Source organism: Microbacterium tenebrionis, assembly GCF_903645325.1.
In the GTDB taxonomy this organism is placed as follows: Bacteria; Actinomycetota; Actinomycetes; order Actinomycetales; family Microbacteriaceae; genus Microbacterium; species Microbacterium tenebrionis.
In genome coordinates this window covers 1-55106 of sequence record NZ_CAHJXQ010000011.1, presented here as the reverse complement: position 1 = coordinate 55106, position 55106 = coordinate 1, and the positions used below count along the sequence as shown (strand labels likewise).

The window sequence follows — 55106 nt, the reverse complement described above, 5'->3', positions numbered from 1 at the left end:
GCCGCCGGCGCGACGATCTCGGACTTCAATCGCGGCAACATCAAGGCCCGCATCCGCATGGTCACCCAGTACGCGCTCGCGGGGCACGACGCGCACCTCGTCATCGGCACCGATCACGCCGCCGAGGCCGTGACCGGTTTCTACACGAAGTTCGGCGACGGCGCGGCCGACATCCTGCCGCTGTCGGGGCTGAACAAGCGCCAGGGCAAGCAGCTGCTGCAGACGCTCGAGGCGCCGGAGCGGCTGTGGAAGAAGGTTCCGACCGCCGACCTTCTCGACGACCAGCCCGGTCGCGCCGACGAGGACGAACTCGGCCTCACGTACGAGCAGATCGATGACTATCTCGAAGGCCGCCCGGTGGATGCCGAGGCTGCCGCCCGCATCGAGCAGAAGTACCGCGCCACGGAGCACAAGCGCCACCTGCCGGTCACCCCGGCCGACGACTGGTGGCGCTGAGCGCCGGGGGTGTCTGAGCCCCCGGGTACGCTCGAAGCATGCGGATCGACACCCAGGCGCAGCGCGTCATCTGGAGCGCGAGCGACCTGAAGGCCGCCGCCGAATGCGAGTTCGCCTGGGCGCGCGCGATCGACGCCAAGCTCGGCCGCGTTCCCGCTGTGGAGGAGCCCGAGGATGCCACGCTGAAGCGCGCGGCGAAACTCGGCGACGCGCATGAGGTGAAGGTCCTCGAGGCGTACCGAGAGCAGCTCGGAGCAGATGCGGTGCACGAGGTGGCGAAGGTCAACTCCTCCGATCCCGAGGCTCTGACTGCTGTGGTCGACGAAACGCGCGAGGCGCTGCGGTCGGATGCCCGCCTCGTGTTCCAGGCGGCGTTCGCGACCGACGAGTTCGTCGGATTCGCCGATTTCCTGCTGCGCGACGACGACGGCCGGTGGCGGGTGCAGGACTCCAAGCTCGCCCGGACGGCGCGGGTCACCGCACTCATGCAGCTGGCGGCATACGTCGACCAGCTCGACGGTCTCGGCATCCCGCGATCCGACCAGGTCGATCTCATCCTCGGCGACGGAACGGTCAGCACGCACGACGTCGACGACCTCCTGCCGCTCTTCCACGTGCGCCGATCGCGTCTGCGAACGCTGATCGCCGATCGTGATGTGGCAGCAGGCGCCGCGGGCACGCCGCTCGCCTGGGGCGATGAGCGCGGCGACATCGGTCTCGTCGCGTGCGGGCGCTGCGAGACGTGCACGCAGCAGGTGGATGCCGCACGCGATCTCCTCATGGTCGCGCGGATGCGACCGGTGCAGCGCACGCGCCTCCGCGACGCCGGCATCGAGACGATCGATCAGCTCGCCGCGGCGACCGAAGCCCCCGTCGGAATGAACATCGACACCTTCGAGTCGCTCCGTTCCCAGGCCCGGCTGCAGCTGCGCGCCGAGGCCGACGACGCCCCCTCCTACGACGTCTACCACCCCGCGGCGATCCACACGCTGCCCCGCCCGAGCCGCGGCGACATCTTCTTCGACTTCGAGGGCGACCCCCTCTACACCGAGCCCGCCGCGGACGGCCATGCGCAGTGGGGCATCGACTACCTCTTCGGCTGGGTCGACAACGACGACCAGTACACACCGCTGTGGGCGCACACCTTCGCCGACGAGAAAGCAGCGCTCGAGCAGTTCCTCGACTTCGTGCACGCCCGCAGAGCCGCCCATCCCGACATGCACATCTACCACTACGCGCCGTACGAGACCTCGCATCTCAGTGCGATGGCCGCGCGGCACGGGGTCCGGGAGGGCGATGTCGACAAGCTCCTGCGCGAGGGCGTCTTCGTCGATTTGTACCCGCTCGTGCTGCGCACCGTGCGGGTCGGCTCGCGGTCGTACTCGATCAAGAAGCTCGAGCCGCTCTACATGGGCGAAGACGTGCGCACCAGCGACGTGCAGAAAGGCGACGACTCGATCGTGCAGTACGTCGCAGCGCGCCAGCTCGCCGCCGCCGGCGAGACCGCCGATGCCGACGCCGTGCTCGCCGATCTCGCCGACTACAACCGCTACGACTGCGTCTCCACGCGCCGCCTGCGCAACTGGCTGATCGAGATCGCCCGCGACAAGGGCGTGAACCCGGCGCCGCCCGATGTCGCCGACGAGGTCGTCTACGAGCCGTCGCCGAGGTCGGTCGCGCTGCTGGCCGACGCCGCAGAAGACGTCGAGCGCGGGGGAGACGGCGAAGCCCATCGCGTGGCTGCGGCCGCGATCGACTACTACCCGCGCGAGTCGGCGATCTTCTGGCGGGCGCACTTCCAGCGGCTGCGCGAACCGGTGTCGATGTGGGATCAGACCCGCGACGTCGTCCGCGTGGACGCCGCGGCCTCGGCGGTGCGCCGCGACTGGAGCATCGAAGAGGGTCGGCGCGTCATGTCGCGCGAGATCGAGGTCCGCGGCGAGGTCTCACCGGGGACGACTCTCGGCGAGGGCGCCGAGCCATTCGCGCTGTACCCGTTCCCCGCACCTTTCGTGGTCGATGCGCCGTCACGGGCCGTCCACGTGCCGCATATCGTGCGCATCGCCGAGGTCACAGACGACGGCTACGTCGTGACCGAGAACGCGGTGGACGGGCAGACCTGGGACGAGCTGCCCCTCGCGCTCACCCCGGCAGCGCCTCCCCGGGTCGTCTCCCTGCAGGGCGCGATCGACGAGTGGGCGGATTCCGTGCACCAGGCGGCGCCCGAGTTCCCGGCGGATGCGGCAACCGATATCCTGCGCCGTGTGCCGCCGCGCACCGCGTCGGGCACAGGGCTCCCGGCGCGCGGAGCCGACGTGATCGATGCGATCGTCCGCGCCGTCCGAGATCTCGATCGCAGCTACGTCGCCGTGCAGGGGCCGCCCGGCACCGGCAAGACCTACACCGGGTCGCACGTCATCGCCCGGCTCGTGAACGAGTACGGGTTCCGCATCGGCGTCGTCGCGCAGTCGCACGCCATCATCGAGACGCTGCTCGAGCGCGTCGTCGCCGCCGGCGTGCCGGCGGGTCAGGTCGCGAAGAGCCCGAAGGAGAAGGGGAGCGATCCCGCGTACACGCCGATCCCCAAGACAGGCATGGCGGCCTTCCTCGCCGAGCGCGAGGGGCAGGGCGTCGTGGTCGGCGGCACCGCGTGGGACTTCAGCAACACGACCCGGGTCGAGCGCGGAGGCCTCGATCTCATCGTCATCGACGAGGCCGGTCAGTTCTCGCTCGCCTCGACCATCGCGGTCGCGGCCGGGGCGAAGCGATTGCTTCTGCTCGGTGACCCGCAGCAGCTGCCGCAGGTGAGCCAGGGCGCGCACCCCGAGCCGGTCGACACCTCGGCGCTCGGCTGGGTCATGGACGGCGACTCCGTCGTCCGGCCCGAGTACGGCTACTTCCTCGACCACAGCTGGCGGATGCATCCCGCCGTCGCCGAGCCCGTCTCACGGCTCTCGTACGCGGGGCAGCTGGAGTCGGCATCCGGAACCGAGCTGCGGGCGATCGACGGGATCCGTCCCGGGCTCCATCTGGCGCCGCTCCGTCACCGCGGGAACGCGACCCAGTCGCCGGAAGAGGCGGACGAGGTCGTGCGGATCGTCCGCGACCTGATCGGGCGGGCTTTCTCCGAGCCCGACGCCGGCACCAGGCCGCTGACGGAGGCGGACATCATCGTCGTCGCGCCGTACAACGCGCAGAAGCAGCTCGTGCACGACGCGTTGACCGCCGCCGGATTCGGCGACGTGCCCGTCGGGACGGTCGACAACTTCCAGGGCAAGGAGGCCGTCGTCTCGATCACGACGCTCGCGGCATCCAGCGGTCGCGATGCGCCGCGCGGGCCGGAGTTCCTGCTGCTGCAGAACCGGCTCAACGTCGCCATCTCGCGCGCGCAGGTCGCGGCGTTCCTCATCTACTCGCCTGCGCTGCTCGATGACCTCCCGCGGACGCCGGAGGGCGTGACCAGGCTCAGCGCCTTCGCGCGTCTCGTCGGCGCGGATCGAGGTTGAGCCGCCGCTCCCGGATCAGGACGAGTGATCGAGATCAGGAAAGTCTATCCGAATCGTCCTGCTCTCGGGCACTGTTCCTGACCTCGGCGCGGCTGAGCGGGAGAGGTCAGACCGTGCCGTACAGGCGGTCCCCGGCGTCGCCGAGGCCGGGGACGATGTACCGGTGCTCGTTCAGCCCCTCGTCCAGCGCGCCGAGCACGATCGTGACGTCGCGGTCGCCGACGAGCTTCTCGATCGCCTTGAGGCCCTCCGGTGTGCCGAGCAGGCAGATCGCGGTGACGTCCTTCGCGCCGCGGTCGAAGAAGAACTGGATCGCCGCGGCGAGCGAGCCGCCGGTGGCGAGCATCGGGTCGATCGCGAAGCACTGGCGGTCGCTGAGGTCGTCGGGCAGCCGCTCGGCGTAGGTGGTCGGCTCGAACGTGGTCTCATCGCGCACCATGCCGAGGAAGCCGACCTCGGCGGTCGGGAGCAGCTTGACCATGCCCTCGAGCATGCCGAGGCCCGCACGCAGGATCGGCACGACGATCGGACGCGGCTCGGAGATCTTCACGCCCATCGTCTTGGTGACCGGCGTCTGGATCTCGATCGGGGTCACCTTGACGTTGCGCGTCGCCTCGTACGCGAGCAGGGTGACGAGTTCCTCGGTCAGCTGCCGGAAGACCGGAGACGGGGTGCGCTCGTCGCGCAGCACGGTCAGCTTGTGGGTGATGAGCGGATGGTCGGCGACGTGAACACGCATAGACATAGGGTAATGCGCGCGGGGTGCGGATACGCTCGGAACATGCGCCAGGCAGACACCGACGGGATGCTGCGCGCGCTCGCGCTCGCCGAGCAAGCGGCGGCGGCGGGAGAGGTGCCGGTCGGGGCGGTACTGCTCGATGCCTCCGGTGCGATCATCGGCGAGGGGCGCAACACCCGCGAGCAGACGCACGACCCGACCGGTCACGCCGAGGTCGTGGCGATGCGGCAGGCCGCGGCGTCCATCTCGTCCTGGAATCTCGAGGGCTGCACGCTCGTCGTCACCCTCGAGCCGTGCGTGATGTGCGCGGGGGCGATCCTGCAGGCGCGCGTGGGGCGCGTCGTCTTCGGCGCGTGGGACGAGAAGGCCGGGGCGGCGGGGTCGATGTACGACGTGCTGCGCGACCGTCGTCTTCCGTACCGCGCGGAGGTCGTCGGCGGGGTCTGGGAAGATGCGTCGACCGCGCTGCTGCGCGACTTCTTCGAGCAGCGCCGCTGAGGCGGCTGGGCGATCGCGGAGCCTGTCGATGCGCCCGGTGGGCAGCGGCCGGTCAGTCCTCGGACTTCAGCACGAAGACATCCGTCGACGGCTCGGGGTCGAGCGACGGCCGGTAGATGTCCGGCTGGATGTACAGCGAGCCCACGGCAGACACCGTCGTCCGGATCTGCTGCTCGATCTCGCCGATCACGTCCGCGACGTCGCGGACGGTCTTCTCCGCGGGCAGGGCGATCTTGACCGCGACGAGGAGCTTGTCGCCCTCGACCGTGTACGTCTTCAGGCTGATGAGCTTCTCGACATCGGCGCATCCGAGGATCGCGTCCATGATGAGGTCGAGGTCGTGTTTGCTGGCAGATCCGCTCATGCCGCGAGTCTAGTTCGGGCCCCTGTGATCCGCTGGGGTCCGCATCGGCGCTGTCGCATCCCGAGCATAGGATGGCCGCATGCATGAAGCCCTTCCGTCCCTCGCGTTCCTCGGTGCCGGATCTATGGGAGGCGCCATCCTGCACGGCGTCGTCGCGTCGGGCATCTCGGTCGACGGGGGCATCATCGCGACCAACCGCACGGCCGAGAAGGCCGCGACGCTCCAGGGGCTCGAGAACGTGACGGCCGTCGCGCTGGAGAGCGAGCCGAACGGCAACACGGATGCCGCGGCGTCCGCCCGTGTCATCCTCGTCGGCGTCAAGCCGCACATGGCGCCCGAGCTGCTGCGCGAGATCGCGCCCGTCCTCCGGGACGACGCCATCGTCGTGAGCCTCGCCGCCGGTGTCACACTCGCCACCTTCGCAGAGAACCTCGGCGAGGGTGCCAGGGTCATCCGGTCGATGCCGAACACCCCCTCGACGGTGGGCAAGGGGGTGACCGGACTCGCAGCCGGAGGTGCCGCGACCGCCGATGACGTCGCGCTCGTTCGGCGGCTGTTCGAACTCGTCGGCGTCGTCGTCGAGGTTCCGGAGGAAAAGATCGACGCCCTCTCGACGATCTCAGGTTCTGGCCCGGCGTACGTCTTCCTGCTCATCGAGGAGCTGACGAAGGCCGCGATCGCCAAGGGCTTCGATGAGACCGACGCCCGGCTCATGGCCGAGCAGACCTTCATCGGTGCGACCGCGCTGCTCGCGGCATCCGGTGAGGAGCCCGCCGACCTCCGACGGCGTGTGACGAGCCCGAAGGGGACGACCGAGCGGGCGATCGCGGTCCTGCAGGATGCGAATCTCGACGACGTATTCACCCGTGCGACGGATGCCGCACTCGCCCGCGCCAAGGAGATGGCTGCGGGGAAGTAGCGGCTTCGACTCGTCGCTGCGCTCCGCGCTCGGCCCGTTTCGTCTGCGCGCTTCGCGCTCCGCTCAACGCCCCGCAACCGGAACCACGGGTCGCTGAGCAAGCGCAGCGAGTCGCAGCCGGGTCAGGCGGCGTACCCAATCCGCTCGAGCAGCGCCGTGCGAAACTCCTCAGGGCGCTCGAGGCGCGGCGAGTGTCCGACGCCCTCGAACTCGACCTCGGCCACGTCTCGACGCGGTCAGCGGTCCAGCGCCGCGAATCGTTCGATGTCGCTGTTCGTACCCGACACGATGATGAGGTCGTGGTTGGTGACGACGGTGTTCGCCTCGGCGTAGCGGAACGGCTTGCCGGGGCTCTTCACGCCCACGACCGTGACCTTGTACTTGCTCCGCACACCGGACTCGTTCAGGCTCACGCCCCGGATGAACTTCGGCGGGTACATCTTCGCGAGCACGAAGTCGTCGTCGAAGCGGATGAAGTCCAGCATCCGACCGCTCACGAGGTGCGCGACGCGCTCGCCGGCCTCCCGCTCGGGGTAGATGACGTGGTTCGCGCCGACCCGAGCGAGGATCTTGCCATGCGACTGCGAGACGGCCTTCGCCCAGATCTGCGGGACCTTGAGGTCGACGAGGTTCGCGGTGATGAGGACGGATGCCTCGATGAGCGAGCCGACCGCCACGACCGCGACCTGGAAGTCCTGCGCGCCGATCTGCTTGAGCGCGTCGATGTTGCGGGCGTCGCCCTGGACCGTGTGCGTGACGCGGTCGGACCACTTCTGCACGAGCTCGAGGTTCGCGTCCATGGCGAGCACCTCGCGGTCGAGCCTGTCCAGCTCACCGGCGCACGCGGCGCCGAAGCGTCCGAGTCCGATGACCAGCACCGGGGCATCGCTGCGGAGACCTTCAACCAACGATCGGCCTTTCGACGGGCAGCGAGTAGAGCTGCGTTCTCGTCGTCGCGGCGACCGCCGCGGCGAGTGTCACTGTACCAACGCGCCCCATGAAGATGGTCAGCGCCATGACGTAGGCCGCAGATTCGGGGAGGTCTTCGGTGAGCCCGGTCGAGAGGCCCACCGTGCCGAACGCCGAGATGACGTCGAAGAGCACGTCGGCGATTGGCGCCTTCGTGATCTGAGCGATGACGATCGTCGACAGCGCCACGATCGTCGCTCCCCAGGCGACGACGCTGAGTGCGACGCGCTGCACGTCGCTGGGGATGCGGCGGCCGAACGCCTCGACCGACTGCCGGCCACGGGCCTCCGACCATACAGCGATCGCGAGGACGGCGAGCGTGGTCACCTTGATGCCGCCGGCGGTCGATGCCGAACCGCCGCCGACGAACATGAGCATTGCGCCGGCGACGAGCGACGAGCCGTTCAGATCGCCGATCTCCACGACGCTGAATCCACCGGAGCGGGTCATCGCGGATAAGAAGAACGCCTGGAATGTGGTGTCCACGGCGTCCATCGACCCGAAGGTCTTGGGATTGTCGTATTCGAGCACGAGGAACACCAGCGCTCCGGCGACGAACAGGATGAAGGTCGTGATCAGCGTCAGTTTGGAGTGCAGCGACCAGCGCTTCACATGCCAGACGTTCTTCAGGAGGGTGTAGATCACCGGGAATCCGATGCTGCCGAGGAACACGCTGACCATGAGGACGGTGAGGATGAAGTAGTCGTCAGCGAACTCGGTAAGGCCGCCCGCATTCGGGGTGAAGCCCGTGTTCGTGAAGGACATCGCCGCGTAGTACGGCGCCTCCCACAGAGCTGCGAGCGGAGGGACGCCAGCCATGAGCAGACCGGGGTAGAGCAGGACCGCGACGACGAGCTCGATGACCACCAGCGACAGGGCCACGGTCGTCAGCAGCTGCCCGACCTCGCCGAGGCGGACGGTCTGGCCTTCGTTGACGACGCCGCCGTGAGCGCGCAGCGGGTTGCTGTCGCCCGCAGCGAGGAGCTTCGCGCGCAGGCCCAACTTCTTCGAGATCACGAGACCGAGCACCGAGGCGAGCGTCAGCACGCCCATGCCGCCGATGTTCACGCCGAGGAAGATGAGCACGTGGCCGAATGGTGACCAGTGGCCAGCCATGTCCACCGTCGCGAGGCCCGTGACGCAGATCGTGGAGACGGCAGTGAAGAGGGCATCGCTCAACGGCGTGACCGTGCCAGCAGCCGACGCGATCGGAAGCGAGAAAAGCGCCGTGAACACGAGGATCAGGCTGGCGAAGATCAGGATCGCGAAGCGCGAGGGTGAGGACATGACCACGCGGCGGAAGAAGTGCCATGCGTCGCGTGTGCGCGTGCGGGCCGATGTCGACCAGCCGATGCTCGACATCGCACGCCTCCCCGATTCATCCGGTCGCCCGGCGCGAAGGTCACGCCGAGCCTTCGTCATGGTACTCCCGGCACGGGGCGACTAACCTGAACTTCATGACGGACATCTTCGACGTGATCGCAGACGGAACGAGGCGCGACATCCTCCAGCTTCTGCTGCGGCGGTCGACGGAAGGGGATGCCGGTACCAGCGTCTCGCAGATCGTCAGCGACCTGGGCATCAGCCAGCCCACCGTCTCGAAGCACCTCAAGGTGCTGCGCGATGCCGAGCTCGTCAGCGTCCGCGAGGACGGACAGCGCCGCTTCTACAGCATCGAGGTCGAACCGCTCGAGACCGTCGACGACTGGCTGGTGCCGTTCCTCGTTGATGCTTTCGGCGAGTCCGCGCCCGACATCGACCTCTCCACGATGCCGCTGCCCGACGGTGCCGCGCACGCGGCCGAGGTCGTCGGCCGCGCCGCGGCATCCGCGAAGCACGTCGTCGCGTCGGCGCTCAAGCGGCTCGGCGCCTGACCGCGGCAGCGAAGAGGGCGCTGAAGGGAACTGCACAGCAGTCACATAAACAACATTCGTCCCGCAGGTTTACACGGGCCCCGTCTTCCCCATAGAGTTGGGCATCACCAGAAAGGGGTACGTGGGATGCCCGATGTTCCAGAGGTCCGGTTCCTCACCGTCGCTGAGGTGGCGGAGATCATGCGCGTGTCGAAGATGACCGTCTACCGGCTCGTGCACTCCGGCGATCTGCCGGCGATCCGCTTCGGCCGCAGCTACCGCGTTCCTGAGACCGCGGTGACCGAGGCTCTCCAGCGTCCGATCTCCGACGTCGGCTGACGCCGTCGGAGCCGGGCGTGCGCTCGGTGTGCATCGCGCAGCCGCGCGTTTGCTAAACTGATCCGAGGCATTTTTCCGTGCCCGTACCCGGGTGTCCGATTTCAGCGACGCCCAGCCCCTGACGTAGTGAGGTTTCCGTGGGTTCAGTCATCAAGAAGCGCCGCAAGCGCATGGCGAAGAAGAAGCACCGCAAGCTGCTCCGCAAGACTCGCCACCAGCGCCGCAACAAGAAGTAAGCGGCCAGAGCACCGAGCGCCTGTCTTCGGACGGGCGCTTCGTGTCTGTGGGCGCGAATCAGGGCGGCCAGCGCCGTCCCCGTCGATCGAGGAGCTATGAAGTCCATCACCATCGCTGATCTCGATGACCGCGAGAACACTCCGCTCATCGATGTGCGCGAGCGCGACGAATTCGCCGCCGGCCATGTCCCCGGCGCCGTCAACATCCCCATGTCCGAGATCGGCAACCGGCTCGATGAGCTCCCCGCCGAGGCGTTCGACGTGATCTGCCAGGCAGGCGGACGCTCGGCCCGTGTCGTTCAGGCACTGGAGGAACGCGGCTACGACGCGACCAACGTCGAGGGCGGCACAGGGGAGTGGATCGCCGCCGGCAAGCCGGTCGAGAAGCCCTCGGCGTGACCACGATCACGGTCATCGGCCGCCAGGGCTGCCACCTCTGCCCGACGGCGCTCGGTATCGTCGAACAGGTCGTCGCGGGCCTCCCCGATGACATCGGAGGCGACATCGAGATCGTCGAGCGCTCGATCGAGGACGACCCCGCCCTCTACGAGCGGTGGTGGGAGAAGATCCCCGTCGTGCTGATCGACGATCAGGTGCACGCGTACTGGCGGGTGTCCGCCGACAAATTGCGTCAGGAACTGGAGAAGGCATGATCCGCCACGTCGTCATATGGAAGCTCGCGAGCGAGGATGCCGTCGAGCGCGGTGCGCAGGCCGCAGAGGTCGCCCGCAGGCTCAACGCGCTGGACGGTGTCGTGCCGCAGCTGCGCGCGATCTCGGCCGGTGCGAACGCGATCTACCCCGAGTCGAACTGGGACGTCACCCTCGTCGCCGACTTCGATTCCGTCGACGACCTCGAGCAGTACCAGGTGCATCCGGCACATGAGGAGGTCGTGGCCTACGCCCGCTCCGTCGTGGCATCCCGAGTCGCCGTCGACTTCGAGATCTGAACGATCTGCCGGGTTGCGAAACGCAAACGTAACTCGCAGAGGTGGGGTTTCGCGCCCGCTCCGTGTCAGGATGATCTGCATACCCGTCCGCGGGCCTCACGGCCCCGTCAGTCAGGAGCGGTCATGACCCGTCGCCGTCACCTCGTCCTCGGCCTCGCCTTCGCGGCGACCGCCGCGCTCACCCTCGCCGGCTGCGCCAGCAGCGGCAACGATGCCGGCGGCGACGCCCCGGAGTCCACCGGAGACGACTACGGACTCGTCGAGGCGGGCACTCTCACGATCTGCTCCGACATCCCGTATGCACCCTTCGAGTTCGAGGGCGGCGACAACGGCACCGGCTACACCGGTTTCGACATCGACCTGCTCGACGCGATCGCGAAGAAGCTCGACCTGAAGCTCGCCGTGCAGGACGTGGGCTTCGACGCGCTGCAGTCGGGCACCACCCTCGCCTCCGGTACCTGCGACCTCGGCGCGTCCGCCATGACGATCACCGACGAGCGCAAGGCGAACATCGACTTCTCCGACCCGTACTACGACTCGCTGCAGTCGCTGCTGGTCCCCGCCGACTCGGACATCAAGTCCATCGACGACCTCGACGGCAAGATCGTCGGCGTGCAGCAGGGCACCACCGGTGAGGCGTACGCGACGGAGAACGCGCCCGGAGCGGAGCTGCTGCAGCTCCCGTCCGACGGCGAGCTGTGGCCGGCGATCCAGGCCGGCACCATCGACGCGATCCTGCAGGACCAGCCGGTCAACATCGAGCACGAGAAGGCCGACCCGAACTACACGATCGTCGAGGAGTACGACACGGGCGAGTCCTACGGTTTCGCCTTCGCCAAGGGTGAGAAGACCGCTCTGCTCGACGCCGTCAACGGCGCTCTGCAGGAGCTCCGCGACAGCGGCGACTACGACACGATCTACGACTCCTACTTCTCCGCCAACTGAGTTCGCGGAGGACGGTAGGCCGGGAGGACCTTGGCAATGGCGTTGAGGCGCACTCAGAAGCAGAAGCTGTACCGCTACGCGGTGTACGCGATACTCATCGCGCTCCTCGTGTGGGGTGTCGTGACGGCCGACTGGGCGCGCCTCGGCCCGCTGTTCTTCAACCCCGAGGTCGCGTTGAAGATGCTCCCGGGCATCATCACCACGGGCCTGGTGAACACCCTGTGGTTCACGGTCGTCGCGTTCGTCGGCGGTCTGCTGCTGGGCGTCCTGCTGGCGCTGATGAAGCTGTCGGTGATCGCACCGTTCCGGTGGATCGCGACGGTGTGGATCGAGCTGTTCCGCGGTCTGCCGGCGCTGCTGACGATCTTCGCGATCGCGTACATCCTGCCGATCGCCATCGGCGTCCGCAATCAAGATCTCGGCGGCCCGGTGGTGCTCGGGCTCGTCGGTCTCATCCTCGTCGCCTCGGCCTACATGGCGGAGACGATCCGGGCGGGCCTGCAGGCCGTGCCGAAGGGGCAGACCGAGGCGGCCCGGTCACTGGGCATGTCCCCGATGAAGACGACGTTCTGGATCGTGATCCCGCAGGGCTTCCGCATCATCATCCCGCCGCTGACGAACGAGTTCGTCCTGCTGCTGAAGGACACCTCGCTGCTGTTCATTGCCGGAAGCTTCATCTGGTCGAAGGAGCTCACGACCTTCGCCCGTGACGCGACGACGCAGAACGGCAACGGCACGCCGCTGATCATGGCGGCGCTGCTGTACCTGATCGTGACGATCCCCCTCACGCGCTTCAGCGCGTGGCTCGAGCGACGAATGGCGAGGCAGCGATGAGCACCGACCTGATCGACGTCCACGCCCCGGCCATCGAGGTCCGCGGGCTGGTGAAGAGCTTCGGCGACAACGAGGTGCTCAAGGGCATCGATCTCACAGTCACCGCCGGCGAGGTCGTCTGCGTGATCGGACCGTCGGGCTCGGGCAAGTCGACGCTGCTGCGTTCGGTGAACAGGCTCGAAGAGCCCACCGGCGGCAGCATCCTCATCGAGGGCATCGACATCACCGACGAGGACGTCGACATCGACCGGGTGCGCACTCGCATCGGCATGGTGTTCCAGAGCTTCAACCTGTTCCCGCACCTCAGCGTGATCGACAATCTCACGCTCGCGCAGCGGCGGGTGAAGAAGCGCTCGAAGGCGGAGTCGGAGAAGGTCGCGCACGAGATGCTCGGCCGCGTCGGGCTCAGCGAGAAGGCATCCGCTTTCCCAGGGCACCTGTCTGGCGGGCAGCAGCAGCGCGTCGCGATCGCGCGCGCACTGTGCATGAACCCCGACATGATGCTGTTCGACGAGCCCACGTCGGCGCTCGACCCCGAACTCGTCGGCGAGGTGCTGCAGGTCATGCGGTCGCTGGCGGACGAGGGCATGACCATGCTCGTCGTCACGCACGAGATGGGCTTCGCCCGCGAGGTCGGCAGTCGCCTGATCTTCATGGACGGCGGGCACATCGTCGAAGAGGGCGATCCGCGTCAGGTGCTCGCGAACCCGCAGCATCCGCGCACGCAGGACTTCCTCTCGCGCGTGCTCTAGCCCTCGGCATCCCCGCGCAGCTCCCCGCGGCACCCCACGCTCATCCCGCGAGACGGGGTTTGCGGCACGGGACGAGAGCTGGTGGCCCGGGTCTCATGCTGCAAACCCCGTCTCGAGGTGACGACGTCAGTCCTCGACTTCGACGACCTCGGCGTCCGCGGCATTGCGGCGCGCGGAGTCGATGCCGTTCAGCGCGCCGGACTTCGACGCGTAGCCCTGCCCGGTGGCGATTCTCGCGGTCAGCCCCGTGGGCGGACGGCGACGGGCACGGGGTCGACGGCGAGCCAGACGCGGTCGCCGAAGGCTGGATGCTCGTGCGCATCGTGCTGCACGCGGACGAGGTCGCCGGCATCCGTCTTGACGAGCGTGCGGCGGATGCTGCCGAGGAACGTGCTCTCCTCGACGACGCCGCCGGTCGCGGCATCCGCTTCACCGGTGAACCGCAGGTTCTCGGGGCGCAGGTGCACGTCGACCTCGCCGTCCGCGGCCGAGTTCGTCGGCAGCGTGCGGCCCCACACAGACACCGTCTCGCCGGATGCGACCCCGGAGACGACACTGGAGAGTCCGACGAAGGCCGCGACGTGCGCGGTCGCCGGGCGCAGGTACAGCTCTTCCGGCGTGTCGATCTGGTCGATGCGTCCCGCGTTCATCACCGCGATCCGGTCGGACACGGCCAGCGCCTCCTCCTGGTCGTGCGTGACGAAGACGGTCGTGATGCCCAGGCGCAGCTGGATGCGGCGGATCTCGTCGCGCAACTGCACGCGGACCTTCGCGTCCAGCGCTGAGAGCGGTTCGTCGAGCAGCAGCACCCGCGGCTCCGTGACCAGAGCACGGGCGAGCGCTACGCGCTGCTGCTGCCCACCGGAGAGCTGGTGCGGGAAGCGGTCGGCGAAGCCCTCGAGGCCCACGAGGGCGAGTGCGTCCAGCGCCTTCTTGCCCGCGGCCGTCTTGCCGACGCCCCGTCGGCGCAGCCCGAACGCCGTGTTGTCGGCGACGCTCAGGTGCGGGAAGAGCGAGTACGCCTGGAAGACCATGCCGATGTCGCGCTTGTTGGTGGGTACCCGCGAGACGTCCTTGCCGCCGAGCAGCACAGCGCCGCCGTCGGCGTTCTCGAGCCCGGCCAGCACGCGCAGCGCCGTCGTCTTGCCGCACCCGGACGGCCCCAGCAGCGAGACGAACTCGCCCGGCGCGATGTCGAGGTCGACACCGTGCAGCACGCGGTTCGAGCCGTAGCTCTTCTCGATGCCCTGGAACTGCACGCGGGTGCCCTCGCCGGCTTCGGAGAGAAGCTGGTTGTCCTTCGTGGCGGGGAGCGGCATGGTCATGACGAGGCCTTTCGGTTGCCGCGTGCGGCGCGGCCGATGAGGAGCAGGAGCAGGAAGCAGAACAGCAGCGCGAGCAGCGTGAAGATCGCAGGTGCGTACGGGTCCTGCTTGCCGACGACGACCATCGCCGTCTGGAACACCTGACGGTTCAGGAGCGATGCGATCGTGAACTCGCCGAGCACGACGGCGATCGAGATGAGGGATGCCGACAGCAGACCCTGACGCAGGTTGGGGGCGAGCACCTTCCACACGACCGTCGGCCAGTTCGATCCGAGGGACCGAGCCGCCTCCGAAAGCGTGCGCAGGTCGGCCGCATCGATCGACGCCTGGATCGACCGGTACGCGAACGGCAGCACGGTGACCCCGTAGGCGAAGGCGAGCGTCCAGGTTCCGGTGCCGAGCGCGCGGCTGATCTGCAGGTAGATGGGCGACAGCCCGACCACCAGCACGATCGCCGGGATGGAGATCGGCAGGAGGGCGGTGAACTCGAACACCGGCTTGAGCTTCGGGAACCGCAGGTTCACGAGGATCATGGTGGGCGCGAGCAGCAGCAGGACGATCGCGACAGTGACCAGGGCCAGCACGAGCGAGTTCCCGAGCCCCGTCCAGATCGGCTTGATCGCCGCGGATGCAGCGGGGTCGAGCAGGGCCGCCCAGCGCTCGAACGACATTCCGCCGTCCCGGGTGCGCAGCGTGTACAGGAACGTCGAGATCAGCGGGATCGCGAAGAACGCGCCGATGAGGATGCCGATGATCCAGCGCGTCGCGCGCGAAGGGGCGAGCCGGTTCATGACTGCCACCTCGCAGCCCGCCGCTGGATCAGCGAATACAGCGCCATGACGACTCCGACGACGATGATCATGCCGAGCGCGAGGGCGCCGGCGAGGTTCGCGTGCCCGAGGACCGTCTCGCTCGTGAGAGCGGCACGGATCTGCAGCGGCACGATCTGCGACCCCTGACTGATCAGCGCGGCCGCTGTCGCATAGGACGAGAAGGCGTTGGCGAACAGCAGCAGCAGGCTGGCGAGGAACGACGGGGCGAGGATTGGGATGCCGATGCGAGTCCAGAATCCGAGCCGGGTGCCGCCGAGGGTGAGGTTGGCCTCGGACCACTGGGGCTTGAGCGCCGCGAGTGCGGGCATGAAGGTGATCACCATGAGCGGCACCTGGAAGTAGATGTAGGGGAAGATCAGACCGGGCACTTCGTAGAGCCACACGCCGTTCTCGAAGATGTCGACGCCGAACGAGTCGCGCAGCAGCACGGTGATGACGCCCTGGGAGCCGATCGTCGCGATGAAGGCGAAGGCGAGCATGACGCCGCCGAACTGCGCGAGAACGCCGGCGACGGCATCCACGGTCTGGCGCACCGCACCCTGCGGGTTCATGCCGAGCATCGCGTAGCAGACGAGGGCGCCGGCGAGGGCGCCGACGACGGCCGTGAGCAGCGAGACCCAGGCGGAGTTCGCGAAGGTGTTCAGGACGACCGGATCGCCGAGGGCGGCGACGTTCGACCAGGTGAAGGCGCCGTCCGCGTCGAAGAAGCCGGAGCCGATCGCGAGGATCGTCGGCACGGCCAGGAACAGCAGCACGTAGGCGCTGAAGGGCACGAGTCCCAGCCATGCCCACGACATGCCGGACCGCCGGGCCGTCTGCGACGGCCCGGCGGTGGTGGGGGCGGATGCCGCGGCATCCACCCCCGTAGTCATCGTGGTCACTGGACGGCCGCAGCCCACTTCTCGCCGAGCAGGGTGCCGGCGGCGGTGGACTGCTCCTCGGTCGGGACGACCGTCTCGGCCGGAACCTCGGGAAGGGCCGCGGCGAGGTCGGCGTCGATGGTGCCGGCCTCGGTCATGGCCTCCATGCGTGCCGGGCGTGCGCCGCCCTTCAGCCACAGGTTCTGCACGTCGTCGCTGTAGAGGAACTCCTGCCACAGGCGGGCGGCGGCGGGGTGCGGAGCATCCTTGTTGATGGCCTGGTTGTAGTACGAGGCGTAGCCCGTGCCGTCGAGGACAGTGACCTTCCAGTCCGGGTTGTCGGCGCCCGCGGCGGCGTTCAGGTAGTCCCAGTCGAAGACGACGGGCGTCTCGCCGCTGGTGATCGTGGCCGTGGTCACGTCGACCTTGAGGAAGTTGCCGGCCTTCTGCAGCTCGCCGAAGTACTCGATGCCGGGCGTGAAGTCGTCGAGCGTCCCGCCGTTCTGCACCGTCGCCAGGCCCACCGCGGCGAACGCCGAGCCTGCCTGGGTCGGGTCGCCGTTGATCGCCACGGCGCCCTTGTAGTCCGAGCCCTTCAGGTCGTCGAGCGAGGTGGGCTCGTCGAACTTCGACGAGTCGTAGCCGATCGACATGTACCCGCCGTAGTCGCCGACGAACAGGCCGCTCGGCTCCTTGAGCGCGTCGGGGATCTCGTCGAAGTTCTCCACCTGGTACGGCGCGAACGTGTCGGTGTTCGCCAGCGCGACGGCGAGGCCGAGGTCGAACACGTCCGGGGCGGTGTCGAGGCCCTCGTTCGTCTTGGCGGCGTCGATCTCCTCCTGGCTGGATACGTCGGGCGAGGCCTCGTTGATCGTGATCTCGGGGTAGCGCTCGGCGAACAGGTCGAGGATCTCGCCGTAGTTGGCCCAGTCGCGGGGGAGGGCGATGACGTTGAGCTGTCCCTCGGCCTTGGCCGCGGCCTCGAGGTCTTCGAAGGAGCCGAAGTCGGCGAGCGAGGTGGCGGATGCCGCGTCGGCGGAGTCGCCGCCGTCCGTGCCGGCGCTCGTGTCGGCAGCGCAGGAGGTCAGAGCCAGCGCTGCCGTGGCGGCGAGGGCGATGCCGGCGACGAGACGCGCGCGGCGGGTGATGGTTGCCATGAGGTTCCTCTCGGAGGTCCGGCGCAGGCGCGCCGGAATTCGGGTTGCGTCAGGACGCTACGGCGCGAGAGTTACCGGATCGCTCGGCGTCGGTGAACGAGAGGTGACGCGGATGCGAACGCCGACGTCTCGCGCCCGCCCCGGTCGCTTCTGACCGTGAGACGGGGTCTGCAGCATGAAACGGGTGCTGGTGGCCCGGGTCTCGTGCTGCAAACCCCGTCTCACGTGGTGCGAGGAACGTTGTTGCGCGAGCGCCGCTCCGAGCGCGGATGCCGCGGCATCCGACACCCAGCGCATCACGGCCGATCCGATCCCGGACGAGCGCAGATCGCTGCGCACCGGCACCGCCTCGACGAGCAGCCGGCGCGCACAGCGTCAGGCCATGCCAGGGATGGATGTGAGCTGGCGAGTGCCGACGACCACGCCGTCGAGCTCGACGACGAGCAGGTCGTTCGAGGGCTCGGCGAGGATCTCGGCGAGGGCCGAGCTGTACGCGTCGCGGTCCTCGGCGGATGCCGTGTCGCCCCGCGCTGCGCTGATCGGATCGTCCGAGAGCAGCGCGATCAGGGCGTCGGCATCCTCCGGCGTCGCCCGACGCAGGAGCGCCGAACCCGCCCTGGACTCGAACGGATAGGGCAGGGGGAGGGCGTCGAGCACGGCTCCAGCCTGTCATCGGCCCGCCGTGCGAGGAGGATACTGGAGGGATGGACATCGGTGGGCTGCTGGGGCTCGAGCAGCTCACCTGGGCGATGCTGATCTTCGTCGTCATCGCGGCGTTCGCCGCCGGTTGGATCGACGCCGTCGTCGGCGGAGGGGGCTTGCTGCAGCTGCCGGCCCTGCTGCTGATCCCCGGCATCGCACCCGTGCAGGCGCTCGCGACGAACAAGCTCGCCTCGGTCTTCGGCACGGCGACGAGCAGCATCACGTATTACCGGCGGGCGAAACCGGACATCCGCACGGCGCTGCCGATGGCGGGGATCGCGCTGGTCGGATCGTTCGGCGGAGCCGCCGTGGCGACCGTGCTGCCGCCTGCGGCTTTCAAGCCGATCATCGTGGTGGCGCTGCTGGCCGTGGCGATCTTCACGGTGTTCAAGCCCGAGATGGGGGCGGCGACGAAGCTGCGGTTCGCCGGTCACAAGCACCACATCATGGCGGGTGCCGCAGGCCTCGTTATCGGCTTCTACGACGGGATGATCGGGCCGGGCACGGGGACGTTCCTCGTCATCGCGCTCGTCGCGCTCATGGGGTACGACTTCCTGCAGGCCAGCGCCAAGGCGAAGATCGTCAACCTCGCCACGAACGCCGGGGCGCTGCTGCTGTTCATCCCGCACGGGTCGGTGCTGTGGCTGCTCGGCGGCATCCTCGCGCTGGCGAACGTCGCGGGAAGCTACCTGGGCTCGCGGATGGCGATCGCGCGCGGGTCGACGTTCATCCGGGTCGTCTTCCTCGTCGTCGTCGTCGCGCTGATCGCCAAGCTCGGGGTGGACGTGTGGAACGAGAACATCGTCCCGGGGCTTGCGCTGCTCGCACGCTGAGCCTCGCCGGGACACCTCTCGTCTGCCTGGAACCGCTCGTCTGCGACGAGACCTCTCCGCATCCCCCGCATCCGCGGCACAGACCTCTCGTCAGCGACGAGACCTCCCCATAAACACGTGAATATGGAGAGGTCTCGTAGACAAGACGGGGTCTGTGCAAGCTGGCCGGGCGGGGCCGCCGCCGGGCGGGGTCGCACCGCCGGGCGATGCGGGCGCCGGGCGATGCGGGCGCCGGGCGATGCGGGCGCCGGGCGGGGCGGGCGTCGGGGCGGGGCGGGCAGGGCCGCGGGCTCAGGCCTCGGCATCCTCCGCGACGAAGTCGACGCCGGTCTCGGTGCGCTGCGCGTCCGTGATCGGCGCGGGTGCGCTGGTCAGCGGGTCGAAGCCGTTGCCGGTCTTCGGGAACGCGATGACCTCGCGGATCGACTCGGTCTTGGTGAGGTGCTGCAGCACGCGGTCCATGCCCAGCGCGATGCCGCCGTGCGGCGGGGCGCCGAACTTGAAGGCATCCAGCAGGAAGCCGAACTGCTCGTCGGCCACCTCGTCCGAGATGCCCATGACCTCGAACACGCGCTTCTGCACGTCCTCGCGGTGGATGCGGATCGAGCCGCCGCCGAGCTCGGTGCCATTGCAGACGATGTCGTACGCGTACGCCAGCGCAGAGCCGGGGTCGGTGTCGAACGTGTCCTCGAACTCCGGCTTGGGGCCGGTGAAGGCGTGGTGCACGGCGGTCCAGGCGCCGGCGCCCACGGCGACGTCGCCGGATGCCACGGCATCCGCGGCCGGCTCGAACATCGGAGCATCCACGACCCACGTGAACGCGAACGTGTCGGGGTCGAGGAGGCCCTGGCGGCGGCCGATCTCGACGCGCGCAGCTCCGAGCAGCGCGCGCGAGTCCTTGGCGGAGCCGGCGGCGAAGAACACGCAGTCGCCCGGCTCGGCGCCGGTGAGCTCTGCGAGCCCCGCCTGCTCCTTCTCGGACAGGTTCTTGGCCACAGGGCCGCCGAGCGTGCCGTCCTCGTTGAAGAGGACGTAGGCGAGCCCGCGGGCGCCGCGCTGCTTGGCCCAGTCCTGCCACGCGTCCAGCTGCTTGCGCGGCTGCGAGGCTCCGCCCGGCATCCGCACCGAGCCGACGTACTCGGCCTGGAACACGCGGAACGTCGTCTCGGAGAAGTAGTCCGTCGCCTCGACGAGCTCGAGGCCGAAGCGCAGGTCGGGCTTGTCGGAGCCGTACTTCGCCATCGCGTCGGCGTAAGTGATCCGCGGCAGCGGCGTCTGAACGTCGACGTCGATCGTCTTCCACATCGCGACGACGAGGGACTCCATCATCTCGATGACGTCCTCCTGGTCGACGAAGCTCATCTCGATGTCGAGCTGGGTGAACTCCGGCTGGCGGTCGGCACGGAAGTCCTCGTCGCGGTAGCAGCGGGCCATCTGGTAGTACTTCTCGACACCGCCCACCATGAGCAGCTGCTTGAACAGCTGCGGGCTCTGCGGCAGCGCGTACCAGCTGCCGGGGTGCAGACGCGCGGGCACGACGAAGTCGCGGGCGCCCTCCGGCGTGGACCGGGTGAGGGTCGGCGTCTCGACCTCGACGAACTCGCGCTTGTCGAGCTCGTCGCGGACGGCCTTGTAGACCTTCGAGCGCAGGCGCAGAGCGGATGCCGCGGATGGGCGCCGCAGGTCGAGATAGCGGTGCTTGAACCGCACGTCCTCGCCGACGGTCTCGCTGTCGCCCAGGCCCGTGGAGACCTGGAACGGCAGGGGAGCGGACTCGTTGAGCACCTCGACGTCGGTCGCGATGACCTCGATGTCGCCGGTGGGCAGGTTCGGGTTCGCGTTGCCCTCGGGGCGGCGCGAGACCTCGCCCGTCACGCGGAGCACGAACTCGCTACGCAGCGGGTGGGCGACCTCTTCATCACGGATGACGACCTGGGCGATTCCGGAGGCGTCGCGAAGATCGATGAAGGCGACTCCTCCGTGATCACGACGACGATCGACCCAACCCGTGAGGGTGACGGTCTGACCGATGTGGTCGGCTCGCAGCGAGCCGGTCGTGTGAGTGCGAAGCACGGAGATTCCTCCAGTTCAGAAAAGGGAACCCCGCCATTCTACGTGGGCGCGGGCGGGGATCCGCGGGGCGCCGGCGGCGCTGGATAGACTCGGCCGCAGCGGGCCGCGTCGGGCGGCTCCGCCAACAGGGAGCACGCCGTGGACTGGAATCTGATCAGCGCCCAGATCGCCTCGACGAACTCGATGTGGCTGAGCCTGACGCTGTACGTCCTGTACGCCCTCACCATGTGGCGGGTCTTCGTCAAGGCCGGGTACGCCGGCATCCTCGCGCTGATCCCGATCGTGAACTGGATCTTCCTCGTGAAGATCGCCGGACTCTCCGGATGGCTCGCGCTGCTGTATCTGATCCCCTTCGTCAACGCGATCTTCGCGATCGTCGTCGCGGTGAAGGAGGGTGCGAACTTCGGCAAGGGCGGGCTGTTCTCGTTCTTCCTGCTGTGGATGCTCCCGTTCATCGGCCACCTGATCATCGGCTTCGGGTCGGCCACCTACCGAAAGGTCTGAATGCCTGCCGAGCGACTGCATCTCGTCCGTCATGGCGAGGTCCACAACCCCCGACGCGTCCTCTACGGACGCCTGCCGCACTATCGGCTGAGCGAGGCGGGCAGGGCTATGGCCCGATCCGCGGCGGAGTACGTCCAGGGCCTCGATCGGCCGGTCACCACGCTGCGGTGCTCGCCGCTGCAGCGCACCCAGGAGTCCGCCGAGCCCTTCAGCGAGATCTTCGGGCTGGCGCCCGCCCTGGACGAGCGGGTCATCGAGCCCGCCAACGTGTTCGAGGGCACGAACATGCGCCGATCGCTGCGGGACCCCCGCAACTGGTGGCACCTGCGCAATCCCTCGGTGCCGAGTTGGGGAGAGCCGTACACGTCGATCGCCGAGCGCATGGAGCAGGCGATGAACAGCGCCTGGAACGAGACCGAGCGGGGGGATGCCGTGATCGTCTCGCACCAGGCGCCGATCTGGATCGCGCACCTGCACGTCGCCGGGCTCCGTCTTCGCCACGACCCCCGCACGCGTCGCTGCGCGCTCTCGAGCGTCACCTCCTTCGAACGCGTCGGCGACGTGTGGCGCGAGGTCGGCTATGCCGAGCCAGCCGCAGCCGGCGTCGACCTCGGCGCGGTGTGACGGAAGTCATCGATCTCGATCGCACCCGACGGCAGCATCCGCAGTCCGAGCTCTGTGGCGCAGGGCGCTCGCTGAGGCGCCGAACCCGCCGCGACGAACAGGCTCGAGCCTTCCAGATCCCCCATAGAAACCCCTGCGTAGACTGGGAATGTGCCCGCTCTCTCGCCGAATCACCGTGCCCGTCGCGTGCTCGGAGCTGCGCTCGCCGCGCTGGTCGCCGTCTCACTGACGGCCTGCGGCACCGACCCCGTCGCCGAGCAGTACCTGTCGGGCGACGGCAAGGGCTACATCTCGGCGGACGGCGCGGTCGAGGAGATCCCCGTCGCCGATCGCGGTGAGCCGGTCGTCTTCAGCGGCGTCACCGAGAACGGTGATGAGTTCGACAGCGCCGACATCGCCGGGGACGTGACGGTCGTGAACTTCTGGTACGCCGGCTGCGCCCCGTGCCGCGTCGAAGCGGGCGACCTCGAGGACGTCTGGCAGGAGTACGCGGGCGACGGCGTCTCATTCGTCGGCATCAACATCTACGACCAGGCCGACACGGCGCGCTCGTTCGCGAAGACGTACGGCGTCACCTACCCCAGCATCATGGACGTCGACAGCGGCGCCGCGAAGCTCGCGTTCGCGAGCGCGACGCCGATCCAGGCCACCCCCACCACTCTCGTGCTCGACAAGCAGGGTCGTGTCGCCGCTCGGATCATCGGACAGATCGACGGCACCAGCATCCTCTCGACGCTCGTCAAGGACGCGCTCGCGGAGAGCGCGTGAACACGGCTGAGCTGATCGGCTCCGGCGCCCTCTGGCTCGCGATCCCGGTCGCGATGCTCGCCGGCCTCGTCTCGTTCCTCTCCCCGTGCGTCTTGCCGCTCGTGCCGGGGTACCTCGGGTTCATCGGGGGAGCGGTGGCACCGAAGGGCGCTGACCCTTCGACGGGCTCAGGGATCGGCGGGAGCCGCGGCCGCCTCGTGCTCGGGGTGCTCCTGTTCATCCTCGGATTCAGCGTCGTGTTCATCGCGTTCACGGTCGTCGGCGGCGCGGCATCCGTCTTCTTCCTGCAATGGGGCGACCTCATCACCCGCATCCTCGGCGTCGTGATCATCGCGATGGGTCTCGTCTTCCTCGGTCTGTTCGGATTCGCGCAGCGCGAATGGCGCATGCAGGTCAGCTCGAAGACCGGCCTCATCGGGGCGCCGCTGCTCGGCTTCGCGCTCGGCATCGGCTGGGCTCCCTGCATCGGACCGACCCTCACGACGATCGTCGCGCTGTCGATCAATGTCGGCGACCCCTGGCGGGCCGGATTCCTCGGCCTCGCGTACAGTCTCGGCCTCGGCATCCCGTTCCTGCTCGTCGCCCTCGGCTTCGGCTGGGCGACCAAGGCGATCGGGTTCCTGCGCCGCCACATCCGCGTGGTGAACATCGCCGGCGGCGTGCTGCTCATCGCGCTCGGCATCCTCATGGTCACGGGCCTGTGGACCGACATCATGTCCCGACTGACGGCGGTGATGGGCAGTGTCATCCTCCCGCTCTGAGAAATCGCGAAAGAACCAGAAGGATGCCGTGACGAGTTCCGATCCGCTCCGCCCCTCCGACCACATCGACGGCGATGAGGCCGCGATCACCCAACCGCGCCTCGGCGTCGTGGGCTGGCTGCGCTGGGGCTGGCGTCAGCTGACCTCGATGCGCACCGCGATCATCCTGCTCCTCGTGCTCGCGATCGCGGCGATCCCGGGCTCGATCTTCCCGCAGCGCATGGCCGACCCCAATGGCGTCACGCAATGGCAGACCGACAACCCCGACCTGTTCCCGGTGCTCGATGCGCTGGACATGTTCGACGTCTACCTGTCGCCGTGGTTCTCGGCGATCTACCTGCTGCTGTTCATCTCGCTCGTCGGCTGCGTGATCCCGCGCATCAAGCACCACCTGGGGGCGCTGCGCTCGCGCCCGCCGCGCACACCCGTCCGTCTGCAGCGGCTCGAGGACTTCCGCTCGGTGGTTCGTCCCGTCACCGGGGCGGATGCCGACGCCGAGGCATCCCGGTCCATCGACGTGGCCCAGAAGCAGCTCAAGGCGCTCGGGTACCGGGTCGAACGCTACGACAGGGGCGCGACGTACTCCGTCTCGGCCGAGCGCGGCTACCTGCGCGAGACCGGGAACCTCGTCTTCCACCTCGCGCTCGTCGGGGTGCTCATCACCGTGGGCGTCGGCGGCAGCTTCGCATACACGGGCCAGCGCGTGGTCGTCGAGGGTCAGACGTTCGTCAACACGCTCCTGGACTACGAGTCCATGAACCGCGGCCGCTTCGTCGGCGACGACGCCCTCAGCCCGTACTCGATGACGCTCGATTCGTTCGATGTGACCTACCAGGAGTACGGGTCGGCGGCATCCGGCCAGGCGGGCGATTTCTCGGCGAACGTGACGGTCACGCAGGACGGAAAGACGCGCGAGGATGCCGTCCGGGTGAACCATCCGCTCGACATCGCCGGCGACAAGGTCTACCTGCTCGGCAACGGATACGCGCCGACGATCACGGTGCGCAACGCCGACGGCGAGGTCGTCTACGACAACTCCGTGCCGTTCCTGCCGCAGGACAACGCGCTCACCTCCCTCGGCGTCATCAAGGTCACCGACGGCCTGCCCGAGCAGCTCGGCATCGCCGCGTTCTTCTATCCGAGCGCGGTGAAGCTCGACAACGGCGCCTTCGCGTCGGCGCACGGCGATCTGCTCAATCCGCTGCTCACCCTCCGCGTGTACGAGGGGGACCTCGGCATCGACGACGGCTCCCCGAAGTCGGTGTACGTGCTCGACACCGACGAGCTCACCCCGATCGCCGGCGACGGCAGCGACACCCCGTCGATCGAGCTGCAACCGGGCGAGACCGCTGATCTTCCGGGCGGCCGCGGCACGATCACGTTCGAGGACGAATCCCCGGTCGGCGCCACGGACTATACGGAGTCCGTCAAGCGGTTCGCCTCGCTTCAGGTGCACCACGACCAGTCCGCGGTCTGGGTGCTCGTGTTCGCCCTGCTCGCGCTCGGCGGTCTCATGCTCGCCCTGTTCGTGCCCCGTCGCCGGATGTGGGTCAAGGCGACGGCGACCGGCGGGGAGGTGCGCCTCGAGTACGCGGGCCTCGCCCGCGGCGAGGATCCGACGCTCGGCGCCGCCGTCGACGACCTCGCGACCGGCCATGCCCGCCTCATGGACGCCGCTTCCTCCGCAACCACCCGAAAGTAGACTGGGACAATGCCCGACCTCGACTCCCTCTCGATCCTGTTCATCTGGACGGCGATCGCGATCTACGCGGCGGCCTTCGTCGCCTACGCGTTCGATCTCGCACGCCGTTCCGAGGTGCATGCGGACGCACGTCTGGTCCGCGAGCGCGAGGCCGTGCTCGTCGGCGCGGGGTCGGCGGAAGTCGGGGCGGGCGGGGATGCCGTGGCATCCGACGTACCGGCATCCGATGCACCCGCGAAGCCGCGCTACGTCATGGCGCGGATCGGAACGGCGCTGACGGTCCTCGGGTTCCTGTTCCAGCTGGCGGCGACGATCACGCGCGGCATCGCGGCGGAGCGCGTGCCGTGGGCGAACCTCTACGAGTTCGCGATGACCGGCACACTGCTGGTCGTCTTCGTCTACCTGGTCGTGAACACCCGGGTCGACCTGCGCTTCCTCGGCACCTTCATCACCGGGCTCGTCGTCGTGCTGATGGGCGCGGCAGCGATCAGCTTCTACGTCGGCGTCGTGCCGTTGATGGATCCGCTCAAGAGCGTGTGGCTCGTCATCCACGTGTTCGTCGCCTCACTCGGCACGGCGTTCTTCGCGCTGGCCTGCGCGCTGTCGGTGCTGCAGCTCATGCAGTCGCGGCGCGAGCGCCGCATCGCCGAAGGGCTCGAGAAGCCGGGGCCGCGCTTCCTCGGCACGCTGCCGAACGCCGAGCGGCTGGAGGGCATGGCCTTCCGCTTCGCGATCGTCGGGTTCATCTTCTGGACCTTCACCCTCATCGCCGGCGCCATCTGGGCGCAGGACGCCTGGGGCCGCTACTGGGGCTTCGACGTCAAGGAGACCTGGACGTTCATCATCTGGGTGCTCTATGCCGGATACATCCACGCCCGCGCCACCCGCGGCTGGCGCGGAAACCCGTCCGCGTGGCTGTCGATCGTCGGCTTCACCGCCGTGATCTTCAACTTCACGATCGTGAACGTGTTCTTCAAGGGCCTGCACGCCTACAGCGGCCTGAGCTGAGGCCCGCGGCTTCGCGTCGCGTCGGTCTCGCCGCCGGAGGTGGCGCAGTAGGTCGCCATTCGCGTGTTCTGACGACCATCTGCGTCCCCGGGGCTGGAGGAACGTTTCGTGGGGGATGCAAGTGGTCGGCAGCGATGGGCGGATAGCGACCATCTGCGACCTCTGAGGCAGGCGGGAGGCGGAACGCCGCGCTCCGCCTCAGCCGAGCGGGATGACCTCGGCGTGCTCGCGGCCGTCCTCGTACCAAACGAGTTCGACGTCTGCAGCGATGCAGCTCGGCCGCGCGGTCAGGTCGCGTCGCGATGCCTGCTCGAGTTCAGTCCAGGCTGCTGGTTCCAGCGTCTTTCCGTAGACGACGGACAGGTGGAAGATCCAGTCGTCGAGCGGCAGCTCGTCGAGGCGGCGGAAATCGGTCCGCGCAACAGCGTCGGTGAGCGACGCATAGGCGCTGACGAGGGACGGCGTCCGCGCCAGACGCGTGATCACGATCTGCCAGGGCGCCGGGAACACGTCGATCGCGTCGGCGATGATCTCGATCGGATGCTGCGCCGCAGCCCAGTCGCGAACGAGCGCGGCGACCTCCACGCGCCGCTCGGGCTCGAAGAAGCCGCGGAGCGTGACATGCTCGGTGTGCGGATGCTTCGTCCCGGTCGGCACATGCGCAAGCAGCTCGCCCTGCACGTGGCGATACGCCGCGGAGACCGGTCCGGTCGGACGGAGCACCAGGTACTGCTGGCCATCGAGAGACGCGAGCTGGTCGGGGTGGGTCATGAACGGGCGTCGCATCCCCCGACGCTAACGGATCGGGCGCGGCAGGGGTCGCAATGCGTTGCCACCCGCTCGGAACAGTGACCATTTACGACCCCTGCGTCGGGGGAGCAGCTCGGGAGGTGGCGCAAATGGTCGCTTCGCGCCGCGCTCGGCGACCGTTTGCGACCCTTCCGGACCCCGGCGGGGCGGACGGAAGGACGGGCGGATGTTACGCCGTGGCGAGGACCGCGTTGGCCGATGTCGTGCGGCGCAGCGCCACCGCGACCGTGGTGACGATCAGCGACAACACGGCCCAGGCGATGAGCCCGGCGACAGCGCTGCTGCTCCCGGCGATGAGTCCGGTGAATGCCGGTGCCGTGGGGAGCATGGCCCCGATCGAGGAGAGCCAGTCGGGCACGGTGGAGATGAGCCCTGTGGCGATCGCGACGACCCCGACGAGTGCGCTGACCCAGCGACCCGCCCCGCCGAACACGGCGACGAGTGCCTGGTTGACGGCGGCGAACGCGATCCCTGCGAGCACCGCGGTGCCGGCGAACACCCACCAGGTCGCGGCGTCGTACGAGGCCACGATCTGCACGATGAGCGCCACGAGAACGCCCTGTCCTGCGCCGATCGTCGCGGCTGGCCAGAAGCCGCCGAGCGTCAGCCACGCCGACGAACGGCGCGAGGTCAGGGTCCGCGCGGTGTGCGCCCGCATCACGAGGAACGACGCCAGTCCGCCGAACCACAGCACCACAGCCGCGAGCAGGGGGATCGCCGTCGGACCGAAGATCGTGTTCGCCTGCGCGTTCGAGGTCACAGGGTCCGCGATGACGGATGCCAGCGACGTCGACTCCTGGTCGCTGAACGAGGGCAGCTGGTCGGCGGCCTGGTGCAATCCGCTCGCGAGCTCCTCATTGCCGCCGGCGAGGTCGTCGAGACCGGTCGCGAGCTCGCCCGCGCCGGCAGCCAGTGCCGTGGCTCCGTCGCTCAGGCCCGTCGCACCGGTGCCGAGCGCCATCGCGCCCGCGGCCGACTGGTCGACTCCGCCCGCGAGCTGGTTCAGGCCGTTCGAGAGATCGAAGGCTCCCTGACCGGCGGTGCGCAGCTGACCGGCCATCGTCTGAGTCGCTTGCGTGTCGAACGCGTTCAGTCCGGTGGCGGTTCCGGCAGCGGCCTGTGAAGCCATGTCCGCAGCACCCTGGAGCTCCGGCATCGCGGCGGCCATGTCCGCCAGACCGATGCAGACCGGGTCGATCTCCTCGCGGCCGACGCATGCTGCGAGCAGTCGGTTCATGCCTGCGGCCAGATCGCCGACCCCGCCCTTCACGCCGGCGGTCGCCTGCTGCGAGCCAATCGCGGCTGTGAACAGCTGATCGGGCACCAGCCCGGACTGCTCGAGTGCGCTGGCCCCGCTGCTGAGTCCGCCGCCGAGCTCGGCTGCGCCGTTCGCGGCATCCCGGGTCCCCGACGCGATCGTGCCGAGCCCGTTCGCGAGTTCCGATGCCCCCGATCCCAGCTGCGCTGCGCCATCGGCGAGCTGCGTCGCGCCGCTCGGAAGCTCGGCGGCGCCGTCGGCCGCAGAGCGCGCGCCGTTCGCGAGTTCGTCCGCGCCGTTCGCCGCCTCGCCGATCTGGTCCCCGATGGTGGTGAAGCCGACGAGGATGTTCTCCGTCGTCGCCTCGCTCAGCATCGTGCTCATGGAGGAGGCCGCGACCGTGGCGATCTGCGACGTGATGAGGTCGTCCGCGACGAGCCCGTCATCGGGCGTCGTCACCTGGATCGTCGCCTGCTCCGCGGTGCCGCTGCCGCTCGAGATCCGCTGACCGGCCGAGGTGGCCGCGGCCGAGAACTGCGACGGGATAGTCACGACAGCCTGATAGCTGCCGTCGGCGAGACCTTCGGCGGCGTCGTCCTCGTTGGAGATGACCCAGGTCAGGTTCGAGCCCATGTCGTCCGAGCCCTCGACCAGGCCGGCGGCGAGCTGGCGCCCCAGCGGCGTGTACTGGTCGTCGATCGTGACCGGCTCGTCGAGGTTCACGATCGCGGCGGTCATCGTGTCGAGCCGCTCGGTCGGATTCTGCAGTGCCGCGACGAGGATGCCGCCGATCACGGCCGGCAGCAGCAGCACGCCCAGGATCGTCAGCAGCGTGATGGGCTTGCGGGCGCGTGCCCGCTCGATGGAGAGGTTCATGCGTTCACCTCGGAGTCGGTAGCGGAGTGTCGGGGCCCCTCCTGGCCGTCGGCGCCCCCGCCTGCGGACGCAGGTGCGAGGGGGCTTCGACGGCCAGAGGGGGCCTCGGTGGAGAGGTCGAGGGTGGAAGCGGCGGGCCAGGCGGCCTCCGCCAGGATCGTGCGGGCGACGCCCGCGTCGGATGCGGTCGCGAACACCGCCAGCGGGCGTGATGCCGCGGCGTGCTGCAGCATGGCCGTCGCCTGATCGCGCTGCCCGCCGGTGAAGCGGTCGATCCCGTCGATCACGACGAGTTCGGATGCTCCGCGCAGAGCCTCGCGCAGGTCGAGGAGCGCGGCATCCGCGTCATCGACCAGCACGGTGCCGACGTGGCGACGAACCCAGGCCGCACGTCCCGGCAGCAGGTGGCCGGCGACGCGGAGCTTTCCGGCATCCGGAGCCAGACGGCCGGCGACGGCCAGCGCGACCGCGCGGTGAACGCGCGCGTCCTGACCGGTCGCGATGACCGCCTCGCCTGGTGCGAGACGCAACGACAGACCCTCGACGATCGGCGCATCCGCGCTGAGCACGAGCGCATCCGCGGCCACCACAGAGTCATCGCCCGGCCAGGAGGCCAGGTGCCGCTCGCGCTCGACGGCCTCGCCCTCGATATCGACGCTCGGCAGGATTCGCTCCAGCCAGCGCGGGATTTCCCAGGCGCGCTCGCCGAGAATCGCCATGAGCGCGGGGATCAGCGTCATCCGCACGAGGAAGGCATCGATCGCGATGCCGGCGGCGAGCCCCAGGGCGATCGGCTTGAGCGACGAGTCGCCCTCGGGCACGAACGCCACGAACACCGCGAACATGATGAGCCCGGCGGCGGTGACGACCTTCGCCGATCCGGTGAAGCCGCTGCGCACCGCGCGCAGAGCCGCAGCCCGCCGCTCGGCGCGGTTCGCGGATCGAGCGGCGGGGTCGTGCACGAAGTCCTCGCGCATCCGCGAGACGAGGAACACCTGGTAGTCCATCGCGAGGCCGAACAGCACGCCCATGAGGATGATCGGCATGAAGCTGATGATCGGACCGACCTTCGCCACGTGCAGCAGATCGGCCATCCAGCCCCACTCGAACACGGCGCCGACGATGCCGAACGCGGCGACGATCGACAGCAGGTAGCCCAGAGCCGCGGTGATCGGCACCCAGATCGAGCGGAACACGATCGTCAGCAGGATCAGCGACAGACCGATCACGAACACGCCGAACGGCAGCAGTGCCGCGCCCAGCTGGTCGGAGATGTCGATCGCGACGGCGGTGAACCCGGTCACCTTGACGTCGATGCCGAACTCGTCGAGCCATTCGTCGTGGTGCGATCGCAGCTCGCGGACGAGGTCGCTGGTGGCCGGGTCGTCCGGTGCGGTCTCGGGGATCACCTGGACGATCCCGGTGTCCGCGGTCTCGTTCGGGGTGGCCAGCGCCACCTCCTTCACGCCAGGGACCTCGGCGACGGCATCCCCGAGATCCTCCATCAGGGTGAGCGGGTCGGTCGAGGTGACGATCGTGCCGGTCAGCACGAGCGGGCCGTTGAACCCCGGGCCGAACTCCTCGGCCGTGAGGTCGTAGCTCTGGCGCGCCTCGTCGTCGGGTGCGAGCACTCCGGCGTTCGGCAGGGCGAGGTCGAGGCTGAGCGCCGGCACGGCGACGAGGCCGAGCCCGAGCACCACGGCGGCGGAGGTGACGACCGGATGCTTCGTCACGCCCGTGACCCAGCGGTCGCTGAAGCGGCGGGCGGGCTTGTTGCCCTTGCGCACCTTTTTCGGGCGCCCGACGATGCGTACCTTGAGGAACCCGAGCAGTGCGGGGGTGAGGGTGACGGCGATCGCGACGGCGACGGCGACCGCGACGGATGCCGCGATGCCCATGGTCGTCAGGAACGGGATGCCGGCGAACCCGAGCCCGATCAGAGCGATGAGCACCGTGATGCCGGCGAACACGACGGCCGACCCGGCCGTCCCGACCGCGCGAGCGGCGGACTCCTCCGGTTCGACGCCGTCGCGCACCTGATCCTGATGGCGGGCCATGATGAACAGCGCGTAGTCGATGCCGACGGCAAGGCCGAGCATGAGCGCGAGCAGCGGCGTCGTCGACGACACCGTCGCGAAGGCCGTCGCCGCGAAGATCCCGGCCATCGAGATCCCGACGCCGAGGACGGCCGTCAGCAGCGGGAGGCCCGCGACGACGAAGGAACGGAACGTCACGATCAGCACGAGCAGCGCGATGACGAGACCGACGGCTTCGGTGAGCGTCACGCCGGGGATCGAGATCGCGAACAGATCGCCCCCGAGCTTGAGCTGCGATCCGTCGGGCAGCTCGCCGCGCAGGTCGTCGACCATCGCGGTGAGCTCGTCCTTCGTCGCATCCGAGACGTCGGTGGCCTGGCCGTCGAACTGCAGTTGGACGATCGCGGCGCTCTCACCGTCGTTGACCATGCCCTCGACCATGTCGTCGTAGGGGGAGGTCGCCGCGAGCACGCCATCGAGGTCCGCGAGCCGGTCCACGGCATCCTCGATCGGCTCGCGGTAGTCGTCATCCGTGATCCGGTCTCCTTCGGCGGCGACCACGATGAACTGCGCGTTCGTGCCGCTGACCTGGGGGAACGACCGCGACAGCTGCTCGAGGCCGTCCTGCGCCTCGGTGCCGGGGATGCTGAAGGAGTTGTCGGTGCCCTGCTGCAGCACGACGGCGCCACCACCCGCCGCGGCGAGGATGATCAGCCAGGCGGCGAGCACGCGCCAGGGGTGACGGAACGACCAGCGTCCGAGGGACGACAGGAGTGTGGACACGGTGCCTCCGTGAGAGCCGACGCGGGGGTCGGATACAGAGATGTATCCGATACATATGTGTATCCTACGATTCGACGGACGTGCAAAACTGTGCGCCGGATGTGAGTTCGAGAAAGAATGGGGGAGGAGGCTTCGATGACGATTCCGGTGACCAGGCGCCGCGAGAACACGCGGGCGCGATTGATGGATGCCGCAGCCCAGGTCTTCGCCGAGGTCGGTCTCGAGGGTGCGAGCGTCGAGGCGATCTGCGAGCGCGCCGGCTTCACCCGCGGCGCGTTCTACTCCAACTTCGAGTCCAAGGACGAGCTGTTCCTGCAGCTCGCCTCGTCCGTCGCCGAGCAGCGCCTGGCATCCGTTCGCGGGCGCATCGACGAGTTCGTCGCATCCGGCGTGCTCCGTGGGGATGCCGACCCGATCGAACTCGTGCAGAAGGTCATGGACTCCGGGCTCGACGACCGCCTCGGCGTGCTGATGATGAGTGAGATCCGCATCCGAGCGCTGCGCGACGACGCGTTCGGCAAGGCCTATCTCGCCCAGGACCGTGCGATGCTCGCGAGTATCGAGGGCATCATCCAGGGCATCGTCGACTCCGGCCTGTTCGCGCTGCGCATCGACGTGCCTGCCGCCGCACAGATGCTCATGGTGCAGTGGGAGGGATGCATGGCGCGTGCCGCCGTGTCGGGGTGGGACGGCGAGAAGCTGCACCGCGCCGGCGCCGAGGCCCTGGGTCAGCTCGTCGAACTGATCATCGCGCCCACCGCTCCGTGAGCGCGCCCTGACGAAACGGGGTTTGCGGCATGAGACCCGTGCTGCACGCACCCGTCTCATGCTGCAACCCTCGTCTCGCGGGCGGGCGCAGGGCGCTCAGGGGTTCGCTGGCGCGGGCGGCGCTCAGCCGTCGGATGCTGCGAGCAGGGCGTGGCAGCGGCGCAGGCGGTCGAGCCACCAGTCGCGGCGGTCGTCGGATGCCGCGAGCCGGTCGAGGCGCGCGGCATCTGGTGTGACGCGGCCGACCGGGATCGCCCCGTCGACCGGGGAGAGATCGGCGACGTCCTCGGCGAAGAGCGCGCCGGTGCCCGGGCCGCAGTCGTATCCCAGTGGGGGCGGGACAGCGGCGAGGGCTGCGCCCTGACTGAGACCGACCGCCGTATCGAGCGCGCTCGAGACCACGGCGGCGAGCCCGGCCTCGCTGACGATCTCGAGCGCTCGCCGGATGCCCCCGAGCGGCTGAGCCTTGATCACGATGAGATCCGCGGCGCCGGCCCGAGCGACGGCGAGCGGGTCCTCCGCCTTGCGGATGCTCTCGTCCGCCGCGATCGGGATGCCCATGTACTTCACGCGTCGGTGCAGTTCGGCGAGCTCCTCCACGCTCGCGCACGGCTGCTCGGCGTACTCGAGGTCGAACTCGGCCAGGGCGTGCAGCGCGCGTTCGGCCTCGTCGACGTTCCAGTTCGCGTTGGCGTCGATGCGCACCCGCCCCTCCGGTCCCAGGGCTTCGCGCACGGCGTGCACGCGGTCGACGTCATCGGCGAGCGACTGCCTGGACTCGGCGACCTTGACCTTAGCCGTGCGGCATCCGGGGAACCGCGCCAGCACCTCGGCGACCCGTTCGGCGCCGACTGCCGGCACCGTGGCGTTGACGGGGATGCGCTCGCGCACGGGCGCGGGCTGCGTGTTCCAGGCGTAGTCGATGGATGCTGCGAGCCACACTGCCGCCTCGGCATCCGCGTATTCGACGAATGGCGAGAACTCTGCCCACCCCTGCGGGCCCTCGAACAGCAGCGCTTCGCGCTCGTCCACACCGCGGAACCGCGTCGTCATCGGCAGCGCGACCACGCGCGCGGTGCTGAGCAGTTCGTCCAGATCCGGCGTCATGGTGCCATTCTGCCCGTCTCGACGGGTCGGATCCCAGACGCTCCGACATCTGCACGGTGTGTCCCGCGCCGACATGACGGCGCGCCGCACGATCGTCTGGGATTCGGCGCGCGGCCGCAGCGTCAGAGGTGCTTCTGGAACTCGCCCATGTGCTCCGACGGGGCGAAGCCGAGGGTGCGGTTGATCGCGAGCATGTGCTCGTTCACGCCGGCGTTGTACGTGTACACCGAGCGGACCGTCGGGGCGTGCTGCTGCAGCATCCGCAGGTTCGCGACCTTCACCGCTGTGCCGAGGCGGTGCCCGCGGGCCTCGCGTCGCACGAGTGTTCCCCACTGGTAGGCGTTCCCGTCGTCGCCCGAGACGACGAGCTGCGTGTACGCGACCACGCGGCCGGTGTCGTCGAGCGCGACCGTGCCGAAGCTGCGGCGGTTCTGCCGGGCGATCAGCGTCTCGTTCGACCGGATCTCCGCCACGTCGACCGATGCCGGTTCGATGTCGAGGTCGCCGGTCGGAGCCTCGGTGTCGACGGCGGCATCGAGCTCGGCCCAGCCGCGCAGGACGTCGGCGGGGACGTTCCCGATCCACGAGCGAAGGGCGTAGCCGCCGGAGCGAGCCGCCGCAGCGGCTCCGACGTCATCGAGCAGCTCTGCGTCGAGCGGCAGCCGCAGACGGCTCTGCACATCCCCGAGTGCGAGCGCGTACCCGTGCCGCCGTGCGAACTCGCGTCCGGGAACGCCTTCGCCGTCGTCGCCGGCCGAAACCGGCCAGGATGCGGTGGAGGTCACGATGCTGCGGCCGGCCTCGCGTGCAGCGGATTCCAGCGCGGTCAGCACCGCCGAGCCCGTGCCCCGGCGTCGCAGCTCGGGCGCCACGTGCACGCCCAGGCTGGCCGTGCGGAGGTTGTCGCGGAGCGGCAGCGCGAGCCGTGCGGAGCCGACGACCTCGCCGCCGCTGCGCGCCAGATACGCCCGGCGGTCGACGGCGCGGCTGCGCTGCTGCAGCTCGTGCCTGGACTCGTTTCGCGTCCACACCGCCGAGTCGGCGCCGCGATCGGCGCGCTCGGCTGCGGCGTAGATGTCCCACCAGAGGTCCACCGCTGTCGTGTCGAAGGGGTCGACCTGGGTGAGTTCGAGCATCATGCAACCGTACCCCTATCCGTTGACCATCAATGGATCATTGACAATAGTGTGTGTCGCACAGTAATGTGATCGACATGGACGAGACGCTCGAGACCCATCTGCAGGAACTGCGGCGCGGCACGGTCGTGCTCGCCTGCCTGCAGCTGCTGCGCACTCCCGGCTACGGCTACGGGCTGCTCGAAGACCTCGAGCGCCACGGCTTCGCCACTGACGCGAACACGCTGTACCCGCTGCTGCGCCGTCTCGAGAAGCAGGAGTACCTGACGAGCGAGTGGAACACCGACGAGGCGCGGCCCCGCAAGTTCTACCGCACCTCACGAGCCGGCATGCGCCTCGCCGACACCCTCACCACGGAATGGGCCGCCCTCACCGAGGCCGTCGCGACCCTCACGAACACGGACCAGGAGGTCTGATCATGGCTGCTGCACTCACCGACCGCTATATCGGCGCCGTCACGAAGTCGTTGCCTCCCGCGACGCAGGGCGACGTGCGGGCCGAGCTGGAGGCGTCCATCGGCGACGCCGTCGAGGCACGCGTCGAACAGGGCGAGAGCCGGGCGGATGCCGAGCGCACCGTCCTCACCGACCTCGGCGACCCGGCCGCGCTCGCCGCGGGCTATGCCGATCGCCCGCTGCACCTCATCGGGCCGACGTATTACCCGACCTGGTGGCGTCTGCTGAAGCTGCTGCTGTGGATCGTGCCCGCCTGCGCGATGGTCGGAGTCGCGATCGCGAACGGCATCGCCGACAAGCCGATCGGTGAGATCATCGGCCAGGTGGCCGTCGTCGGCATCAGCACGATCGTGCACGTCGCGTTCTGGACGACTCTGGTGTTCTTCATCCTCGAGCGCACCGGTGCGGACGCGGGCACGTCGTGGAGCATCGACGACCTGCCCGAGCCGCAGGAGAGCGGTGCCGGGCGCGGCGACCTCATCGCATCGCTCGTCTTCCTCGGCCTCGCCGCCGGCGCCCTGCTGTGGGATCGTTTCGTCGGATTCGTGCTGTTCGCGAGCGACAGCGTCGACGTCGGGGTCGGCCTCGGCTCGCAGACGTCGTCGATGCCGATCCTGAATCCGGGCCTGTGGCCGTGGTGGATCACCGCGACGATGGTGCTGATCGGCGCGGAGGCGCTGCTCGCGATCGCCGTCTACGCCCGCCGCGGGTGGAGCTCCGCCCTGGCCGTGGTGAACACCGTGCTGGCGATCGTGTTCGCGGCGGGAGCCGTGCACCTCGTCGTGACGGGGCAGCTGCTCAACCCGGAGTTCCTCGCCGTGACCCTGTACCGCGACGACGTGCCGTCCGACGTCGGACAGATCCTGTCTGTGCTGCTGATCGTGGGCATCGTCGGGGTCGGGGCCTGGGACATCATCGACGGCTGGCTCAAGACGCGGCGCGCGCAGCGCGGGGCGCGGTGATCGGGCCGAGCCCGGCGGAATAGGCTGGACGCATGGTCTCCGATCTGTTCGATCCTGCCGAGTGGGTGCTCGCCCCCGGCGCCGATGCCTACACCGACATCACCGCGCACGTCACGCACGACGGCGGCATCGCCCGCATCGCGTTCAACCGGCCGGAGGTGCGCAACGCATTCCGCCCGCACACGGTCGACGAGCTGTACCGGGCGCTCGACATCGCCCGTCAGGATCCGAGGATCGGCGCCGTGCTGCTCACCGGCAACGGGCCGAGCCCCAAGGACGGCGGCTGGGCGTTCTGCTCGGGCGGCGATCAGCGCATCCGTGGCCGGGACGGCTACAAGTATGCTTCGACAGGCTCAGCAACCGAGGGCCCAGCATTCGCTGCCTCGTTGGGCCGTCTGCACATCCTCGAGGTGCAGCGGCTGATCCGCTTCATGCCGAAGGTCGTTATCGCCGTGATTCCCGGGTGGGCCGCGGGTGGCGGGCATTCGCTGCACATCGTCTGCGATCTCTCGATCGCCTCCGCCGAGCACGGGAAGTTCAAGCAGACGGATGCCGATGTCGGCAGCTTCGACGCCGGCTACGGCTCGGCGTACATGGCGCGGCAGACCGGGCAGAAGATCGCCCGAGAGGTGTTCTTCCTCGCCGAAGAGTACTCGGCGCAGCGCGCGTACGAGATGGGCACGGTCAACCGGGTCGTCCCGCACGCGGAGCTCGAACGCGAGGCGCTGTCGATGGCGCGCACGGTGCTCACGAAGTCGCCCACCGCGATCCGCATGCTGAAGTACGCGTTCAACGCCGTCGACGACGGTCTCGTCGGTCAGCAGGTCTTCGCCGGCGAGGCCACGCGCCTGGCCTACGGCACGGACGAGGCCGTCGAGGGCCGCGACTCCTTCCTCGAGAAGCGCGATCCGGACTGGTCGTCCTTCCCCTGGCACTACTGACCCATGGTCGCCCTGGTCACGACGTCCGCGGACGACCCCGCGCAGCTCCAGCGCGACCTGGAGCGCGCCTTCGACGGCGGCCCCGCGATCGGGCTCGGGATGCTGGGGGAGCAGCCGCCCGAGGTCGAAGACGGCACGGCCGTCGTCATCGGCACGTCCGGATCGACCGGCATCCCCAAGCGCGTCGTCCTCAGCGCCGTGGCTCTGCGCGCGGGTGCGGAGGCGACCGCCGAGCGGATCGGCTCCGGACGGTGGCTGCTCGCATTGCCCGCCGGTTACGTCGCCGGGCTCCAGGTGATCGTCCGCTCGATCCTCGCGGGCACGAGTCCTGTGCTGCCGTCCGGTGGATTCTCGCCGCGATCGTTCGCCGAGGCCACGCTCGGGATGCCGCCGAGCGGCCCGCTGTTCACCTCGCTCGTCCCCGCCCAGGTCGCGACCCTTCTGGATGCCGCAGGCGAGACGGCCGTCCTCGCGGCGCTGCAGGCGTACGACGCGATCCTCGTCGGGGGCCAGGCCCTGCCCCAGCCCGTGCGGGAGCGCGCGGCCGAGCTCGGCGTGAAGCTCGTGCGCACCTACGGATCGACCGAGACGAGCGGCGGCTGCGTCTACGACGGCATCCCGCTCGAGACCGCTGCCGTCCGGGTCGAGGATGGCGAGCTGCAGATCGCCGGCCCCATGCTCGCGGACGGCTACCTCGGCGACCCCGCGCTCACGCAGCGCACCTTCACCCGCGACGCGCACGGTATCCGCTGGTACCGCACCGGTGACCTCGGAATCGTCGAGGATGGCGTCGTGCGGGTGCGCGGCCGGGCCGACAACGTCATCGTCTCCGGCGGCGTCAACATCTCGCTCGACCGGGTCGAGCGCATCGTGCGCGGCATCCCCGGGCTCACCGGAGCCGTCGTCGTCGGCGTCGAGGATGAGCGCTGGGGTGAGGCATCCGTCATCGTCGTCCAGCGCGGCGAGGCGCTTCGCCGCAGCGCGTCCGAGCAGCTCGAGCACGCGCGGGCGGCCGTCGCCGACGAGATCGGCAAGCCGGCGCGGCCGGCCAGGCTCATCCTCGTCGACGAGCTCGCGACGCTGTCGTCCGGCAAGCCCGACCGTGAGGCGATCCGGCGGATCGCCGCCGAACTGCGCTGAGGCGCACCGACCGAAGGGCGCCGCCATGGCCACCTACACCCACGGGCACCACGATTCGGTGCTGCGATCGCACAGCAATCGCACGATCGCGAACTCGGCGGAGTATCTCCGTCCGCACCTGCGCCCCGACACGCGCCTGCTCGATGTCGGAGCGGGGCCGGGCACGATCACGATGGACTTCGCAGCTGTCGTCGCCCGCGTCGCAGCGACCGAGATCAACGCGGACGCCCTCGGGATCTCGCAGAAGCTCGCGGCGGAGCGCAGCATCCGGAATGTCGACTTCGCGGTCGAGGACGTGCACGCGCTGAGCTTCCCGGACGACTCGTTCGACGTCGCACACGCCCATCAGGTGCTGCAGCACGTCGCCGACCCGGTGCAGGCGTTGCGCGAGATGCGGCGGGTGGTGAGACCGGGCGGGATCGTCGCAGCCCGGGACGCCGACTACGCCGGCTTCGGCTGGTTCCCGCTGCTGCCGGAGCTCGACGAATGGCTGAGGCTGTACCGCGAAGCGGCTCGCGCGAACGGCGGAGAACCGGATGCCGGGCGGCGCCTCCTCTCGTGGGCCAGGGCAGCGGGATTCGAGGACGTCACGGCGACCGCGTCCACCTGGTGCTACGCGAACCCGGAGGAACGCGCCTGGTGGGGCGGCATGTGGGCCGACCGCATCCTCGAGTCCGCCCTGGCCCGACAACTCGTCGATTCGGGCATGGCCGGGCGCACGGACCTCGAGCGCATCAGCCGCGCATGGCGCACGTGGGCGGATGCCGGAGACGGCTGGTTCCTCGTGCCGCACGGCGAGATCATCGCGCGCGCCTGAATACATCCCCAGGCGGATGCCGCGGCATCCTGCCCTCGCGTAGCGTGAAGGAGTGATCCGCCCGCTGTCCCGCACTGCGCTCGTCCTCGACATCGTGGGGGCGAGCCTGCTGTTCGCGCTGTTCCTGCCGATGTCGCTGGTGTTCTACTCGCCGGGTCAGCTGAGCACGACGGTCGCAGAGCCGGTCGCGGTGGCCGCGGTCGTGATCGCCGCAGTGCTGCAGTTCGGCGCCGTAGCCGTCGGCCGACTCGCACCGGGAATCGCCCTGAGCGTCGCGTGGCTGGGCGCGATCGTGCAGCTGCTCGCCGGGCTCGGCCCGCTGCCGATCAACGTCGCGATCCTCGGCGTCCTGTACGCCACCGCGGCGTGGGGCTCGACCCGGATCTTCTGGGCGGGTCTGGGCTCCGCCGTCATCGGCGGCATCATCGCGGCGCTGCAGATCGTGTTCGTGAACGGCATGGCCGGAGTCTTCGGCATCATCACCACCGTGGTCGCCCTCACCGTCGTCAGCGTCCTCACCCTCGGAGCGCCGTGGCTGGGCGGCTTCGGGTGGCGGATGGTGCTGCGCTGGCGCGCGACGCGCGACGCGCAGGCTCGCGCGGAGGTCGCCGCCGCCGAGGAGCAGGAGCGGGTGCGCATCGCACGCGACATGCACGACGTCGTCGCGCACTCTCTCGCGGTGATCATCGCGCAGTCCGACGGTGCGCGGTACGCCGCGGCATCGTCTCCGCAGATCGCGGCGGAGACGCTCGGCACTGTCGCGCAGACAGCCCGCGCCGCACTCTCCGACGTGCGGATGCTGCTGACGCAGCTGCGCCATCGTCAGGGAGTCGGACCGCAGCCGACCATCGCCGATCTCGAGCAGCTGTTCGAGCAGGTGCGGCAGGCCGGGCTCGAACCGCGCGTCACCGTCGACCCGATGCCGCCGGGGGAGCCGCCGGGGGCGGTGCAGCTGGCGGTGTACCGGATCCTGCAGGAGGCGCTGACCAACGCGATCCGGCACGGCAGCGGCGACACGGTCGACGTGCGGCTGGCCTGGATGCCGGACAGCGTGCGCATCGAGGTGCGCAACCGCCTCGGCGACGCCACTGCCGCACCGATCGGCGCGGGAGGTCACGGCATCGTCGGCATGCGCGAGCGGGCCCAGCTCATCGGCGGCGTGCTGCGGGCGGAGCGCGACGGCGAGGAGTTCGTCGTGCACGCCCGACTGCCCATCGGAGAGCCGTTCCACAGCGGGCCCGCCGGTGCTCCGGTCGGTGGCACTGCCAGCGGAGAGGAGACGGCATGATCCGGGTGCTGCTCGTCGACGACCAGGCGCTGTTCCGCGCCGGCATCCGCATGCTCGTGTCGTCGCAGCCCGACATGGAGATCGTCGGCGAGGCCGGCAACGGGCAGGAGGCGCTCGATGCCGTCGCCGCCCACCGCCCGGATGTCGTGCTGATGGACATCCGGATGCCGGTGATGGACGGCCTGACGGCGACCGGTCATCTGCTGGCGCAGCCGGAGCCCCCGCGCGTCGTGATGCTGACGACCTTCGATCTCGACGAGGCGGCGGCGCGGGCCATCCGGCAGGGAGCGAGCGGGTTCCTGCTGAAGGACGCCGAGCCGGAGTTCCTGCTCGCCGCGATCCGCACCGTGCATTCCGGGTCGAGCGTGATCGCGGCATCCGCGACGCGCGAGCTGTTCGCGCACTTCACGCCGCAGACGCGCCCGGTGCCGGAGTCTTTCGCAGCCCTCACCGAGCGCGAGCAGGAGATCTTCGCGCTCGCGGCCCGAGGGCTCTCGAACGCCGAGATCGCCGGGCGCGAGTTCCTCAGCGAGGCGACGGTCAAGACGCACATCAGCCGCATCCTCACCAAGCTGTCGCTGCGCGATCGTGTGCAGCTCGTGGTGTTCGCGTTCGAGCACGGTCTGGCCTGAGCCGCCCGGCGATCGACTACGCGAGTCGGACCGGGGCTCCGTATGCCGCGACGGAGCGGTCAGAGGTGAGGAGCGTGATGCCTTCGATCCGGGCTTGGGCGACGAGAACTCGGTCGAACGGGTCCCGATGGATATCAGGGAGCCCGGATGTGGCGACCGCGTGGGCTCCTGTGATGGCCAGTTCGTCGTACCCGTTCTCGAGCAGTTCGCGTCGAAGCACGTGCGGATCGGCGGTGAAGTCGTCCCGGCCCTGTGCTGCCTTGATCGCAACCTCCCAGATGCTTGCAGCACTGAAGAGCACGTCGTTCGACTCGTCGGAGATCAGGCGGGTCGCCTCCGGCCGCAGTCGGCCAGGAGCGTAGGCGCTCCAGAGCAGGAGATGCGTGTCGAGCAGCAGCCGCACTCAGGTGTCCGTTCCCGCGAACAGGTCGGAGATCTCATCCGCCGCGAGGTCATCGAAGTCGTCGGGGACCTGAGCCTGATCGGCGAGGAACCCGAGGCGGCGACGGGTCGTCGGAGAATCGACGCGCGTGAGCTTTGCCACTGGGCGGCCGGCCTTGGCGATGATCACGACTTCGCCGTCGAAGGCGGCATCCACGAGCCGCGACAGATGCGTCTTCGCCTCGTGCATGTTGACCGTGGGCATGATGACTCCTTAGCTAACTCGACTTAGTCTAGCCCATGGGGCCCGCATCGGCGCGGTCCTGAGGCCGCGCGGATCATCCTTGCGATGTAGGCGGATGCGACGGGGGAGCGATGCGGCAAGGCATCCACCGTTCGTAGCGTGAAGAGCATGGAGATCACGACCAGCGACCTCGGGCTCGCCGCCCGAGTCCAGCACCTCACGAAGACCTACGGCTCGGGCGACGGCGCGGTGAACGCCCTCACCGACGTCAGCGTCGGCATCCGCCGCGGGCAGTTCACCGCGATCATGGGGCCGTCGGGCTCGGGCAAGTCCACGCTCATGCACATCATGGCGGGGCTCGACGCCCCGACGCAGGGCCGCGCGTGGATCGGCGACACCGACATCACCGGCCTCGGCGACCTCGAGTTGACGATCCTGCGCCGCCGGCGCGTCGGGTTCATCTTCCAGGCGTTCAACCTCGTCCCCACCCTCGACGCCCTGGGCAACATCCTGCTGCCGTTCGAGCTCGACGGACGTCGCCCCAGCGCGATCGAGAAGGCCCGCATCGACGGACTCGTCGAGCGGCTCGGGCTCGCCTCGCGGTTGAACCACCGGCCGCATGAACTGTCCGGCGGTCAGCAGCAGCGCGTCGCGATCGCCCGCGCCCTGGCGACCGCGCCCGACCTCGTCTTCGCCGACGAGCCGACCGGCAACCTCGACTCGCGCAGCGGCCGCGAGGTGCTGCAGCTGCTGGCGACGGCGACCCGCGAGCACGGCCAGTCGATCGCGATGGTCACGCACGACGCGATCGCGGCCAGCCACGCCGACCGCGTGCTGTTCCTCGGCGACGGCCGGATCGTCGCCGACCACCCGCGGCAGAGCGCCGAGCAGATCGCGTCGTACATGCTGGCTGCCGAGGTGGCGGCATGAGCGCGGTCGCGACGTCCGGTGTGGTGTCCACCGTCGTGCCCGAGTCGACGATGACCGGCCCGCGTCTGGGCTGGCTGCGCGACCGCGGCATGGGCGCCAGCGTCCTCGTCGCGGCGCTCTCGTCGGCGTTCGGTGTCGTCCTCGTCGAGGCGACCGCCTACATCGGTGCGATGCTGCAGTCCGACCCGCACATCGGCGACAGCGGCACGCTCGCCGCCGTCGTGGCGATCCTGTCGGTGCTGCTGATCGGCGTCGCGCTGTACGTCGCGGCCATCGTCACGGCGAACACGTTCTCGACGATCGTCGCGGGCCGCACCCGCCGTATCGCGCTGATGCGGCTGATCGGGGCGACGGCGCGATCGCAGCGTACCGAGGTGGCCGGCCACGGCTTCGTGGTCGGCGCGCTGGGGGCCGTCCTCGGAGTTTTCGTCGGCATCCTGGTCGCGGCGGCCGGCGTGTATGTCGCCGCACGAGGATGCCGCTGCACGCCCGACCCGCCACGTCGGCGCGCTGCTGCTGTTGATCCTGGGAGCCGCGCTGCTCGCCTTCGGCGTGCTCGTCGGACTCGTCACCCCGCTCGGCGTGATCATCTCGTTCTTCGGCGGACTGCTGTCGTTCACGGGCATCTCGCTGGCGTCGGTGCTCGTGATGCCGCCGCTTCTGCGCCTCGTCGGACGTGCGTTCGGGCGATCGGCGACCGCTCGCCTCGCGGCGGAGAACGCCCTGCGATACCCGGAGCGCTCCAGCCGCATGGCGATCGGCGTCGTGATGGGCGTGACCCTCGTGACGATGTTCGCCGTCGCTCTGGAGTCCGTGAAAGCGCTGCTGACCAAGGCGGCGGGCGGTGAGCTCGACTCGGAGTTCGCGGTCATCATGGACAGCTTCGCCGCCGTCATGATGGTGCTCGTCGGGATCTCGGCCGTCATCGCCGCGGTGGGGCTCGTGAACCTGCTGACCATCGGCGTGGTGCAGCGCCGACGCGAACTCGGGCTGCTGCGTGCGGTCGGCCTGTCTAACGGTCAGGTGCGCCGGATGATCCTGCTCGAGGCGCTGCACATCACGGTGACCGCCACGGTCACCGGGCTGGTCCTGGGAGTCGTGTACGGCTGGATCGCCGCGCAGTCGCTGCTCGGATCGGTGCGAATGCCGCCGTTCTTCGAGGAGACGGCCGGACTCGTCGCGCCGGCCGTGCCGTGGCTACCGGTCGTCATCATCGTGGTGGCGACGGGCGTGCTGACGCTGGTGGCCGCCGCGGCCCCCACGCGCCTGGCGACGCGCGTGGCCCCGGTCGAGGCGCTCGCCGTCGACTGAGCATGTCGGCGCGCGGCGGAGGGGTCGCGTTTGGTTGCCGGTGCGGGCCCGCGGCGGCCATTTGCGCCCCCTCGGGGAGGGCCAGCGCCCGTCGCCCAACGAGGGGTCGCGGGTGGTCGTCACATCATGACGGTGGCAGCCATCCGCGCCCCCTGCCGCCCATAGGCTGGGGGGATGCCGCAGCCGTTCGATCAGTCGTCGTACCAGGTCCGTTTCGAGTGGGGGGTCGCGGGACTCGAGCGCCTCGCACCGGCCGACGTCGTCGTGGTCGTCGACGTGCTCCGCTTCTCGTCGACCGTGACGGATGCGGTCGCCTCCGGCCGCACCGTCTCGCTCACGGATGCCGCAACCTGGTCGCGCGACGGAGCCGCCGTCGCGGCCGCCGCGCGGGAGGCGACCGTGCTGATCGGATCGCTCCGCAACGCCGCCGCGACCGCACGCGCGGTGCTGGAGATCCAGAACCGCCGTCAGCAGCGGACCTCGGTGACCGTCATCGCGGCGGGGGAGCTGACGGATGCCGGCGACCTCCGCTTCGCCGTCGAGGACCTCCTCGGCGCGGGCACCATCATCGCGGCGCTCAGCGATCTGGGCGCGGATCACACCTCGCCGGAAGCCGCAGCGGCATGCGAGTCCGCCCGCGGACTGCGCCGGGCGCTGAGGCACCTGCTCACCGCATCCGGATCCGCCAAGGAGATCGCCGCGGGCGTCCAGGCGACCGCGAAGATGCAGGCGGCCGGGCTGGCCCCGACCGACCCGAAGGCTGCGGCCGCGGTCGACGCGACCGACGCGGTGCCGGTGCTCGACGGCGACGAGTTCGTCGCGTTCGTCTGAGAGAGGACTTCGACTCCCTGCTGTCGGTCAGCCCGCTTCGTCTCGCTCAGCCCGCTCCGTCTCGCTCCGTTCGCGGGGCGACCCGTGGAGCTGATCCGGCGACCCATGGAGCTGATCCAGCGACTCGGGGTGCTCGACGACACGGGTGCTCGACGACCGTGAGAACGCTCGATGACTGCGTGGCGCCCTGACGCGACCGAGCATCAGCGCGGGGTGCGGGCGGCGAGACGCGCGGCGGGGGTGATCTCGCGGCGCAGCCAGGCGAATTCGAAACGCGGGTCGTAGGTCTTCGAGCACTTCGCGCACGACGTGGGCCGGCTGGGGCGCCGGTGCCGATAGGTCACATGACCCGACGGGCAGGTGCCGACCCACGGTGCGAGCTCGTGGGCTGTCTCGCCGTGATGCGTCGCGCCGCCGACGTACCCCAGCTCGCGGGCCGTCCGCCGCCACGTCGGACCGTGCGCCGCGCGATGACCGGCCAGGGCGTGGGCGACCTCGTGCAGCAGCACCTGGTGGATCTCGTCGTCCTCGAAGCGGGCGGCCAGGTATCGCGAGACTGTGATCCGCTTCTTGCGGAAATCGCACTGCCCGGCACGGAGCTTGGCGTTGTCGAACCCGAACGACCACGACGCGTCGAGGTGCATGCGGATGAGCGCGTCGGCCCAGACACGCACACGGTTCAGATCGGCCATGCATCCAGGCTAGATGAGGCCCCGGACATCGGGCTCAGCCGGCGACGAGCTCGCCGCTGCGGCGGCGCTCGGCGGCCTCGATCGACAGCAGCACGCTCCCCAGCTCCTCGTCGGACGCGCCGGCCTCGCGTCGCAGGAACAGCGCCTGCTTGAAGCTCTCGCGCGCCTGCTCGAAGTCGCCGGCCTCGTAGGCGTTGCGTCCGTGGTTCTGGTGCGCGAACGCGGCGATCCCCGCCCAGCGCTGGCCCTCGGCTTCGGCGGCGCAGGTCGTGAGCTCCTGCTCTGCGGCGGCGTGCGCGCCGCGGTACTGCAGGATCGTCGCGTGCAGCACGCGGGAGCGCAGCACGTCCTTGCGGGTGCCTGCCATCCGCGCCACGCGCACCGATTCGTCCGACAGCGACAGCGCCTCGTCCAGCCGGTCCAGCACCTTCAGCAGCCAGACCCGCTCGAGCATGGCCGGGAGGCTCCGCTGCTCCTCGATCTCGGCGAGCCGAGCGGCGCACTCGGCCTGGTCCACCTGCTCGCGAAGAGTCTCGGAGTCGTAACCCTTGATGTAACCCAACGTGCTCTCCTCTCGCAGCATCCTCAGTCTGCATCCGAGTTCGCGGGAGTCGGGGTCGGCGCGCCCCGGATGCCGTTTTCAGCGCAGGAAGATCGATGCGTCGGGCTTCGGGGATGCCACGGCATCCGCATCCGTGACGATCCGGGCATCCTGCGCGAACGCCCGCACCTCCGCGCCCTGCGCGATCTTCGCCGGATGGGGACCGGCCGCCAGCATCCGCGGCAGCCAGTCGGTCGGCAGGGGAGCGGCGGACGCCGCGATCACGAGGTTGCCGAACCGGCGGCCCTTGAGCACCTGCGTGTCGGCGAGGAGGGCGACCTCCGGCAGCACGTGCGCGATCGTGGCGACCTGGCGTCTGGCGAATGCGAGACCGGGTCCGTCCGCGACGTTCACGAGCAGGACGCCCGCCGGGCCGAGCAGTGACGACAGCTCGCGGTAGAACTCCGCGCTCGTCAGATGCGCCGGAGTCTGCGCGCCCGAGTACACGTCGGAGACGACGAGATCGCAGGCGCCGGTCAGAGCGCCGGGCAGCTTCCCCACACCCGCGCGGGCGTCACCGATCCGCATCCGGATGGATGCGCCCTTGGGCAGCGGCAGATGCTCGCGGACGAGGGCCGCCAGCGGAGCCTCGAGCTCGATCACCTGCTGCCGCGATCCCGGGCGGGTGGCCTCGACGTAGCGCGGGATCGTCATCGCACCGGCGCCCAGGTGCACGGCCGTCAGCGGGCCGCCCGGCAGCTGATCGATGACGGCGCCCATCCGGACGATGTACTCGAAGTGCAGGTGCGTGGGGTCGGCGAGGTCGACGTGCGACTGCGGGGTCCCGTCGACGATGAGCTCGAAGCCCGACGTGAACTCCGAGGGGACGACGGTGGCGATCCCGCCGTGATCGAGGCGTGCCATCGGATGCTCGGCGTCCCGAGCGCGTGTGCGTCCCACGCGCCGAGCCTACTTCGGTGCGCCGTCGTGACCGGCGTGTTACAGGTCGATGACGATCGGGAAGTCGGGTTGCGGGGAGTTTGTTAGTGGTGAATACTTTTTCCAAGTCGGCCCGCGACCGCCGTGGCCGAGGGCAGTTTTCAATGAGGAGATTCAGCTTATGAAGAAGCGGGTTCTTTCGATCGTGGCGCTGGGCGTCACGGCTTCGCTGGGCCTTGCCGGCTGCGCCGCAGGCGGCGGCGAGGGCGACGGTGGGACGGACGGCGAGGGGCAGACCCTGAACGTCTGGATCATGAAGGGCACCAACCCCGACGCGACCGCGTTCTACGACGAGGTGTCCGCGGCCTTCGAAGAGGAGACCGGAGCCAAGGTCGAGATCGAGGAGGTCCAGTGGGCCGATGCGCACGACCGGTTCGTGACCGCGATCGCCGGTGGCACGACCCCCGATGTCGCCGAGACCGGGACGACCTGGACCGCCGAGTTCGCCGACGCGGGTGCGCTGCTGCCGATCGACGAGTACGTCGACGGTGAAGACGGCCTGCGCGACGACCTCGTCGAGGGTCTCGAGGTCGCTGGAACCTACGACGAGGAGCTCTACGGCATGCCGTGGTATGCCGGTGTGCGTGCGCTCGTCTACCGCACCGACATCTTCGAGGAGCTCGGTCTCGAGGCTCCGAAGACGTGGGATGACATCGTCACCGCCGGAGAGGCCATCAAGAAGGCCCACCCCGAGATGATGGCCTTCCCGGTGCCGGGCGATGCCGAGTTCCAGGTGTACCCCTGGGTCTGGGGAGCCGGTGGCGAGATCGCCACGCTCGACGGCGACACCTGGACGAGCGAGCTCGACAGCGCCGAGTCACAGGAGGGCATCCAGTTCTACACCGACCTCGCCACCGAGCACGGCTTCTCTTCCGCGGGTGCGACCACCTGGAAGGAGACCGACCTCAGTGACGCGTTCTCGCAGGGCAACGTCGCCATGATGCTCTCGGGCTCGTGGACCCCCGACTCGCTCGTCGAGGCGAACCCCGACCTCGAGGGCAAGATCGGCGCAGCCGTCATCCCCGGCAAGGACGGCGGCATCGCTCCTTCCGTGCTCGGCGGCTCGCACCTGTCGATCTTCAACACGACGAAGAACGCCGACCTCGCGTGGGAGTTCACCAAGATGATGACCACGGGCGAGTTCGCCGAGAAGTGGGCTTCGCAGACCGGTTACTTCCCGGGTGTCGCCTCGGCGATGGAAGAGGCGCTGGCCTCGACCGACCCGCTGGTCGCGCCGTTCGCTCAGCAGATGGTCGACGGCGGCGCTTCAGTGCCCGTCACCCCGAACTTCGGCGCCGTCCAGGCGAAGAAGACGACCAACGCCATGATGCAGTCGATCCTCAGCGGGCAGAAGGACGTCGCCACCGCGACGAAGGATGCCGCGGCCGAGATGACCGAGCTGCTCAATCAGTGAGACTGGTAGCTCCAGCTTCGACAAGTTAGGCAGTATCTCTTGATGTCGACGGTGCACGCCCCGCTGCCGACACCCACGGAGGCGGGGAACAACACCCCCGCCTCCGTGCCCGGTGGCCGCCGATCCAATCGGTTCACCCTGCTCGCGAAGAGCCGGCCGTGGCTGCTCCTCGCGCCGGGACTCATCATCCTGGCCGGGCTCATGCTCTGGCCGCTCGTGCAGGTGTTCATCTACTCGCTGCAGGACTACGGTCTGCGCGAGATCAACACCGGCGAGAACAACTGGATCGGCTTCGGCAACTACATCGAGGCGCTGACCGACGAGACCCTCTGGACCGTCGTCCTTCCCAACACGGTCGGCTTCGCAGCCGTCGCCGTGTTCACCACGGTCGCCGTCGGCACGCTCGTGGCGCTGCTCCTGCAGCGCCTCGGCAAGACCTGGCGGCTGATCGTCGCCAGCTGCATCATGATCGCCTGGGCGATGCCCGCGGTCACCGGCACGTACGTGTGGACCTTCATCTTCGACGCCGACCGGGGCATCTTCAACGACATGCTCCTGGGTCTCGGCCTCATCGACGGGCCCGTCAACTGGTTCACGAACCAGTGGTCGTTCTACGCGATCGTGCTCCTCAACGTCGTCCACCACGGCTTCCCGTTCGTCGCGATCACCGTGCTCGCGGGCCTTCTCGGCGTCTCGAAGGAGATGCTCGAGGCCGCCGCGATGGACGGCGCCGGCGCCTGGCGCCGTTTCTGGCAGATCGTCTTCCCGACCCTGCGCCCCGTCTTCTCGGTCGTGATCATCCTTTCGACCATCTGGGACTTCAAGGTCTTCGCGCAGGTCTACCTGATGCCGGGCGGATCCGGCTCGAACCGGTCGGTGCTCAATCTCGGCGTCTGGTCGTACGTCGAATCGTTCGGTCAGAACCGCTACGGCTTCGGCGCCGCGCTCGCGGTGCTGCTCACCCTCGTGCTGATCGGCATCACGATCGTGTACATCCGCTCGCTCATGAAGGAGGACGAACTGTGAACCCCAAGAAGTCCGTCCTCTCGCGCGTCGGCGTCGGCGTCGGCGTCGTCGTCGTGCTCGCGTTCACGCTGTTCCCCGCGTACTGGATGGTCTCCAGCGCCTTCGACGCGAACGCCTCCAGCGGCGGGCGCTCGTTCATTCCCGAGGCGTTCACCCTCGATCACTTCGCGTTCGTGTTCAACGAGGGCGGGTTCGGGACGTACCTGCGCAACTCCGCCATCGTGGCGCTGGTCACCGTGCTCGTCAGCGCCCTGGTGTGCCTGCTCGCCGCGGTCGCCGTCGCGCGGTTCAAGTTCCGGTTCCGCACCATGATCCTCATGATGATCCTCGTGGTGCAGATGGTGCCGCTCGAGGCGCTCGTGATCCCGCTGTTCCTGCAGGTGAAGAGCCTGGGTCTGCTCAACAGCATCATCGGTCTGATGATCGTCTACATCGCGCTCTCGCTCGCGTTCGGCATCTGGATGCTGCGCGGCTTCGTCGCCGCCGTCCCCGTCGAGCTCGAGGAGGCCGCGTACCTCGACGGTGCGAGCTGGTGGCGGATGTTCCGTTCCGTGCTGCTGCCGCTGGTCATGCCCGGCCTGGTGGCGACGAGCATCTTCAGCTTCATCACCGCGTGGAACGAGTTCATCTTCGCCATGACGATGCTCGGCGGTGCAACGGACCAGTACACCGTCGCGATCGGCCTGAAGTCGTTCTTCGGCCTGCACTCCAATGACTGGGGCAGCATCATGGCCGCGTCCACGATCATCACCATCCCGGTCATGATCTTCTTCGTGATCGTGCAGGGGCGTCTCGCCAGCGGCATGACCTCGGGGGCCGTGAAGGGATGACGGACGACCTCACCCGCCTCGCGAACAGCGTCCTGTGGCCGGGGTTCTTCGGCACGACGGTTCCGGCCTGGCTGCACGCGGCACTCGAGGACGACCTCGCAGGCGTCGTGTACTTCGGTCAGAACGTCGCCGGCGACATCGCGTCGCTGAGCTCGGCGATCCACGACGCGAACCCGCACGCGCTGATCGGCATCGACGAAGAGGGCGGCAGCGTCACCCGTCTCGAGGTCGCGACCGGCTCGACGCTTCCGGGGGCAGCGCAGCTCGGCGCCCTCGACGATCCGGATGCCACCGAGGCGACGGGCCGCGAGCTGGCCCGGCGTGCCCGTGCCGCCGGTGTCGACGTCGTACTCGGCCCTGTCGCCGACGTCAACACCGATCCGCGCAATCCTGTCATCGGCGTCCGTTCCTTCGGCTCAGATGCCGCGCTCGTCTCGCGCCATGTCGCCGCCGCCGTGCGGGGAGTGCAGGCCGGCGGCGCAGCCGCGTGCGTCAAGCACTTCCCCGGCCACGGCGACACCCACCTCGACTCGCACCATGCGCTGCCCGTGATCACCCTCGACCCGTCCGAGGTCGAGGACGTGCATCTCGAGCCGTTCCGGGCTGCGATCGCCGCCGGTGTCCGCACGATCATGACCGCGCACATCGTCGTCCCCGCGTGGGGTCGGCAGCCGGCGACGCTGAACCCTGCGGTCCTGGGGCGGCTGCGCGAGATGGGCTTCGACGGCGTCATCATCACCGATGCGCTCGACATGGCAGCGATCCGCGAGTCCGTCGGCATCGGCGGGGGGGCGGTGCAGGCGCTCGCCGCGGGCGCCGATCTGCTGTGCATCGGCAATCCGACCAACCCCGGGGATGCCGCGGCATCCGATCAGGACGAGCAGGACTATCTCGCAGCCCGCGACGCGGTCGTCGCGGCGCTGCGCGACGGAACGCTCGCCCGCGAACGGGTCGAGCAGGCCCGTGACCGCGTTCGCGCGCTCGCCGCGCAGCTCGCAGAGGCGACGCCTGCCGAGGCGCCGGCGTTCGATGGCGCCTCGATCGTCCGGGCCGCCCTGCGCGTCACGGGCGACCTGGCCGTCGCAGGCGCGGAGGCCGTGGCATCCGCCCTCGCCGTCGTCGACGCCCGTCGCCGCTCCTCGCTCGCGGTCGACAGCGCCGCCGCTTACGTCGCCGAGGCACTTGCCGGCGACGGATTCCGCGTGCGGCTCGACGTCGCCCGTGCCTCGGACGACGAGCGGCGCGCCGCTCTGGATGCCGCGACGGCTGCCGAGGGACGCCTGGTGCTGCTCATCGACCGACCCGACGTGAATGCCGAGCAGCGCGAGCTCGTCGAGATCGCCGCTGCCCGCGACCCGCACACCGTGGTCGTCAACGTCGGCCTGGCCGCGCAGCATCCGCTGCCCGTCCCCACGATCGAGGTCGGCGCGGCCAGCCGTCTCGGCGCTGAGGCAGCTCGCGCCCTGCTCCTGGCGCGCTGAGAGCCGCGGGCGGCCTCAGGCTTCGGCGCGACGGGCGCTCAACAGGGCTCGGACGCCTTCGTCGATGGTCGGCTGCTCGAAGGTGAAGCCGTCCGTCAGCAGGACCCGCGGTTCCACCGCCTGGTCGGCGAGGAGGAGCTCGTCCGCTGCCCGGCCGAGTGCTGCCCGCAGAACGACGCGCGGCAAGACGAACAGATGGGGCCGGTGCATCCCCCGGGCGAGGGCACGGCTGACATCACGGGCGGTGGACCGGGTCGGAGCCACGAGGTTCACAGGTCCGCTCGTCGCGGAGTCGGTCGCCAGGTGCAGGAGAGCGCGGGCCTCGTCGTCCAGTCCGATCCACGGCCAGTGCTGACGGCCATCGCCGACCTGAGCGCCCAGACCGAGCCGCGTCGTGATGAGCAGAGGGCGCAGGGCTCCAGCGAGCACGAGCCCGGTGCGCGCGTTGACGACGCGGGTGTGCGGACGTGCAGCGTCCGTGGCCGCTTCCCACTCGCTGACGACATCGGCGAGAAAGCCCGTGCCGCCCGCGGACTCCTCCGTGAGGATCTCCGCGGGCCGGTTGCCGTAGAAACCCACAGCGGAGGCCGACACCCAGGCTGCGGGCGGGGACGCGGCGGCGGCGATGCCCCGCGCGATCGCCTCCGTGGTCTGCACGCGGCTGCGTCTGATCTCGGCGCGGTATCTGCTCGTCCAGGGCAGGCGAGACAGGCTTGCGCCGGACAGGCTGATCACGGCGTCCGCCCATTCGAGCGCCTCCGGCGGGAGCACTCCGGAGGCCGGATCCCAGCGGTACTCGCTGTCTGAACGCGGTACGCGACGCACCAGGCGACGCACGTCGTGGGCTCCGGCCGCCCGGCGGGTGACCTCGGTCCCGATGAGTCCGGATGCTCCGACGAGCAGAATTCTCATGGCGATCACCTCCGCGGTTGGTCGACGCTAACACGAGGGCTGGGGCTTTTACCGCAGCATCCCGAATTGGTCAAGGATTCTGCTTGCCATGTCGTGAAATCCGACGTATAGTTGTTCTTTGCGCCTCCGTTCTCCCTGCCCTCATATGGTGGTCGGCAGAAGTTGAGACCGTGAGCGCGCACTCCACCTGACGACAAAGGAATCGAGAAGCCCTGCGGGGCTCACGGAGGTTATTCCCTTGGCTGCTGCTCGCAACGCATCCACATCCACCACCAACAAGAACGGACGCGGAGCATCCCGCCTCTCGTTCGCCAAGATCTCCGACACGCTGACGGTCCCCGACCTTCTCGCGCTGCAGACCGAGTCCTTCGATTGGCTCGTCGGCAACGACACGTGGAAGGCGCGTGTCGCCGAGGGCAAGAAGGCCGGTCGCAAGGACCTCAACGAGTTCAGCGGTCTGGAGGAGATCTTCGAGGAGATCTCTCCGATCGAAGACCTCAGCGAGACGATGCAGCTGAGCTTCACGAACCCGTACCTCGAGCCCGAGAAGTACTCGATCGACGAGTGCAAGGAGCGCGGCAAGACCTACGCCGCCCCGCTGTACGTCGAGGCCGAGTTCATGAACCACCAGACCGGTGAGATCAAGACGCAGACCGTCTTCATGGGCGACTTCCCGCTGCAGACCAGCAAGGGCACGTTCATCATCAACGGCACCGAGCGCGTCGTCGTCTCGCAGCTCGTCCGCTCGCCCGGCGTCTACTTCGACAAGACCCCCGACAAGACGTCCGACAAGGACATCGTCTCGGCCCGCGTCATCCCCAGCCGCGGTGCATGGCTCGAGTTCGAGATCGACAAGCGCGACCAGGTCGGTGTGCGCATCGACCGCAAGCGCAAGCAGTCCGTCACCGTGTTCCTCAAGGCGCTCGGCATGACCAGCGAGGAGATCCTCGCCGAGTTCGCCGGCTTCCCCTCCATCGAGGAGACCCTGGCCAAGGACACCATCCTCACCAAGGAAGACGCGCTTCGCGACATCTACCGCAAGCTCCGTCCGGGCGAGCAGGTCGCCGCCGAGGCCGCCCGCGCGCTGCTGGACAACTTCTACTTCAACGCCAAGCGCTACGACCTCGCCAAGGTCGGCCGCTACAAGATCAACCAGAAGCTGGGCCTGAACCAGCCGCTGGACTCCTCGGTGCTCACCGTCGAGGACATCGTGGCGACCATCAAGTACCTGGTGCGCCTGCACCGCGGCGACGAGACCTTCGAGGGTCTCCGCAGCGGCAAGAAGGCCGAGATCCGCATCGCGACCGACGACATCGACAACTTCGGCAACCGTCGCATCCGCGCCGTCGGCGAGCTCATCCAGAACCAGGTCCGCACGGGTCTGTCCCGCATGGAGCGCGTCGTCCGCGAGCGCATGACCACGCAGGACATCGAGGCCATCACGCCGCAGACCCTGATCAACGTGCGCCCCGTCGTCGCCGCGATCAAGGAGTTCTTCGGAACCTCGCAGCTGTCGCAGTTCATGGATCAGAACAACCCGCTCGCGGGCCTGACCCACAAGCGCCGCCTCTCGGCCCTCGGCCCCGGTGGTCTCTCCCGCGACCGCGCCGGCGTCGAGGTCCGCGACGTCCACCCGTCGCACTACGGCCGCATGTGCCCCATCGAGACGCCTGAAGGCCCGAACATCGGTCTGATCGGCTCGCTCGCGACGTTCGCGCGCATCAACTCGTTCGGCTTCATTGAGACCCCGTACCGTCGCGTCGTCGACGGCGTCGTCACCGATGACATCGACTACCTGACCGCCGCCGAGGAGAACGACTTCAACATCGCGCAGGCCAACGCGCCGCTCGACGAGAAGAAGCGCTTCGTCGACAGCCACGTGCTTGCGCGCCCGAAGGGCGGCAGCGGCGAGGTCGACATGTTCGAACCCGCCGAGATCGGCTACATGGACGTGTCGCCGCGTCAGATGGTCTCGGTCGCGACCTCGCTCGTGCCG

General features: G+C 69.2%; 58 protein-coding genes and 1 pseudogene (1 of these 59 running past the window's edge). 37 read left to right on the top strand and 22 right to left on the bottom strand.

The window, feature by feature from the left end:
* Both nadE and HWX58_RS13035 read left to right on the top strand, forming a co-directional pair.
* Positions 1 to 456: the 3' portion of an NAD(+) synthase gene (gene nadE, locus HWX58_RS13040; protein WP_175988416.1), read on the top strand. Its footprint begins 363 nt before the window's first position; the window shows 456 of its 819 coding nt (coding positions 364-819); its start codon lies beyond the left edge, outside the window; the stop codon is at positions 454 to 456.
* Between the two features lie 38 nt (positions 457 to 494).
* Positions 495 to 3962, top strand: coding sequence for a TM0106 family RecB-like putative nuclease (locus tag HWX58_RS13035; RefSeq protein ID WP_175988414.1), 3468 nt, complete (start codon positions 495 to 497; stop codon positions 3960 to 3962).
* Positions 3963 to 4068: 106 nt separating this feature from the next.
* Here HWX58_RS13035 and upp read toward each other — a convergent pair whose 3' ends face one another.
* A complete protein-coding gene (upp, locus tag HWX58_RS13030; protein ID WP_175988412.1) occupies positions 4069 to 4701 on the bottom strand; it encodes a uracil phosphoribosyltransferase in 633 nt (210 codons plus the stop codon).
* Between the two features lie 42 nt (positions 4702 to 4743).
* Between upp and tadA the strand changes: the two genes are divergently transcribed.
* Positions 4744 to 5199, top strand: a complete 456-nt coding sequence (gene tadA, locus HWX58_RS13025) for a tRNA adenosine(34) deaminase TadA (protein ID WP_438268263.1) — start codon at positions 4744 to 4746, stop codon at positions 5197 to 5199.
* Positions 5200 to 5251: 52 nt separating this feature from the next.
* Here the strand turns inward: tadA and HWX58_RS13020 are convergent, their stop codons facing one another.
* A complete protein-coding gene (locus HWX58_RS13020) occupies positions 5252 to 5563 on the bottom strand; it encodes a cation transporter dimerization domain-containing protein (RefSeq protein WP_175988410.1) in 312 nt (103 codons plus the stop codon).
* Between the two features lie 79 nt (positions 5564 to 5642).
* On the opposite strand from HWX58_RS13020, the gene proC reads away from it, so the two are divergent.
* Complete coding sequence (gene proC, locus HWX58_RS13015; RefSeq protein WP_175988408.1) at positions 5643 to 6482, top strand: pyrroline-5-carboxylate reductase; 840 nt, start codon at positions 5643 to 5645, stop codon at positions 6480 to 6482.
* 236 nt (positions 6483 to 6718) lie between these two features.
* Here the strand turns inward: proC and HWX58_RS13010 are convergent, their stop codons facing one another.
* Together HWX58_RS13010 and HWX58_RS13005 are read right to left on the bottom strand one after the other, a co-directional pair.
* On the bottom strand, positions 6719 to 7390 hold the full coding sequence (locus HWX58_RS13010; protein ID WP_175988406.1) for a potassium channel family protein: 672 nt from the start codon (positions 7388 to 7390) through the stop codon (positions 6719 to 6721).
* Positions 7383 to 8813, bottom strand: a complete 1431-nt coding sequence (locus HWX58_RS13005; protein ID WP_175988404.1) for a TrkH family potassium uptake protein — start codon at positions 8811 to 8813, stop codon at positions 7383 to 7385. Before HWX58_RS13005 ends, HWX58_RS13010 begins: the two co-directional genes overlap by 8 nt.
* 95 nt (positions 8814 to 8908) lie before the next feature.
* On the opposite strand from HWX58_RS13005, the gene HWX58_RS13000 reads away from it, so the two are divergent.
* The 9 genes from HWX58_RS13000 to HWX58_RS12960 all read left to right on the top strand — a co-directional run bounded on the left by HWX58_RS13000 (position 8909) and on the right by HWX58_RS12960 (position 13359).
* Complete coding sequence (locus HWX58_RS13000) at positions 8909 to 9325, top strand: ArsR/SmtB family transcription factor (RefSeq protein ID WP_175988402.1); 417 nt, start codon at positions 8909 to 8911, stop codon at positions 9323 to 9325.
* Between the two features lie 126 nt (positions 9326 to 9451).
* Positions 9452 to 9643 (top strand): helix-turn-helix domain-containing protein, encoded by a 192-nt coding sequence (locus HWX58_RS12995; RefSeq protein ID WP_175988400.1) that lies wholly within the window; start codon positions 9452 to 9454, stop codon positions 9641 to 9643.
* Positions 9644 to 9780: 137 nt separating this feature from the next.
* The gene (locus tag HWX58_RS12990) at positions 9781 to 9879 is read left to right on the top strand and encodes a 30S ribosomal protein bS22 (RefSeq protein WP_003792170.1); all 99 of its coding nucleotides are present in this window, start codon (positions 9781 to 9783) and stop codon (positions 9877 to 9879) included.
* A 96-nt stretch (positions 9880 to 9975) separates the two neighbouring features.
* Positions 9976 to 10278 carry a rhodanese-like domain-containing protein gene (locus tag HWX58_RS12985; RefSeq protein WP_175988398.1) on the top strand — a complete coding sequence of 101 codons (303 nt, stop codon included), beginning with the start codon at positions 9976 to 9978 and terminating at the stop codon, positions 10276 to 10278.
* A complete protein-coding gene (locus HWX58_RS12980) occupies positions 10275 to 10532 on the top strand; it encodes a glutaredoxin family protein (protein WP_175988396.1) in 258 nt (85 codons plus the stop codon). The genes HWX58_RS12985 and HWX58_RS12980 overlap by 4 nt, the downstream gene beginning before the upstream one ends.
* Complete coding sequence (locus HWX58_RS12975) at positions 10529 to 10828, top strand: Dabb family protein (protein WP_175988394.1); 300 nt, start codon at positions 10529 to 10531, stop codon at positions 10826 to 10828. The genes HWX58_RS12980 and HWX58_RS12975 overlap by 4 nt, the downstream gene beginning before the upstream one ends.
* A gap of 123 nt (positions 10829 to 10951) precedes the next feature.
* On the top strand, positions 10952 to 11773 hold the full coding sequence (locus tag HWX58_RS12970) for a transporter substrate-binding domain-containing protein (protein ID WP_175988392.1): 822 nt from the start codon (positions 10952 to 10954) through the stop codon (positions 11771 to 11773).
* A 36-nt stretch (positions 11774 to 11809) separates the two neighbouring features.
* Positions 11810 to 12607, top strand: coding sequence for an amino acid ABC transporter permease (locus HWX58_RS12965; RefSeq protein WP_175988390.1), 798 nt, complete (start codon positions 11810 to 11812; stop codon positions 12605 to 12607).
* Positions 12604 to 13359, top strand: a complete 756-nt coding sequence (locus HWX58_RS12960) for an amino acid ABC transporter ATP-binding protein (protein WP_175988388.1) — start codon at positions 12604 to 12606, stop codon at positions 13357 to 13359. Before HWX58_RS12965 ends, HWX58_RS12960 begins: the two co-directional genes overlap by 4 nt.
* A gap of 126 nt (positions 13360 to 13485) precedes the next feature.
* Here HWX58_RS12960 and HWX58_RS15300 read toward each other — a convergent pair whose 3' ends face one another.
* From HWX58_RS15300 to HWX58_RS12930, 6 genes are all read right to left on the bottom strand, one after another.
* Complete coding sequence (locus HWX58_RS15300) at positions 13486 to 13590, bottom strand: YegP family protein (RefSeq protein WP_284690609.1); 105 nt, start codon at positions 13588 to 13590, stop codon at positions 13486 to 13488.
* Positions 13591 to 13598: 8 nt separating this feature from the next.
* On the bottom strand, positions 13599 to 14684 hold the full coding sequence (locus tag HWX58_RS12950) for an ABC transporter ATP-binding protein (RefSeq protein WP_175988386.1): 1086 nt from the start codon (positions 14682 to 14684) through the stop codon (positions 13599 to 13601).
* Complete coding sequence (locus tag HWX58_RS12945; RefSeq protein WP_175988384.1) at positions 14681 to 15475, bottom strand: ABC transporter permease; 795 nt, start codon at positions 15473 to 15475, stop codon at positions 14681 to 14683. Before HWX58_RS12945 ends, HWX58_RS12950 begins: the two co-directional genes overlap by 4 nt.
* Positions 15472 to 16389: an ABC transporter permease gene (locus HWX58_RS12940; protein WP_250646245.1), complete on the bottom strand. Its 918-nt coding sequence runs from the start codon at positions 16387 to 16389 to the stop codon at positions 15472 to 15474. The genes HWX58_RS12945 and HWX58_RS12940 overlap by 4 nt, the downstream gene beginning before the upstream one ends.
* A 5-nt stretch (positions 16390 to 16394) precedes the next feature.
* Entirely contained in the window at positions 16395 to 17534 is a 1140-nt protein-coding gene (locus tag HWX58_RS12935; protein WP_175988380.1) for an ABC transporter substrate-binding protein, read from the bottom strand.
* A 375-nt stretch (positions 17535 to 17909) separates the two neighbouring features.
* A complete protein-coding gene (locus HWX58_RS12930) occupies positions 17910 to 18191 on the bottom strand; it encodes a GNAT family N-acetyltransferase (protein ID WP_250646244.1) in 282 nt (93 codons plus the stop codon).
* A 47-nt stretch (positions 18192 to 18238) separates the two neighbouring features.
* On the opposite strand from HWX58_RS12930, the gene HWX58_RS12925 reads away from it, so the two are divergent.
* Positions 18239 to 19069 (top strand): sulfite exporter TauE/SafE family protein, encoded by an 831-nt coding sequence (locus tag HWX58_RS12925; protein WP_175988378.1) that lies wholly within the window; start codon positions 18239 to 18241, stop codon positions 19067 to 19069.
* Between the two features lie 291 nt (positions 19070 to 19360).
* Here the strand turns inward: HWX58_RS12925 and aspS are convergent, their stop codons facing one another.
* Positions 19361 to 21142: an aspartate--tRNA ligase gene (gene aspS, locus HWX58_RS12920; protein ID WP_175988376.1), complete on the bottom strand. Its 1782-nt coding sequence runs from the start codon at positions 21140 to 21142 to the stop codon at positions 19361 to 19363.
* Positions 21143 to 21280: 138 nt separating this feature from the next.
* Between aspS and HWX58_RS12915 the strand changes: the two genes are divergently transcribed.
* From HWX58_RS12915 to ccsB, 6 genes are all read left to right on the top strand, one after another.
* The gene (locus HWX58_RS12915; RefSeq protein WP_250646243.1) at positions 21281 to 21646 is read left to right on the top strand and encodes a DUF5684 domain-containing protein; all 366 of its coding nucleotides are present in this window, start codon (positions 21281 to 21283) and stop codon (positions 21644 to 21646) included.
* Entirely contained in the window at positions 21647 to 22270 is a 624-nt protein-coding gene (locus HWX58_RS12910; RefSeq protein WP_175988374.1) for a histidine phosphatase family protein, read from the top strand.
* Positions 22271 to 22420: 150 nt separating this feature from the next.
* Positions 22421 to 23038 carry a TlpA family protein disulfide reductase gene (locus HWX58_RS12905; RefSeq protein ID WP_175988372.1) on the top strand — a complete coding sequence of 206 codons (618 nt, stop codon included), beginning with the start codon at positions 22421 to 22423 and terminating at the stop codon, positions 23036 to 23038.
* Entirely contained in the window at positions 23035 to 23799 is a 765-nt protein-coding gene (locus HWX58_RS12900; RefSeq protein WP_175988370.1) for a cytochrome c biogenesis CcdA family protein, read from the top strand. Before HWX58_RS12905 ends, HWX58_RS12900 begins: the two co-directional genes overlap by 4 nt.
* 28 nt (positions 23800 to 23827) lie before the next feature.
* Positions 23828 to 25501: a cytochrome c biogenesis protein ResB gene (resB, locus tag HWX58_RS12895; protein WP_250646242.1), complete on the top strand. Its 1674-nt coding sequence runs from the start codon at positions 23828 to 23830 to the stop codon at positions 25499 to 25501.
* Positions 25502 to 25510: 9 nt separating this feature from the next.
* Entirely contained in the window at positions 25511 to 26509 is a 999-nt protein-coding gene (ccsB, locus tag HWX58_RS12890) for a c-type cytochrome biogenesis protein CcsB (RefSeq protein ID WP_175988366.1), read from the top strand.
* A gap of 198 nt (positions 26510 to 26707) precedes the next feature.
* On the opposite strand, the gene HWX58_RS12885 is transcribed toward ccsB, so the two are convergent.
* From HWX58_RS12885 to HWX58_RS12875, 3 genes are all read right to left on the bottom strand, one after another.
* Positions 26708 to 27295, bottom strand: coding sequence for a 2'-5' RNA ligase family protein (locus HWX58_RS12885; RefSeq protein WP_250646241.1), 588 nt, complete (start codon positions 27293 to 27295; stop codon positions 26708 to 26710).
* A gap of 193 nt (positions 27296 to 27488) precedes the next feature.
* Entirely contained in the window at positions 27489 to 29453 is a 1965-nt protein-coding gene (locus tag HWX58_RS12880; RefSeq protein ID WP_175988363.1) for a YhgE/Pip domain-containing protein, read from the bottom strand.
* A complete protein-coding gene (locus tag HWX58_RS12875; RefSeq protein WP_175988361.1) occupies positions 29450 to 32272 on the bottom strand; it encodes an efflux RND transporter permease subunit in 2823 nt (940 codons plus the stop codon). The genes HWX58_RS12880 and HWX58_RS12875 overlap by 4 nt, the downstream gene beginning before the upstream one ends.
* Positions 32273 to 32407: 135 nt before the next feature.
* Here HWX58_RS12875 and HWX58_RS12870 point away from each other — a divergent pair, with 135 nt between their 5' ends.
* Positions 32408 to 33040, top strand: a complete 633-nt coding sequence (locus tag HWX58_RS12870) for a TetR/AcrR family transcriptional regulator (RefSeq protein ID WP_175988359.1) — start codon at positions 32408 to 32410, stop codon at positions 33038 to 33040.
* 123 nt (positions 33041 to 33163) lie between these two features.
* Here HWX58_RS12870 and HWX58_RS12865 read toward each other — a convergent pair whose 3' ends face one another.
* Together HWX58_RS12865 and HWX58_RS12860 are read right to left on the bottom strand one after the other, a co-directional pair.
* Positions 33164 to 34147 (bottom strand): o-succinylbenzoate synthase, encoded by a 984-nt coding sequence (locus HWX58_RS12865; RefSeq protein WP_175988358.1) that lies wholly within the window; start codon positions 34145 to 34147, stop codon positions 33164 to 33166.
* A gap of 122 nt (positions 34148 to 34269) precedes the next feature.
* Complete coding sequence (locus tag HWX58_RS12860) at positions 34270 to 35283, bottom strand: GNAT family N-acetyltransferase (protein ID WP_250646240.1); 1014 nt, start codon at positions 35281 to 35283, stop codon at positions 34270 to 34272.
* A gap of 77 nt (positions 35284 to 35360) precedes the next feature.
* On the opposite strand from HWX58_RS12860, the gene HWX58_RS12855 reads away from it, so the two are divergent.
* The 7 genes from HWX58_RS12855 to HWX58_RS12825 are packed head-to-tail and all read left to right on the top strand — an operon-like array spanning position 35361 to position 41518.
* Entirely contained in the window at positions 35361 to 35699 is a 339-nt protein-coding gene (locus tag HWX58_RS12855; protein WP_175988440.1) for a PadR family transcriptional regulator, read from the top strand.
* 2 nt (positions 35700 to 35701) lie between these two features.
* Complete coding sequence (locus tag HWX58_RS12850) at positions 35702 to 36700, top strand: permease prefix domain 1-containing protein (RefSeq protein ID WP_175988354.1); 999 nt, start codon at positions 35702 to 35704, stop codon at positions 36698 to 36700.
* A gap of 32 nt (positions 36701 to 36732) precedes the next feature.
* Complete coding sequence (locus HWX58_RS12845) at positions 36733 to 37641, top strand: 1,4-dihydroxy-2-naphthoyl-CoA synthase (RefSeq protein WP_175988352.1); 909 nt, start codon at positions 36733 to 36735, stop codon at positions 37639 to 37641.
* Between the two features lie 3 nt (positions 37642 to 37644).
* A complete protein-coding gene (locus HWX58_RS12840; RefSeq protein ID WP_175988350.1) occupies positions 37645 to 38781 on the top strand; it encodes an AMP-binding protein in 1137 nt (378 codons plus the stop codon).
* A gap of 25 nt (positions 38782 to 38806) precedes the next feature.
* Entirely contained in the window at positions 38807 to 39598 is a 792-nt protein-coding gene (locus HWX58_RS12835) for a class I SAM-dependent methyltransferase (RefSeq protein WP_175988348.1), read from the top strand.
* A gap of 52 nt (positions 39599 to 39650) precedes the next feature.
* Positions 39651 to 40886: a sensor histidine kinase gene (locus HWX58_RS12830; RefSeq protein WP_175988346.1), complete on the top strand. Its 1236-nt coding sequence runs from the start codon at positions 39651 to 39653 to the stop codon at positions 40884 to 40886.
* On the top strand, positions 40883 to 41518 hold the full coding sequence (locus HWX58_RS12825; RefSeq protein ID WP_175988344.1) for a response regulator: 636 nt from the start codon (positions 40883 to 40885) through the stop codon (positions 41516 to 41518). The genes HWX58_RS12830 and HWX58_RS12825 overlap by 4 nt, the downstream gene beginning before the upstream one ends.
* 16 nt (positions 41519 to 41534) lie before the next feature.
* On the opposite strand, the gene HWX58_RS12820 is transcribed toward HWX58_RS12825, so the two are convergent.
* Together HWX58_RS12820 and HWX58_RS12815 are read right to left on the bottom strand one after the other, a co-directional pair.
* Positions 41535 to 41921 (bottom strand): type II toxin-antitoxin system VapC family toxin, encoded by a 387-nt coding sequence (locus HWX58_RS12820; RefSeq protein ID WP_175988342.1) that lies wholly within the window; start codon positions 41919 to 41921, stop codon positions 41535 to 41537.
* Positions 41922 to 42164, bottom strand: a complete 243-nt coding sequence (locus HWX58_RS12815; RefSeq protein ID WP_175988341.1) for a type II toxin-antitoxin system Phd/YefM family antitoxin — start codon at positions 42162 to 42164, stop codon at positions 41922 to 41924.
* A 147-nt stretch (positions 42165 to 42311) separates the two neighbouring features.
* On the opposite strand from HWX58_RS12815, the gene HWX58_RS12810 reads away from it, so the two are divergent.
* From HWX58_RS12810 to HWX58_RS12800, 4 genes and pseudogenes are all read left to right on the top strand, one after another.
* Complete coding sequence (locus HWX58_RS12810; RefSeq protein WP_175988339.1) at positions 42312 to 43073, top strand: ABC transporter ATP-binding protein; 762 nt, start codon at positions 42312 to 42314, stop codon at positions 43071 to 43073.
* Positions 43070 to 43462, top strand: a pseudogene (locus HWX58_RS15465) (ABC transporter permease); the annotation flags it as partial. The gene HWX58_RS12810 and the pseudogene HWX58_RS15465, both read left to right, overlap by 4 nt.
* A 70-nt stretch (positions 43463 to 43532) precedes the next feature.
* A complete protein-coding gene (locus tag HWX58_RS12805) occupies positions 43533 to 44384 on the top strand; it encodes an ABC transporter permease (protein WP_250646238.1) in 852 nt (283 codons plus the stop codon).
* 174 nt (positions 44385 to 44558) lie between these two features.
* Positions 44559 to 45215: a 2-phosphosulfolactate phosphatase gene (locus tag HWX58_RS12800; protein ID WP_175988337.1), complete on the top strand. Its 657-nt coding sequence runs from the start codon at positions 44559 to 44561 to the stop codon at positions 45213 to 45215.
* Between the two features lie 203 nt (positions 45216 to 45418).
* Here HWX58_RS12800 and HWX58_RS12795 read toward each other — a convergent pair whose 3' ends face one another.
* The 3 genes from HWX58_RS12795 to HWX58_RS12785 form a co-directional block, all read right to left on the bottom strand.
* On the bottom strand, positions 45419 to 45907 hold the full coding sequence (locus HWX58_RS12795; RefSeq protein WP_175988335.1) for a SprT-like domain-containing protein: 489 nt from the start codon (positions 45905 to 45907) through the stop codon (positions 45419 to 45421).
* A 34-nt stretch (positions 45908 to 45941) separates the two neighbouring features.
* Positions 45942 to 46469 carry a hypothetical protein gene (locus HWX58_RS12790; RefSeq protein ID WP_175988333.1) on the bottom strand — a complete coding sequence of 176 codons (528 nt, stop codon included), beginning with the start codon at positions 46467 to 46469 and terminating at the stop codon, positions 45942 to 45944.
* Positions 46470 to 46547: 78 nt separating this feature from the next.
* Positions 46548 to 47408 (bottom strand): spermidine synthase, encoded by an 861-nt coding sequence (locus tag HWX58_RS12785; RefSeq protein WP_250646237.1) that lies wholly within the window; start codon positions 47406 to 47408, stop codon positions 46548 to 46550.
* Between the two features lie 160 nt (positions 47409 to 47568).
* Between HWX58_RS12785 and HWX58_RS12780 the strand changes: the two genes are divergently transcribed.
* Genes HWX58_RS12780 through HWX58_RS12765 form a run of 4 tightly spaced genes read left to right on the top strand, consistent with a single transcriptional unit; the run spans position 47569 to position 52198 of the window.
* Complete coding sequence (locus tag HWX58_RS12780; RefSeq protein WP_175988331.1) at positions 47569 to 48861, top strand: sugar ABC transporter substrate-binding protein; 1293 nt, start codon at positions 47569 to 47571, stop codon at positions 48859 to 48861.
* Between the two features lie 42 nt (positions 48862 to 48903).
* Positions 48904 to 49887: a carbohydrate ABC transporter permease gene (locus HWX58_RS12775; RefSeq protein ID WP_175988329.1), complete on the top strand. Its 984-nt coding sequence runs from the start codon at positions 48904 to 48906 to the stop codon at positions 49885 to 49887.
* Complete coding sequence (locus HWX58_RS12770) at positions 49884 to 50717, top strand: carbohydrate ABC transporter permease (RefSeq protein WP_175988327.1); 834 nt, start codon at positions 49884 to 49886, stop codon at positions 50715 to 50717. The genes HWX58_RS12775 and HWX58_RS12770 overlap by 4 nt, the downstream gene beginning before the upstream one ends.
* Complete coding sequence (locus tag HWX58_RS12765) at positions 50714 to 52198, top strand: glycoside hydrolase family 3 protein (RefSeq protein WP_175988325.1); 1485 nt, start codon at positions 50714 to 50716, stop codon at positions 52196 to 52198. Before HWX58_RS12770 ends, HWX58_RS12765 begins: the two co-directional genes overlap by 4 nt.
* A 15-nt stretch (positions 52199 to 52213) precedes the next feature.
* Here HWX58_RS12765 and HWX58_RS12760 read toward each other — a convergent pair whose 3' ends face one another.
* Positions 52214 to 53110, bottom strand: coding sequence for a TIGR01777 family oxidoreductase (locus tag HWX58_RS12760; RefSeq protein ID WP_175988323.1), 897 nt, complete (start codon positions 53108 to 53110; stop codon positions 52214 to 52216).
* Positions 53111 to 53348: 238 nt separating this feature from the next.
* Between HWX58_RS12760 and HWX58_RS12755 the strand changes: the two genes are divergently transcribed.
* A partial coding sequence (locus HWX58_RS12755; protein ID WP_508619503.1) for an RNA polymerDNA-directed RNA polymerase subunit B occupies positions 53349 to 55106 on the top strand: 1758 nt, incomplete at its 3' end.

Excerpts from the sequence above, each read along its gene's own strand:
- HWX58_RS13035 (WP_175988414.1), top strand. The coding sequence starts at position 495 with ATGCGGATCGACACCCAGGCGCAGCGCGTCATCTGGAGCGCGAGCGAC.
- upp (WP_175988412.1), bottom strand. The coding sequence starts at position 4,701 with ATGCGTGTTCACGTCGCCGACCATCCGCTCATCACCCACAAGCTGACC.
- tadA (WP_438268263.1), top strand. The coding sequence starts at position 4,744 with ATGCGCCAGGCAGACACCGACGGGATGCTGCGCGCGCTCGCGCTCGCC.
- HWX58_RS13020 (WP_175988410.1), bottom strand. The coding sequence starts at position 5,563 with ATGAGCGGATCTGCCAGCAAACACGACCTCGACCTCATCATGGACGCG.
- proC (WP_175988408.1), top strand. The coding sequence starts at position 5,643 with ATGCATGAAGCCCTTCCGTCCCTCGCGTTCCTCGGTGCCGGATCTATG.
- HWX58_RS13005 (WP_175988404.1), bottom strand. The coding sequence starts at position 8,813 with ATGTCGAGCATCGGCTGGTCGACATCGGCCCGCACGCGCACACGCGAC.
- HWX58_RS13000 (WP_175988402.1), top strand. The coding sequence starts at position 8,909 with ATGACGGACATCTTCGACGTGATCGCAGACGGAACGAGGCGCGACATC.
- HWX58_RS12995 (WP_175988400.1), top strand. The coding sequence starts at position 9,452 with ATGCCCGATGTTCCAGAGGTCCGGTTCCTCACCGTCGCTGAGGTGGCG.
- HWX58_RS12985 (WP_175988398.1), top strand. The coding sequence starts at position 9,976 with ATGAAGTCCATCACCATCGCTGATCTCGATGACCGCGAGAACACTCCG.
- HWX58_RS12975 (WP_175988394.1), top strand. The coding sequence starts at position 10,529 with ATGATCCGCCACGTCGTCATATGGAAGCTCGCGAGCGAGGATGCCGTC.
- HWX58_RS12970 (WP_175988392.1), top strand. The coding sequence starts at position 10,952 with ATGACCCGTCGCCGTCACCTCGTCCTCGGCCTCGCCTTCGCGGCGACC.
- HWX58_RS12965 (WP_175988390.1), top strand. The coding sequence starts at position 11,810 with ATGGCGTTGAGGCGCACTCAGAAGCAGAAGCTGTACCGCTACGCGGTG.
- HWX58_RS12960 (WP_175988388.1), top strand. The coding sequence starts at position 12,604 with ATGAGCACCGACCTGATCGACGTCCACGCCCCGGCCATCGAGGTCCGC.
- HWX58_RS12950 (WP_175988386.1), bottom strand. The coding sequence starts at position 14,684 with ATGACCATGCCGCTCCCCGCCACGAAGGACAACCAGCTTCTCTCCGAA.
- HWX58_RS12945 (WP_175988384.1), bottom strand. The coding sequence starts at position 15,475 with ATGAACCGGCTCGCCCCTTCGCGCGCGACGCGCTGGATCATCGGCATC.
- HWX58_RS12940 (WP_250646245.1), bottom strand. The coding sequence starts at position 16,389 with ATGACTACGGGGGTGGATGCCGCGGCATCCGCCCCCACCACCGCCGGG.
- HWX58_RS12935 (WP_175988380.1), bottom strand. The coding sequence starts at position 17,534 with ATGGCAACCATCACCCGCCGCGCGCGTCTCGTCGCCGGCATCGCCCTC.
- HWX58_RS12925 (WP_175988378.1), top strand. The coding sequence starts at position 18,239 with ATGGACATCGGTGGGCTGCTGGGGCTCGAGCAGCTCACCTGGGCGATG.
- HWX58_RS12910 (WP_175988374.1), top strand. The coding sequence starts at position 21,647 with ATGCCTGCCGAGCGACTGCATCTCGTCCGTCATGGCGAGGTCCACAAC.
- ccsB (WP_175988366.1), top strand. The coding sequence starts at position 25,511 with ATGCCCGACCTCGACTCCCTCTCGATCCTGTTCATCTGGACGGCGATC.
- HWX58_RS12885 (WP_250646241.1), bottom strand. The coding sequence starts at position 27,295 with ATGCGACGCCCGTTCATGACCCACCCCGACCAGCTCGCGTCTCTCGAT.
- HWX58_RS12880 (WP_175988363.1), bottom strand. The coding sequence starts at position 29,453 with ATGAACCTCTCCATCGAGCGGGCACGCGCCCGCAAGCCCATCACGCTG.
- HWX58_RS12870 (WP_175988359.1), top strand. The coding sequence starts at position 32,408 with ATGACGATTCCGGTGACCAGGCGCCGCGAGAACACGCGGGCGCGATTG.
- HWX58_RS12865 (WP_175988358.1), bottom strand. The coding sequence starts at position 34,147 with ATGACGCCGGATCTGGACGAACTGCTCAGCACCGCGCGCGTGGTCGCG.
- HWX58_RS12860 (WP_250646240.1), bottom strand. The coding sequence starts at position 35,283 with ATGCTCGAACTCACCCAGGTCGACCCCTTCGACACGACAGCGGTGGAC.
- HWX58_RS12855 (WP_175988440.1), top strand. The coding sequence starts at position 35,361 with ATGGACGAGACGCTCGAGACCCATCTGCAGGAACTGCGGCGCGGCACG.
- HWX58_RS12850 (WP_175988354.1), top strand. The coding sequence starts at position 35,702 with ATGGCTGCTGCACTCACCGACCGCTATATCGGCGCCGTCACGAAGTCG.
- HWX58_RS12845 (WP_175988352.1), top strand. The coding sequence starts at position 36,733 with ATGGTCTCCGATCTGTTCGATCCTGCCGAGTGGGTGCTCGCCCCCGGC.
- HWX58_RS12840 (WP_175988350.1), top strand. The coding sequence starts at position 37,645 with ATGGTCGCCCTGGTCACGACGTCCGCGGACGACCCCGCGCAGCTCCAG.
- HWX58_RS12835 (WP_175988348.1), top strand. The coding sequence starts at position 38,807 with ATGGCCACCTACACCCACGGGCACCACGATTCGGTGCTGCGATCGCAC.
- HWX58_RS12825 (WP_175988344.1), top strand. The coding sequence starts at position 40,883 with ATGATCCGGGTGCTGCTCGTCGACGACCAGGCGCTGTTCCGCGCCGGC.
- HWX58_RS12815 (WP_175988341.1), bottom strand. The coding sequence starts at position 42,164 with ATGCCCACGGTCAACATGCACGAGGCGAAGACGCATCTGTCGCGGCTC.
- HWX58_RS12810 (WP_175988339.1), top strand. The coding sequence starts at position 42,312 with ATGGAGATCACGACCAGCGACCTCGGGCTCGCCGCCCGAGTCCAGCAC.
- HWX58_RS12805 (WP_250646238.1), top strand. The coding sequence starts at position 43,533 with ATGTCGCCGCACGAGGATGCCGCTGCACGCCCGACCCGCCACGTCGGC.
- HWX58_RS12800 (WP_175988337.1), top strand. The coding sequence starts at position 44,559 with ATGCCGCAGCCGTTCGATCAGTCGTCGTACCAGGTCCGTTTCGAGTGG.
- HWX58_RS12795 (WP_175988335.1), bottom strand. The coding sequence starts at position 45,907 with ATGGCCGATCTGAACCGTGTGCGTGTCTGGGCCGACGCGCTCATCCGC.
- HWX58_RS12780 (WP_175988331.1), top strand. The coding sequence starts at position 47,569 with ATGAAGAAGCGGGTTCTTTCGATCGTGGCGCTGGGCGTCACGGCTTCG.
- HWX58_RS12775 (WP_175988329.1), top strand. The coding sequence starts at position 48,904 with ATGTCGACGGTGCACGCCCCGCTGCCGACACCCACGGAGGCGGGGAAC.
- HWX58_RS12765 (WP_175988325.1), top strand. The coding sequence starts at position 50,714 with ATGACGGACGACCTCACCCGCCTCGCGAACAGCGTCCTGTGGCCGGGG.
- HWX58_RS12760 (WP_175988323.1), bottom strand. The coding sequence starts at position 53,110 with ATGAGAATTCTGCTCGTCGGAGCATCCGGACTCATCGGGACCGAGGTC.